Source organism: Mycobacterium mantenii (assembly GCF_001667865.1).
GTDB classification, from domain to species: Bacteria; Actinomycetota; Actinomycetes; order Mycobacteriales; family Mycobacteriaceae; genus Mycobacterium; species Mycobacterium mantenii_A.
In genome coordinates this window covers 1-57671 of sequence record NZ_LZJP01000069.1, presented here as the reverse complement: position 1 = coordinate 57671, position 57671 = coordinate 1, and the positions used below count along the sequence as shown (strand labels likewise).

The window sequence follows — 57671 nt, the reverse complement described above, 5'->3', positions numbered from 1 at the left end:
GAGAAGACACCGCCGATCTGGGACGGCCTGCGTCAGAAGCGCTACCTCCACCGCCGCGCCGTCCACTACGGCGACCACCCCGATCAAGTGCTTGATGTCTGGCGGCGCAAAGACCTGCCCGCGCAGCCCGCGCCGGTCCTGATTTTCCTGCCGGGCGGCGCCTGGGTGCACGGCAAGTGCATGGGCCAGGGGTCGGCGCTCATGTCACGGCTCGCCGAGCAGGGATGGGTGTGCCTGGCGGTTAACTACCGCGTCTCGCCGCACCACCGTTGGCCGCGCCACATCATCGACGTCAAAACCGCGATCGCGTGGGCGCGCGCCAACGTCGACAAGTTCGGCGGCGACCGCGATTTCGTTGCGATAGCGGGGTGTTCGGCCGGCGGCCACCTGTGCGCGCTGGCCGGGCTGACGCCCGACGATCCGCAATTCCAGGCGAAACTGCCGGAAGGCGCGGACACGTCGGTGGACGCGGTGGTTGGGATCTACGGCCGTTACGACTGGGAGGACCGCTCGACGCCGGAGCGCGAACGGTTCGTCGAATTCCTCGAGCGGGTCGTGGTGAAAAAGTCGATCGCCCGTCGACCCGAGGTTTTCCGCGACGCGTCCCCGATCGCGCGCGTGCACCGCAACGCGCCGCCGTTCCTGGTCATTCACGGCAGTAAGGACACCGTCATCCCCGTCGAGCAGGCGCGCAGCTTCGTGGAGCGGTTGCGGGCGGTGTCGCATTCGATGGTCGGCTATCTGGAATTCCCCGGCGCCGGACACGGGTACGACCTCATCGACGGCGAGCGAGCCGGCGCCGCGGCGCACGTCACTTCGCTGTTCCTGAACCAGATTTACCGAACCAAGACGCGCGTCGGGGCAAAAGAGGTCATCTGAGCCGCCACCGCTGAGTATGGTCCGTCTATGGGCAAGGGGCAGCGGTGAAAAGGCTTAGCGGGTGGGACTCTGTACTGCTGTACAGCGAAGCGCCGAACGTCCACATGCACACCATCAAGGCCGCGGTCATCGAGCTGGACGCCGACCGCCGGTCGTTCGACGTCGACGCCTTTCGTCAGGTCATCGCCGGCCGGCTCAACAAGCTCGATCCGTTCTGCTACCAGCTCGTCGAGGTGCCGCTGCACTTCCACCACCCGATGTGGCGGGAGAACTGCGACGTCGACCTGAACTATCACATCCGCCCGTGGCGGCTGGCGCCGCCCGGGGGCCGCCGCGAACTGGACGAGGCCATCGGGCAAATCGCCAGCACGCCGCTGGATCGCAGCCGTCCGCTGTGGGAGATGTACTTCGTGGAGGGCTTGGCCAACAACCGGATCGCGGTCGTCGGCAAAATCCATCACGCCCTGGCCGACGGTGTCGCGTCGGCGAACCTGATGGCCCGGGGCATGGACCTGCAGCCGGGCCCGGAGGGCGGCCCATATGTCTGCGACCCGGCGCCCACCTCGCGGCAGCTGATGGCGTCGGCCTTCGCCGACCACATGCGCCATGTCGGGCGGCTACCGCACACCATCCGCTACACCGCCCAGGGGCTGGGCCGGGTGCGCCGCAGCTCGCGGAAATTCTCCCCGGAACTGACGCGGCCCTTCGAGCCGCCGCCGACCTTCATGAACCACAAGATCACCGCGGAACGGCGGTTCGCCACCGCCACCCTGGCCCTGGCCGACGTCAAGGAGACCGGCAAGCGGCTCGGGGTGACGATCAACGACATGGTGCTGGCCATGGCGACCGGCGCGCTGCGCACGCTGTTGTTGCGGTACGACGGCAAGGCCGAACCGCTGTTGGCGTCGGTGCCGATGAGTTTCGACTTCTCACCCGAACGGATCTCCGGCAATCGCTTCACCGGCGTGCTGGTCGGTTTGCCGACGGATTCCGACGATCCGCTGGAACGGGTGCGGTGCAGCCACGAGAACGCGATCGCCGCCAAGGAAAGCAACCAGTTGATGGGACCGGAGCTGGTCAGCCGGTGGGCGGCCTACATGCCACCGGCGCCTACCCAGGCCTTCTTCCGCTGGGCGTCCGGCCGCGACGGGCACAACAAGATTCTCAACCTGAACATCTCCAACGTGCCCGGTCCGCGGGAGCGCGGCCGGGTGGGCGGGGCACTGGTCACCGAGATCTATTCGGTGGGCCCGTTGACCGCCGGCAGCGGCCTCAACATCACCGTGTGGAGTTACGTCGATCAGCTCAACATCTCGGTGCTCTCCGACGGGGCCACGCTCGAGGACCCGCACGAGGTTTCCGACGCCATGGTCGCCGACTTCATCGAAATACGTAGGGCCGCAGGGCTTTCCGAAAAGCTGACCGTCATCGAAGCCGCGATGGCTCCGGCGTGATCGGGCCGCGTTTCTAGTCAATCGGCCCCGGCGGTAAGCCGAATCTCTCCGGGGCGTTAACGCCGTTTCCGCCGACGGTTACCATCGGTCCGTCAGGAGCTATCTCAAAGCCACCGATCGTGTAAGGAGCTGTGCGGCACCGTGAGCAGTGGAAACCAAGAGGCCGGCACCGAAGAACCCGAAGTTCTGGTCGAACAACGGGATCGAATTCTCATCATCACGATCAACCGGCCGAAGGCCAAGAACGCGGTCAACTCCGCGGTGGCCAATGGCCTGGCCGCCGCCGTGGATCGGCTCGACGACGAGCCCGGCCTTTCGGTGGGCATCCTCACCGGGGCGGGTGGCTCGTTCTGCGCGGGGATGGATCTCAAAGCCTTCGCCCGCGGTGAGCTCCCCATCGTCGAGGGCCGCGGCATGGGCTTCACCGAGCGTCCCCCGGTCAAGCCGCTGATCGCGGCGGTCGAGGGCTACGCGCTCGCCGGCGGCACCGAACTGGCGCTGGCCACCGACCTGATCGTGGCCTCGAAGGACTCGGCGTTCGGCATTCCGGAGGTCAAGCGTGGGCTGGTCGCCGGCGGCGGCGGGCTGCTGCGGCTGCCGCAGCGCATCCCGTCCGCGATCGCCATGGAGCTGGCGCTGACCGGTGAGAACCTGAGCGCGGAGCGCGCGCATGCGCTGGGCATGGTCAACGTGCTGGCCGAGCCCGGCGGCGCGCTGGACGCCGCGATCGACCTGGCCGAACGGATCGCGGCCAACGGGCCGCTCGCGGTGGCCGCCACCAAGCGGATCATCGTCGAGTCCCGCGGCTGGAGCCCGGAGAACATGTTCGCCGAGCAGAACAAGCTGCTGGCCCCGGTGTTCTCCTCCAACGACGCCAAGGAAGGCGCCATCGCCTTCGCGGAGAAGCGCCCACCCAAGTGGACGGGGACCTGATATTCCGCTAAGCGGCTCAATCCTCTTCGGCCGCAAGGTTTTCGGTGTCCGCACTGTCCTCGGCGATGCCGGGGCAGTCCGGCGCGGAGCCGGGTCGGCGCTTTGGGCGTCGGCCGCGCTTGCATGTTGCTGATCGTCGGCGTCAAGTTCACCGCTCGGGGTCATGCGAGCGCCGGCGGCGGAGAGACCGCGGGTAAACCATTGTGGTGCGACGGACGCCCGGGCCCTGCCGACGGCGCTGGACCGGGAGATGCCCGGGTGATCTAAACTACAGTCGAGCATGACACTTTTGGCTAGGTTTGTAACGTGCCGCTACCGGAGAAAGTTCAAGCGTGAGTATTTCGTTGCTGCTGGAGATGGCCGCGTCGGGCAACCCCGACCGCACGGCCGTCGTTTCTGAAGGGCCGTCGGGCTCCATGCGACTGACTGCGCAGCAGCTCAGTGATCTCGCTGACGGCGGTGCGGGCGTCATCGCGGCGTCGGGCGCGCAGCATGTGGCCTACGTCGGGACCGGCGGAGCGCTGCTGCCGGTGCTGATCTTCGCCTCGGCCCGCGCCGGGGTGGCCTTCACCCCGATCAACTACCGGCTGTCCGCCGAGGGCATCCAGGCGCTGATCGAGCGGCTGCCCGAACCCCTGGTGATCGTCGACAGCCGCTATCGGGACGCGGTCGGCGAGTCGTCGAAACGGGTGCTGGGGTCCGACGAATTCCTGACGGCCGCGCGCAGCGCCGAGCCCGCCGCCGAGTTCCCCGACCCGGAGTCGGTCGCGATCGTGCTGTTCACCTCGGGCACCACCTCGCAGCCCAAGGCCGTTGAACTCTCGCACAACAACCTGACCAGCTACATCACCGGTTCGGTCGAATTCGATTCGGCCCAGCCCGACGACGCCGCGCTGATCTGCGTGCCGCCGTACCACATCGCCGGGGTGAGCGCGGCGCTGTCGAATCTCTACGCCGGCCGCAAGATGGTCTACCTGCCCAACTTCGATGCCGCGGAATGGGTGCGGCTGGTCAACGCCGAGCGGGTGACCACCGCGACGGTGGTTCCCACCATGCTGGACCGCATCGTCACCGCGCTGGAGGCCGAGGGACACGAGCTTCCGTCGCTGCGCAACCTGGCCTACGGCGGCTCGAAGGTCGGCCTGCCGTTGGTTCGCCGCGCGCTCGAGCTGCTGCCCGGGGTGGGCTTCGTCAACGCCTACGGGCTGACCGAGACGAGCTCGACGATCGCGGTGTTGACCCCCGACGACCACCGCGCGGCGCAGGCGGCGTCGGATGCGGCCGCCGTGAAGCGGTTGGGGTCGGTCGGACGCCCGGTGCCCGGCATTGAGGTGCAGATCCGTGACGAGGCCGGCAACGTGCTGCCGCCGGGCGAGACCGGCGAACTGTTCGTGCGGGGCGAGCAGGTGTCCGGCCGCTACACCGGGATCGGCTCGGTGCTCGACGAGAACGGCTGGTTCCCGACCAAGGACATCGCGATGCTCGACGACGAGGGTTACCTGTTCATCGGCGGACGCAGCGACGACACCATCATTCGCGGCGGCGAGAACATCGCGCCCGCGGAGTTGGAGGAGGTGCTGGTCGAGCACCCGCACGTGCGCGACGTCGCCGTGGTCGGGGTCGAAGATCCGCAGTGGGGCCAGGCGATCGTCGCCGTGGTGGTGCCGCGGCCCGGCGCCGACCCCGACCCCGAGGAATTGCGGGAGCACGTCCGCAAGAGTTTGCGCGGTTCGCGTACCCCCGACCGCGTAGTGTTTCGCGACGAGCTGCCAACCACACCCACGGGCAAGGTGCTTCGGAGGGAAATCATCGAGACGCTAGAAGGATTACGCGCATGATCAAGAACGGAACCCGCCTCGCCAGCCAGGTATGCGACACGCAGGTGATCGTCGTCAGAAGCGCCGACAGCCTCGACGACTTGCGTTGTGGCGGTGCGCCGATGGTGCCGGTCGGGGGCGAACGGTCCGGCGAACTGGACCCGTCTTTCGCCGACGGCACGGTCATGGGCAAGCGCTACGTCGACGAGACCGGTGCCGAGGTGCTGGTGACCAAGCCGGGCGCGGGAAGCCTGAGCATCGGGCAGACCGCCCTGCAGCTCAAAGAGGTCAAGCCGCTACCGGCCAGCGACTGAGCTGGTCATTGCGAAGCGTCCTGCTTGCCCGGAATCTTGTTCCGGACCACGAATTCCTTTGCCTTGATCAGGAATTCGAGCTGCTCCCCAACCTGGTGTAGCGGGCCCGCGTTGCGGGTGGAGCGGGAGAGCAGGATCGCGCCCTCCAGCGCGGCGATCGACGTCACGGCCAGCGACGCGGCATCGGCGTTATCGAAGCCGTCGTTGACGAACGCGCGGGTGAGCGCGGTGCACCAGCGGCCCAGGATGGCGCCGGCTTCGGTGGAAAGATTGGGACCGTCGTCGTCCGAACAGCCGATCGCCGCCGCCACCACCGGACAGCCGGCGGTGAAGCCGCCCTCGGTGAGCAGCCGCTCCCAGAATTTGACGAACTCCTGCAACAACACCCGGGCGCCACGGCCGGCGGCGTCGTCGATCATTGCGGTGATGGAGTCACCCGAGTAGCGCAGCGCCTCGGTCAGAATCTGGTTGCGCCCGTCGGGAAAGTGGTAGTACACCGAGCCGCGGGGGGCGCCGCTGCGGGCGAGCACCGCGTCGATGGTCACGCCGGCCGCTCCGCGCTCGCGCATCACCTCGGCGGCGCTGGCCAACATTTTCGTCCGGGTGCCGCCGCGTTTCGGTGTTTGCTCCGGCGCGGCCTCGCCGATAGTCGGCGCGGGCGTATCTCCCATGGCCGGGGTCATGCAGCGTGCGAGTGCCGCAACGCCGGCCAGTGCATATGACGTGGGCTGAAGCGGAATGTGCGACGCCGCAAGTCTGGCATCTCGCGGGTGTATTGATAGCCGGCGACGTTCAGTTCGATGATCCACATGATGTTCTCCCGGCCTGTGCGCGGCCCTTGATTATGCTATGAAGCATATAAGACACCCGTAAATTAAGCAATTTCTCAGGCCAAGTGTGATGTACGCCGCATAATTTGCGGCGGAGGGTGGCGGGATCCGCACTTGCGGTCCCGCAAATGCCCGAAAATTATGCTTTATTGCATAATCTCGAGAGCTGGGGTGGCTGGCGGCCCAAGCCCCCGCGGCCGGCTTCGGCCGCGGTCTCGCTATAGACGGCTGACCCCGAATGCGCGGCTGGCCGCACACTCGGGGTCGACGGTGCGGCTAGCCGCACACCCGCGAAGAGAACTAGCTCTCGATGGTGTAGCCCATCGGCATCAGCACGCTCTTCTGCTGCGTGAAGTGCTCGACACCCTCCGGCCCGTTCTCGCGGCCGATGCCGGAGTTCTTGTAGCCGCCGAACGGGCAGCACGGGTCGAAGGCGTACCAGTTGATGGCGTAGGTGCCGGTGCGGATCTTCTCCGAGACCGCGATGCCACGGTCGATGTCCGTGGTCCACACGCTGCCGGCCAGCCCGTACGCGGAGTCGTTGGCGATCTTGATCGCGTCCTCCTCGCTGTCGTATCCGATGATGCTCAGTACCGGCCCGAAGATCTCCTCCTGGGCGATCGTCATCTTGTTGTCCACGTCGGCGAAAACCGTGGGCTGCACGAAGAAGCCCTCGTCGAGGCCCTCGGGGCGACCGCCGCCGCACACCAGCCGCGCGCCCTCCTCGACGCCCTTGGCGATGTAGCCCTCGACCCTGGCGCGCTGCTTCTCCGAGATCAGCGACCCGATCTGGGCGGCCGGGTCGTCCGGCTTCCCGACCGGCAGCATCTGCACGAAATTGCTTACCGCGTCGACGATTTCGTCATAGCGCGAGCGCGGCGCCAGGATACGGGTCTGGGCCACGCAGGCCTGCCCGGTGTTCATGATCCCGGAGAACACCAGCATCGGGACCGACGCCGCCAGGTCGACGTCGTCGAGGACGATCGCCGCTGACTTGCCGCCGAGTTCCAGCGTGCACGGCTTGAGCATCTCCGCCGCGCGCTTGCCGATCTCCTTGCCGACGGCCGAGCTGCCGGTGAAGGAGAACACGTCGACGTCCGGGTTCGACGTCAGCGCCTGGCCCGTTTCGATGCCGCCGGGCACCACCGAAAGCACGCCCTCGGGCAGGCCGGCCTCGGCGAAGACCTCCGCGAAAGCGTTTGCGCTCAAGGGGGTTTCGGCGGCCGGCTTGAGCACCACGGTGCAGCCGGCCAGCAGCGCCGGGCCCAGCTTGTTGATCGCCAGGAAGAGCGGCACGTTCCATGCCACGATCGCGCCGACCACGCCGAGCGGCTCACGATAGACGATGGTCTGGCCGTAGCCGCCATTGCGGATTTCGCGCCACTTGACCTGGTCGACGGCGGGGCCGGCGAAGAAGTTCATCGCCCCGATGCCGCTCATCCACTGCATCGTCTCGACCGAGGTCGGCGGCTGGCCGGTCTCGAGGCCGAGGACCTTGACGAAGTGGTCCTTGCGCTCCTCCATCAGCTTGAGCACATTGCCGATGATGGCCGCGCGCTCCTTCGGCGGCGTCGACGGCCACGGGCCGTTGTCGAAGGCGGCGCGGGCGGAGGCGACCGCGGCGTCCACGTCGGCGGCCGCGGCCAGCGGTACCTTGCCGACGTACTCGCCCGTCGCCGGGCAGTGCACCTCGATGACCTCATTCGTCGACGGCTCGGTCCACTTGCCGCCGATGAAAAGCTTGTCGTACTCGGTCTTGATGTCGGTCATCTTCCGCCGCTCCTCTTGTCCTTTGTGGTCGCACTGCCCTGCGCATCGCCGTGGGCGGGCATGGGCGTCACCCTACCCAAGCCGACGCAAAACGAGAACACGTTCCACTATTGGGGTTGCAGGACCAGCACCAGATTACTCACCAAGAACTCACGCAGCAGCGGCGCCGAGGTCAGCCACCATGCCCATCGTGGGTGGTAGCGGGGAAATGCGGCCACCATCGCCCCGGTGTTCTCAGCCCAGCTCAGCCCCGCGGCCGCCGATACCGCGAACAACGACGACCCGTAGTTGTTTTTGGCCGGATGGCCGTGCTTGCGGGCATAGCGGGCGGCGGCGCGGGCGCCGCCCAGATAGTGGGTCAGACCCATCTCGTGGCCGCCGAACGGCCCCAGCCAGACGGTGTAGGACAGCACTGCCAGCCCGCCCGGCCTGGTCACCCGCAGCATCTCGGCGCCGAGCTGCCAGGGTCGCGGCACATGCTCGGCGACGTTGGAGGACAGGCAGATGTCGACGGAGTCGTCGGCGAAGGGCAGCGCCATTCCGGAGGCGCGCACGAAGGTCCCCGCGCCGCCGGCGACGGTGGGCCCGGCCGCGTGCATCTCGCTGGGGTCGGGTTCCACCCCGATATAGCGGACGCCGGCGTCGGCGAAGGCCGCCGCGAAGTAGCCCGGCCCGCCGCCGACGTCGAGCAGCGTGCGGCCGGAAAAAGGCTCATCGCGGGTGGCGCGCCACAGATCGCTCACCATGGCCGCGGTGTCGGCGGCCAGGGCGCCGTAGAAGCGGGCCGGATCCGGCTGCTCGTAGCGAAACTCCGACAGCAGCCGCACCGACCGGGTCAGTGTCGCGCGGCGGGCGAAGAGGGCGGTGGCGGCCACCGGCCACACCCTACGGATGTGCGGCGCTGCCCGGTCCACATCATCGCCGGTTAGGCTGACGACCAATGTCTTCCTTGCGCTCGGTGCTGCTGCTGTGCTGGCGCGATACCGGGCACCCGCAGGGCGGGGGCAGTGAAGCGTATTTGCAGCGCATCGGCGCGCAGCTGGCGGCCTCGGGAATCGCCGTGACGCTGCGCACCGCCCGCTATCCCGGGGCGCCGCGAAGCGAGGTCGTCGACGGCGTGCGGATCGACCGCGCCGGGGGCCGCTACTCCGTGTACGTCTGGGCGTTGCTGGCGATGGCGTGGGCCCGGATCGGGATCGGCCCGCTGCGCCATGTGCGGCCCGACGTGGTCGTCGACACCCAGAACGGCCTGCCCTTCCTGGCCCGGCTGGTCTACGGTCGCCGCGTGGTGGTGCTGGTGCACCACTGCCACCGCGAGCAGTGGCCGGTGGCCGGGCGGCTGCTCGGCCGGCTCGGCTGGTTTGTCGAGTCAACGCTGTCGCCACGGGTGAACCGGCACAACCAGTACGTCACCGTGTCGCTGCCGTCCGCGCGCGACCTGGTCACCCTGGGCGTCGACGGTGCGCAGATCGCGGTGGTGCGCAACGGCCTTGACGAGGCGCCGGCGGCGTCGTTGTCGGGCCCGCGGGCGGCGGCGCCCCGGGTGGTCGTGCTGTCGCGGCTGGTACCGCACAAGCAGATCGAGGACGCCCTGGAAGCGGTCGCGCGGCTACGGCCGCGGATACCGGGTCTGCACCTGGACATCGTCGGCGACGGCTGGTGGCGCGAGCGCCTAGTCGAACACGTGCAGCGTCTCGGCATCGGTTCGGCGGTGACGTTCCACGGTCACGTCGACGACGTGACCAAACACCATGTCCTGCAAGCGGCTTGGGTGCACCTGCTGCCCTCGCGCAAGGAGGGCTGGGGCCTGGCCGTGGTGGAGGCGGCCCAGCACCGGGTGCCGACCATCGGCTACCGATCCTCGGGCGGCCTGTCGGACTCGATCGTCGACGAGGTGACCGGGATCCTCGTGGACGGCCGCGCCGAGCTGGTGGATCGGCTCGAAGAACTGCTCGCCGATCCGGTGCTGCGCGATCAGCTCGGCGCCAAGGCGCACACCCGCAGCGGCGAATTCTCCTGGACGCAAAGCGCGGACGCGATGCGCGGCGTGCTCGAAGCGGTGCGGGCCGGCCGCACCGTCAGCGGGCTAGTCACCGGGGGCTGAGCGGGCGCGGCGCCGCCACGCGCCGATCACCGCTCCGGCGCCGCCGCCGACCAGCATCGCCAGCCACGCCAGATGCGCGAGCACCGTCGCCGCCCGGCGCCCGGCGGCCACGCCGGCGGTCTGGCCGCCGACCCGGTAGAGCGCAATCTCGTTGTCCCGGTAGACCGGCGCCAGCGCGCCCAGGGTGCGGGCGGCCGCCCCCATGTCGCCGGCGCTGTCGGATTCGACCACCAGCCACTCCACTCCCGCCGCGGCCAGCGCCGCCGGGTCGGGCCCGGACAGGAGCAGCCGCTGCACCGCCCGCGCGTGCGCGCCTTCCCCGGCGATGGTGGTCCCCGAGATCACCAAGTCACCGGTGGTCAGCACGTCGGCGCGCACCCAGCGCGGCAGCGGGTCCAGCACCGGCGCGGCGCCAGACCAGGCGAACAGCCGCATGGTGCCGGCCGGCAACACCGCCACCGTTCCCCGATCCCCGCCCGGTTCGTTGATCGCCGCGGCGACGGCGGTCCAGCCGCGCGGATAGCGCACCGGCGCCACCTTGCCGAACACCCCCCAGACCAGATCGGGCAGCGCCAGTAGCAGCATCAGGGAACAGACCAGCGCCGGTGCGGCGGCCCCGGACAGCCGCAGCCAGCGGCGCAACGTGACCGTCGCGCCGGCACCGGCCAGGGCGTAGCCGGGTACCGCCAGCGCCACCCACTTCTGTCCGTCGCGCAGCACCCCGAAGGCCGGCACGGTGTCGACCACCGCGCTCAGCAGCGCCACGCCCGACCCGGTGGCCAGCGCCGCCGGGATCAGCACGGCCGCCGCCGCCAGCACCAGCAGCGGCACGGCCGCCGGGCGGCGGATGACCGTCGGCAGGCCCGTCGCCACCACACCCAGCAGCACCACGGCCGAGACCACCGCGAAAAGAGTGGTGCGCGAATCGGGTACGGCGTCGCCGTTCCAGATGCCGCCGAGGCCGCCCAGGCTGCCCAGGGTGCCCAGCCCGGGTTCGGCGCGGGGCGCGAACGCCTCGACACCCAGCCGGTTGGCCGACGTGTGGGCGGTCAACGACGACCCCGTCACCGACGCCGTCAGCCACGGCAGCGCCGCCAGCAGCGCGGTGCCCAGCGCGGCGCCGGAACACCACCGGCGGGACCGGCCGCCGCCGGGCGCGGCGACGCAGATCAGCGCCACCGCCGCGGCGAGCAGCAGGCCGGTCGGAGTCAGCCCGGCCAGCGCCACCCAGAAGGCCAACCCGAAGAGCCCGAACCCGGTCGTCCGCAGCGTCAGCATGGCCGTGGCCACCCAGGGCAGGCAGCCGTAACCGACCAGCAGGCTCCAATGACCCTGCAGAAGCCGTTCTGCGACATAGGGATTCCAGATCGCCACGGTGGTGGCGACGAACTGGCCGGGCGCGCCGGCGTCCGGCAGGGCGACCGCGACCAGCCGGGCCGCGCCCCAACCAGCCAGCCACAGGCCCGCGACGAGCAGCGTCTTGACCACGACGCCGCCGTCAACCAGATGCGAGGCCAGCGCCACCGCAAAGTCTTGGGGGGTGGCGCGCGGGGCCGATGTCAGTCCCAGCGCGGTGTCGGACAGATACGACCGCGGCGTCGACACCGCGTCGCGCAACAGCAGGTATCCGGGTGCCAGCAGCGGCCCGACCACCAGCAGCGCCAAGACCAGTGCGTAGCCGGGTCGGGTCCAGCGCACGGTCAACGAGTCCGGGCCGCGCTATTCGCGGTCGTGCGGCTTCGGCTCGGCCGGCCCCGCCTCGGTGGGCTCGTCCGCGTCGGGCGGGCCGGGTGGATCGGAGCCGTGCGGACCGGACTCCTCACGCGTCTCGGGTCGCTGGGTGGGCAGCTTCTCGGTCTCGGCCTCGGCGCCGGGCACCGGTTCCTCGAGGCCGCTGCGGCCGAAGAAGTCCTGGTCGCTCCGGTCCAGGCCGGGGTCGGTCAGCGCGCTCTCGCTGCGCAGGCTGAACGAGGCGAGCAGCCCGCCGCCGATCAGCGCGATCAGGCCGACCGCGGTGAACGTGATCGGCAGCACCCGCGACCACAGCGCCAGCCGGTCGCGCTCGTCGCGGGCCGCGTTGACCTGGGATTCGACGGTGTCTTCGGTCGAGGTGACCTTGTAGTCGGCCAGCGTGAGCTCCGGCTTGAGCGGGTCACGGGCGAAGTAGTGGTGGGCGTGCTCGGTCTCCTTGACGATGGTGCCCGACACCGGATCCACCCAGAAGGTGCGCTGCGCCGCGTAGTAGCGGGTCATGGTGATCTGTTCGTTCGGGTCCCCACCCTGGATGCCCCACATCGACGCCGAGGTGGTCTGCTTGGCGTCCTCGTTTCCGGCCAGCAGCGACGGGTAGGGCACCGGGGCCACCAGCTTGCCGTCGGCGTTGTAGCCGACGTTCTGGGTGAACTTGTAGGTGGTCAGCCCGTTGACGTCTTCCTGGGTGTCGTAGTTGACGTCGAACGCCTTCTGCGCGATCGGATCGAAGTAGGGGTAGGTCTTCTTCTCGGTGTGGAAGGGGAACCGGTAGGACAGCCCGTCGTGCCGGAGCGGCATCGCGGTGGGCGGGTTCTCGTCGTTGACGGCACGCGGCTTCTGCACCGAGCCACCGGCGTGGGTGTCGTCGGAGACGGCCAGCGCGGTCTTGCGGTTGAGCGTGACGGTGTCGACGATCGCCAGCAGCAGCCCGCTGTCCTTCTGCTTGTCGGTGCGCCGCAACGAACTTCCGACCTGCAACGTGACCACGTCGGCGTTGGCGGGCGACTCGACGCTGACCTGCTGCTGGGAGACCAGCGGCACGTTCTGGTTGACGACGACGTGGTCGGTCGACAACGACGCGGAGTCCAGTGCCGTCCCCGTGCCGTCACTGATCAGCGTGGCGTCGACGTCCAGGGGGACCTTGGTGATCCGGCTGGTGGTGTACGTCGTCAACAGCAGCGCGGCGATGAGCAGGGCAGCTCCGAGTCCGATGATCCCGCATGCGGCGAACCGCAACATGACTGCTCGGTTCACGTCGCCGTGCCCTCCTCAATTCCTTGCTTCAACCAGCCGCGACCCGACCCGAGCGAGCTGCCCGGGGCAAACTCGTTCGACCCTAACAGCAGAAGGTAAGGCAGCGACTTACGAACCGTCGCTCCTACGGACGGGTCCTCGGGGTGTACCCATTCGCCGGGAACCCAGCACAGGCAAACTGTGATGGTGAGCGATGACCAGCGGGTGGGCGGCGTGCGCAGCTTCCTGCCGGCCGTGGAGGGCATGCGCGCCTGCGCGGCCATGGGCGTGGTGGTCACGCACGTCGCGTTCCAGACCGGGCACTCCAGCGGCGCCACCGGCAGACTGTTCGGCCGCTTCGACCTGGCCGTGGCGGTGTTCTTCGCGCTGTCGGGCTTCCTGCTGTGGCGCGGGCACGCCGGGGCGGCCAGGGGCCTGGGCCCACGCCCCCGCACCGGTCACTACCTACGGTCCAGGGTGGTCCGCATCATGCCCGCCTACGTGGTCGCCGTCGTTGTCATCCTGACCCTGCTGCCCGACGCCGACCACGCCAGCCCGACGGTGTGGCTGGCCAACCTGACCCTCACCCAGATCTATGTGCCGCTGACCCTGACCGGCGGGCTGACCCAGATGTGGAGCCTGTCCGTCGAGGTCAGTTTCTATCTGGCGTTGCCGATTCTTGCGCTGCTGGCCCGCCGGCTGCCGGTGCGGGCCCGGGTCCCGGCGATCGCCGCGCTGGGGGCGCTCAGCTGGGCGTGGGGCTGGCTACCCATCCAATCCGGGTCCGGCGTCAACCCCCTGAACTGGCCGCCGGCGTTCTTCTCCTGGTTCGCGGCCGGCATGCTGCTGGCCGAGTTCGTGCACAGCGGGATCGGGTGGCCGGTGCACTTGGCGCGCCGGCGCCTGGTGATGGCCGCCGTCGCGGTGGTCGCCTACCTGATCGCGGCGTCGCCGCTGGCCGGTCCCGAGGGCCTGGTGCCCGGCACCCCGGCGCAGTTCGCGGTCAAGACCGCGACGGGCTCGCTGGTGGCCTTCGCGCTGGTGGCCCCGCTGGTGCTGGATCGGGTGGACACCGGCCATCGCATCTTGGGGACCACCGCGATGGTGACCCTGGGGCGCTGGTCCTACGGGCTGTTCGTGTGGCACCTGGCGGCGCTGGCCATGGTGTTCCCGGTCCTCGGGACGTTCCCGTTCACCGGCCGCATGCCCGCGGTGTTGGTGTTGACGCTGATCTTCGGCTTCGCGATCGCCGCGGTCAGCTACGCGCTGGTGGAGTCGCCATGCCGAGAAGCGTTGCGCCGCTGGGAGAAACGCGAGAGGCCGGGGGAGACGCCCCAGGCCGTCGACGCCGAGGCGGACGCGATCGCGCCCTAGCCGGTGCGGTCCATCCACTGTTCCAGCGCGTGCGCCGACGGCAGGCCGATGGCCTGCTCGATCTTGGCGAACAGGTCGCCGCCGTACTCCACGGCCGATTTGATGAGGTTGCCCAGCGCCTCGACGTGGATGCCGTCGCTGAGCAGGTATGCGTTCTCACCGACCACGCTGACGTGGCCTGGTCGGGGGGTCTCGCGCACAAACGCCTTGGGCCAATGGGTTTCGCGATTCCAGTCGTTCACCAGTTCCATCAGGCGCGGCCGTTCGGCAGCGGGGTAGTACCCGGCGGGGCTGATGGAGATCTCGAAAACGTCGCGCCGCAACCCGTTGATCCGCATGTTCACGTGCAGCCTGCCCCGCTCGTAGCCGGGCAGCATCATGAACTCCTCGCCGTCATCGCTGCGGAAGAACCGCGACTGCCGCGATCGCAGGTAACGGTCGATCAGGTCGGTGCTCAGCGGTTCGATCTGCATACCCCGATGATGCGGCCCCGTTCTTGGAGGATCCTTGGTGGTCTGCGGTCGCGGGTCAGCTCGCCTCGGCGGCCGCCAGGCGCTCCATGATCTGGTCGCGCACCGCCGATCGGCGGGCCTTGCCGGCGTCGTCGCGCAGCGGGGTGTCGACGAACTCGACGGTGTGCGGCACCTTGTACCCCGCCAGGTGGTCACGCAGAAACGCTTGTACGGCAGCGGAATCCAGCGTCGACCCGTCGATCGGGTGCACCAGCGCGTACGGTACCTGGCCGAGATCTTCATGGGGAACGCCGACCACCAGGCAGGACAACACGTCCGGGTGCGCCGACAGCGCGTTCTCGATTTCGGCGGGATAGACGTTGCGGCCGCCGACGGTGAACATGTCCACCCTGCGGTCCGACAGGTACAGGAATCCGTCGGCGTCGAAATAGCCGAGGTCGCCCAGCGAGTCCCAGCCGTCGCGGCTCTTCGCCGTCGCGCCGACGTACCGATAGGTCGGCGCGCTGCCCGGCGCGGGCCGCATGTAGATCTCGCCTTCCACGCCGGGCGGACACGGGTTGCCGTCGTCGTCGAGCACCTTCATCTCGCCGGCGACCACCACCCCGACCGAGCCGCGGTGGGTCAGCCACTGGTCGCCTGAGATAAAGGTCAGCGCTTGTAATTCGGTGCCGCCGTAGAGTTCCCATACCTTTTCCGGACCCAGCAGGTCGATCCACGCCTGTTTGATGTTCGGCGGACACGGCGCCGCCAGATGCCAGAAGCGGCGGATCGACGACAGGTCGTAGGCACCTGGATCGGCGTGATAGACCGGCAGCGTCCGCTGCATGATCGTCGGCACCGTCGTCAAAAAGGTGACCTTGTGGTCGGTGATCAGCCGGAGGAATTGCTGCGGCTCGAACCGGCTCATCAGCACCAGGTGATGGCGCATCAACAGTGCCATGGTCGCTGCGGTGAAGCCGGTGTTGTGCGACAGCGGCACCGGCATCAGCGTGACGTCACCCTCCTGCGCACCCAGGGGATAGCCGATGGCGGCGGGTATCCGGCTGTCACCGCCGGATTCGATCAGCTTGGGCCGCCCGGTGCTGCCGCCGGACCCCATCGCCTTCCACACCGGCGACACCGCCTCCGGCAGCGCCTCGTCTGACAACGCCGGGTCCGGAACGAAACCTGCTGGGACGCTGGCTATTTCGGGGTGGTCACGGCCGACCAACAGGGTGGGCGGGCGCAACTCCAGCAGACCCTGCAACTCCGCCTCCGGCAGCCGCGCGGACAGCGGCTGCGGCACCGCGCCCAGCTTCCAGCACGCCACCGCGGCCTGAATCCACTCGATCGAGTTGGGCAGCACCATGGTCACGTAGTCGCCCACTCCGACGCCGCGCTCGGCGTAGGCGCGGGCCAGCCGGTTCGTCGAGCGGTCGAGTTCGGCGCGGGTGATGGTCACCCCATCACAGGTGACCGCCGGCTCGTCGGGCGCGAGTTCGGCCAGCGCCGCGATCTGGGTGCCGATCGGCGGGATCGGCTCACTCATATGCGCCCTGCCGCTCGAAGATGCGGCGCGGGTTGTCCACCAGCATGGTGTGTAGCTGCTCGTCGGTGACGCCGCGCTCCTTCAGGGCGGGGATCACGTCGTTGTGGATGTGCAGGTAGTGCCAGTTCGGCGCCATCTGCGGCACCAGATCTTCGGGCAGCGCGTCGAAGTAGCAGTTGGCGTCGTGCGAGAGCACCATCTTGTCGGCGTGCCCGCGCTCGCACATCTGCGCCACGATCTTGACCCGCTCCTCGAAGGGCGAGATCACGTCGAGGCCGAACCGGTCCATCCCGAGATAAGACCCCGGGGCGATCAGCTCTTCCAGGTAGCCGATGTCGGTGCTGTCGCCGGAGTGGCCGATGACCACCCGGCTCAGGTCGACGCCTTCCTCTTCGAAGATGCGCTGCTGATCCAGGCCGCGCCGCAGGCCGGCATGGGTGTGCGTGGAGATCGGTACGCCGGTGCGCTTGTGCGCCTGCGCCACGGCGCGCAGCACCCGTTCGACGCCGGGGGTGAGGCCGGGCTCGTCGGTGGCGCACTTGAGGATCCCGGCCTTGATGCCGGTGTCGGCGATGCCCTGCTCGATGTCGCGGACGAACATCTCGGTCATGATCTCGGGGCCGCCCAGCATGCCGCCCGGACCCTCATAATGGAACCGGAACGGCACGTCGTTGTAGGTGTAAAGACCGGTCGCCACAACGATATTCAGCTCGGTGGCCGCCGCGACCCGGGCGATGCGCGGGATGTAGCGACCCAGGCCGATCACGGTGAGGTCGACGATGGTGTCCACCCCGCGTGACTTCAGTTCGTTCAGCCGGTCGATGGCGTCGGCGACCCGACGGTCTTCGTCACCCCACGCTTCGGGGTAGTTCTCGGCGATCTCGGTGGTCATGATGAACACGTGCTCATGCATGAGGGTCACGCCCAGTGCGGCGGTATCGATGGACCCGCGAGCGGTATTGAGTTCTGACACGCCACTGATGCTAGGTCGACGGACACCCGATCAACAGAGCCGTTTTGTTCGGTGTGCCCCGACGGCCGCGTCATTGCAGTACCGTCACCCTCGTCTTCGTCGAGAACCCGCTGGGAGTCACGTCATGTTGCTCAATCCCAATCACTTGCAGCGCCAGTACCCGGACCGCCGCTCGGGGGAGATCATGGCGGCGACGGTGGACTTCTTCGAGTCCCGGGGCAAGGCCCGGTTGAAGTCCGACGACCACGAACGGGTGTGGTACTCGGACTTTTTGGAGCACATCGGCCGGGAGCGCATCTTCGCCTCACTGCTGACGCCGTCCGAGTACGGCGCCGACGACTGCCGCTGGGACACCTACCGGATCAGTGAGTTCGCCGAGATCGTCGGCTTCTACGGGCTGAACTACTGGTATCCCTTCCAGGTCACCGCGCTGGGCCTGGGTCCGATCTGGATGAGCGCCAACGTCGACGCCAAGCGCAAGGCCGCCGCGCTGCTCGAGGCCGGCGAGGTGTTCGCCTTCGGCCTGTCGGAGCAGACGCACGGCGCGGACGTCTACCAGACCGACATGAACCTGAGGCCGTCGCCGAACGGGGGCTGGACCGCGAGCGGGGAGAAGTACTATATCGGCAACGCCAACGTGGCCCGGATGGTCTCCACCTTCGGCAAGTTCGAGGGCACCGACGAGTACGTGTTCTTCGCCGCCGACTCCCAGCACGACCGCTACGACCTGATCAAGAACGTGGTGAATTCGCAGAATTACGTGGCCAACTACGCGCTGCGCGACTACCCGGTCAGCGAGGCCGACATCCTGCACCGCGGTCCCGAGGCCTTCCATGCCGCGCTCAACACCGTCAACGTCTGCAAGTACAACCTCGGCTGGGGCGCGGTCGGCATGTGTACCCACGCCATGTACGAAGCGGTCACCCACGCGTCCAACCGCATCCTGTACGGCACCGTCGTCACCGATTTCAGCCACGTGCGGCGGCTGCTCACCGACGCCTACGCGCGGCTGGTCGCGATGCGGCTGGTCGCCACCCGGGCCAGCGACTACATGCGCAGCGCGTCGGCGGACGACCGCCGCTACCTGCTGTACAGCCCGCTCACCAAGGCCAAGATCACCAGCGAGGGCGAACGCGTCATCACCGCGCTGTGGGACGTCATCGCCGCCAAAGGTGTGGAGAAGGACACCATCTTCGAGGCGATGACCCGCGAGATCGGCCTGCTGCCAAGGCTGGAGGGCACCGTCCACATCAACATCGGGCTGCTCGCCAAGTTCATGCCCAACTTCCTGTTCGCCCCCAACGCCGCGCTGCCGTTGATCGGCCGCCGCGACGACGCGGCCGACGACAGTTTCCTGTTCGCGCAGGGGCCGACCGGCGGCCTGGGCAAGGTGCGCTTCCACGACTGGCGCGCGCCGTTCGACAGCTTCGGGCATTTGCCCAACGTCGCGCTGCTGCGCTCACAGATCGACGTGCTGGCAGAGATGCTGGCCAGCGCCACCCCGGACGCCGCGCAGCAGAAGGACATCGACTTCGCCTTCGCCGTCGGTCAGCTGTTCGCCACCGTGCCCTACGCCCAGCTCATCCTGGAGGAGGCCGGGCTGTCGGGCTCCGAAAAGGGTTGCGACGAGGCCTTGGTCGACGAGATCTTCGCGGTGCTGGTCCGCGACTTCAACGCCTACGCCGTGGAACTGTCCGACAAGCCCGCGACGACGGACGAGCAGGCCCGCTTCGCGTTGCGGATGATTCGTCGGCCCGCCCACGATCCCGCGCGCTACGACCAGATTTGGAAGGATCACATCGCGCCGCTCAGCGGCGCGTACCGGATGCGTCCGTAAGCACGAGCGTCACGCCAGCGTGACGCTCGGCGTAGCCATCCCACGCGGGCCCGACCCCTTGAGGAGTGAGCTGGCTCACAGTAGGATGACCAGTGGTCATTCACCATAGGAGGGGCATTGCCAACGGTCACCTGGGCGCGGGTCGATCCCGCTCGTCGCGCCGCGATCATCGAAGCGGCGGAGTCGGAATTCGGGGCGCACGGGTTCTCCCGGGGCAGCCTGAATGTCATCGCGCGCCGCGCCGGGGTCGCCAAAGGCAGCCTGTTCCAATACTTCGCCGACAAGCGTGACCTGTATGCGTTCATCGCCGACATCGGCAGCCAGCGGGTGCGGGCCTACATGGAGGACCGCATCCGCGAACTCGACTCGAGCCGGCCCTTTTTCGAGTTTCTCACCGACTGGCTCGACGCGTGGGTGGCCTACTTCGCTGACCACCCGCACGAGCGCGCGCTGCACGCCGCGGCGACCCTGGAGGTCGACACCGAAGCCCGGGTGAGCGTGCAGAACGTCATCCACCGCCACTACCTCGAGGTGATGCGCCCGCTCGTGCGCGACGCGCAGATCCGCGGCGACCTGCGTGCGGATTCCGATACCGACGCGCTGCTGTCGTTGCTGCTGTTGATCTTTCCGCATCTGGCGCTGGCGCCCTACATGCGCGGCCTGGACCCGATTCTGGGGCTCGACGAGCCCTCGCCGGAGCAGCCGGCGCTGGCCGTGCGCAGGCTCGTCGCGGTGCTGGCGGCCGCGTTCTCTGCGTCGTCCGTCGGCTCAGCCCCCAAACGATCTGAGGAGGTCACATGAATCGCACCCGAATTGCCTCGATGGCGCAGGGCGGTCTGAACTGGGACAGTTTGCCGCTCAAGCTGTTTGCGGGCGGCAACGCGAAATTCTGGAATCCAGCCGACATCGACTTCTCCCGCGATCGCGAGGACTGGGAACGCCTGACCGACGACGAACGCAGCTACGCGACCCGGTTGTGCGCCGAGTTCATCGCCGGCGAGGAGTCGGTCACCCAGGACATCCAACCGTTCATGGCCGCGATGCGTGCCGAGGGCCGGCTCGGCGACGAGATGTATCTGACGCAGTTCGCCTTCGAGGAGGCCAAGCACGTCCAGGTGTTCCGCATGTGGCTGGACGCCATCGGTATCACCGAGGACCTGCACCACTTCCTCGACGACGTCCCGACCTACCGCACGATCTTCTACGAGGAACTGCCGGACTGCCTGCACGCGCTGATGGTCGATCCGTCGCCGGCCGCCCAGGTGCGGGCGTCGGTCACCTACAACCACATGGTCGAAGGCATGCTCGCGCTGACCGGTTACTTCGGCTGGCACAAGATCTGCGTGGAACGCGGCATCCTGCCCGGCATGCAGGAGTTGGTGCGACGCATCGGCGACGACGAGCGACGGCACATGGCGTGGGGCACCTTCACGTGCCGGCGCCACGTGGCCGCCGACGATGCGAACTGGGGCGTCTTCGAAACGCGGATGAACGAGCTGATGCCGCTCGGCCTGCGCCTCATCGAGGAGGGCTTCGCCCTCTACGATCCGATGCCCTTCGGCCTGTCGGTGGACGAGTTCATGCAGTACGCCTCCGACAAGGGGATGCGCCGATTCGGCACCATCTCCAGCGCGCGTGGGCGGCCCGTCGGCGAGATCGACCTCGACTACTCGCCGCTGCAGCTCGAGGACACCTTCGCCGACGAGGACGAGCGGGCCCTGGCGGGGGCCTCCGCCTAGCGGCCCGGCTAGCGGTTCCGGGCGATCACTCGACCTTGCTGCCGCCGGCCGCGGAGCCGCTCTCGGATTCCCCGACCCACACGGTCTTGGCGTTGACGAACGCCCGGATGCCGAGGCCCGCCAGTTCGCGGCCGTACCCCGACCGCTTGACGCCGCCGAACCCCAGCTCAGGATAGGACACCGTCATCCCGTTGATGAAGACCTGGCCGGCCTCGATGTCGTCGATGAAGCGCTGCTGCTCGGCCTCGTCGTTGGTCCAGGCGTTGGACCCCAACCCGAAGGTGGTGGCGTTGGCGATTTCGATGGCTTCGTCGATGTCCGCCGCTCGGTACATGGATGCGACCGGGCCGAACACCTCCTCGGTGTACAGGGCCATGTCCTTGGTGATGTCGGTAACCACCGTCGGCGGGTAGTACCACCCCGGCCGGTCGATGGGCTTGCCGCCGAGGCGGATCGTGGCGCCCGCCGCGGCGGCGTCGTCGACCTGCTTGGCGATCTCGTCGCGGCCCGACTCGGTGGCCAGCGGACCCACGTCGGTGTCCGGGTCGGTTGGGTCGCCGATGGTCAGCGCCTCCATCCGCTCGGTGAACTTGTCGACGAACGCGTCATAGACATCGGTGTGAACGATGAATCGCTTTGCGGCGATACAAGACTGGCCGTTGTTCTGCACACGGGCGGTGACCGCGGTCTTGGCGGCCTCGTCCAGGTCCGCCGAGGGCATCACGATGAACGGGTCGCTGCCGCCGAGCTCGAGCACCGTCGGCTTGATCTCGTCACCGGCGATGGCCGCCACCGATTGGCCGGCGGGTTCGCTGCCGGTCAGGGTGGCCGCCGCGACCCGGGGATCGCGCAGGATCCGCTCGACCGCGCTGGAGGAGACGAGCAGGGTTTGGAAGCAGCCCTCGGGGAAGCCGCCGCGGGCGATGACGTCGGCCAGATACAGCGCGCTCTGCGGGACGTTCGACGCGTGCTTGAGGATCCCGACGTTGCCCGCCATCAGCGCGGGCGCGGCGAAACGAACGGCCTGCCAGAGCGGGAAGTTCCACGGCATCACGGCCAGCACCACGCCGAGCGGCTGGTAGCGGGTGTAGGCCCGCTTCGCGCCGACCGCCTTGGCGTCGGCCGGCTCGTCGGCCAGCAGCTGCTCGGCGTTTTCGGCGTAGTAGCGAAAACCCTTGGCGCACTTGATCGCTTCCGCTTTCGCCGATTTCAGGGTCTTGCCCATCTCCAGGGTCATCATGGCGGCGACCTCGTCGGCCTCCGCCTCAAGGAGGTCGGCGGTGGCGTTTGCCCACTGGGCGCGCTGGGCAAACGTGGTGTTGTGGCGGTAGTCGAGGAAGCGTTCGTAGGCTCGGGCAATCGCGGCATCGACTTCTTGATCGGTGGCCGGGGTGAAGGTCTTCACTGTCTCGCCGGTAGCCGGGTTGATGGTGGCGATGGGCACGTCGGCGCTCCTTCATCGGGTTCGTGTTGCTTGGTGGCGGAAAGTCCAACACCTAGCCTGCCACTATCGTTCCCCTAAGGGAGGTGTCGGATGAGCAAAGCCGCTGAGCTGATCGTCAAGTGCCTGGAAAACGAGGGTGTTTCCGTCGTGTTCGGGGTGCCCGGCGAGGAGAACATCCGGTTCGTGCAGGCGCTGGCGGCATCGCCCATCCGCTATGTGCTCACCCGGCACGAACAGGCCGCCTCGTTCATGGCCGAGATGTACGGCAGGGTCACCGGGCGGGCGGCGGTGGTGTCGGCCACGTTGGGGCCCGGCGCGATCAACATGCAACTCGGTGTGGCCGACGCCACCACCAACAGCACCCCACTGGTCGCCATCTCCGCCCAGGTGGGTCACGACCGGGAGTTCAAGGAGTCGCACCAGTACGTCGACCTGGTGTCGATGTTCGCCCCCATCACGCGGTGGTCCGCCGGCATCCCGACCCCGCGCGCCATCCCCGAGATGGTCCGCAAGGCGTTCAAACTCGCCGAGTCCGAACGTCCGGCCGCGGTGTACCTGGCCGTGCCCGAGCACATCGACGCCGATGACACCGACTACGACCTGGGACCGTTGCCCCGCAACGTTGTCCGCGCCGACGCTCCGGCACCCCGCCAGGTGGCACGCGCCGTCGACGTCCTGCGCCAGGCGAAACACCCCGTGCTGCTGGCCGGACACGGCGCCGCGCGCGCCGACGCCACCAAGGCCCTGGTGCGCTTCTCCGAAGAATTCGGCATCCAGGTGGCCAACACCTTCCACGGCAAGGGTGTGATGCCCGACGACCATCCCAACAGCATTGGCACGCTGGGCTTCATGCGGCACGACTACGTCAACTTCGGGTTCGACAACGCCGATGCCGTCATCACCGTCGGTTATGAGTTGCAGGAGTTCGACCCGGTCCGGATCAACCCGCAGGCCGACAAGAAGATCATCCACATTCACCGGTTCCCGGCAGAGGTCGACGCGCACTACTCGGTCGACGTGGGGATCATCGGCGACATCAGCGATTCGCTGAACGCTTTGACCGACGCGCTGTCCGGTCACAGCTTCGACCATGCCGACGAGGTGCCCGGCTCGGGTCTGCTGACCGAGGAATTCGAACGGGGCCAACAGGATTCGCGCTATCCGCTGGCGCCGGCCCGGGTGGTCGCCGACACCCGGGCGGCGCTTGGCCGCAGCGACATCGTCCTGGTCGACACCGGCGCCACCAAGATGTGGATGGCCCGGCTCTACCCGACTTACGAGCGGAACACATGCCTGATCTCAAACGGCTTGTCCACCATGAGTTTTGCCCTCCCGGGTGCGCTGGGTGTCAAGCTGGCGCAGCCGGAGACCAAGGTGCTGGCCGTCGTCGGCGACGGCGCGTTCCTGATGAACTCGCAGGAAATCGAGACCGCCGTGCGCGAGCGGATCCCGCTGGTGGTGCTGATCTGGGAGGACGGCGGTTACGGCCTCATCGAGTGGAAGATGGACCTCGAACTCGGCGCACACTACTACGTCAAGTTCAACAACCCGGACGTGGTGACCTACGCGGAAAGCTTCGGCGCCAAGGGATACCGGATCAACAGCGCCGAGGAGCTGTTGCCGACGCTGCGGACCGCGCTGGCCGACGACGGTGTCTCGCTGATCAGTTGCCCGGTCGACTACTCCGAGAATCTGCGGTTGACCGACCGCCTCGGCGAGCTGGACGAAACGCTGTAATTCTCGTTGGTTGCACCCAGCTGCCGGGCTGGGTCGACGGCACAACGCGTGCTCGCGCCGAGGCCGAGCTGGTGGCGAAGGGCCGAGAGTTTCGCCCCGAGCAGCTCGCCTCGCTGGCCGCCACCTTGGCCGATTGACTCAACCCCGACGGCACCTACCGCGACGAGGACCGCGCCCGCCGTCGCGGCCTCACACTAGGCAACCAGCAGGCCGACGGCATGTCCGAGCTGCGCGGCCTGCTCACTCCCGAGGCCGGCGCAACCCTGGAAGCCGTGCTGGCCAAACTGGCCGCCCCGGGTATGTGCAACCCGCTCGACGAGACACCGTGCGTCGGCGGCGCACCCACCCAGGAAGCCATCGAACGCGATCCGCGCTCGGCGAGCCAACGCAACCATGACGGACTGCTGGCCGCGCTACGCGGCGTGCTGACCTCGGGAGAGTTGGCTCAGCACAACGGGTTACCGGCCTCGATCATCGTCACCACGACGCTGCAGGAGTTGGAGGCCGCAGCGGGCCGGGGGCTGACCGGCGGCGGCACCATCTTGCCGATGAGCGACGTGATCCGCCTGGCCCGGCACGCCCATCACTACTTGGCCGTCTTCGACAAAGGCAAAGCGCTGGCCCTTTATCACGCCAAACGGCTCGCCTCACCCGGACAGCGAATCGTCCTGTACGCCAAGGATCGTGGCTGCACTTCGCCCGGATGCACGGTGCCCGGCTATTACTGCGAAGTCCACCACGTCACCGACTACAGCACGTGCCACACCACCGACGTCGACCAACTCACCTTCGCGTGCGGGCCTAATCACCGGCTGCTGCAACCCGGCGGCTGGGCCACCCGCAAAAACAACCAGGGCGACACCGAATGGATTCCGCCGCCCCGGCTCGATCGCGGCCGGCCCCGCACCAACACCTTGCACCATCCCGAGCGACTTCTGCGCCGCCAGGACGAATAGCGGGCGGCGACACGATCGAGTGCGCGCCGCGGCCGCGAATTACGCCTCGCAACCGCGGTGTCCCACCAGAAGTAGAACCCGAGCGACGCTCAGCCGGCGCTGGTCGCCGTCGACAGGGTCATCGGCGGCACGTAGCCGCCGATCAGGGCGCGGTGCCACCACGCGCGGTCGCGCCGTAGCTCGGCCGGTGTGGTGAAACGGTATTGGTAGAGCTGGGCCCGCACAAAGCGGGGCGGCGAATCCGGAAACGGGTTGTGGCGCAACAACCGCAGGGCGGGCCGATCGTTTTCCAATAACCGCAGCAGGAACGGCCTCAGCCACGGCTGCGCGTAGCCCGGCGAGATGGCGGCGAACCACATCAGCCAGTCCAGCCGCAGGTGATAGGGGGCCCACTGCCGGGGCAGCCGGCGTAGCGCCCCCGGCTTGCCCTTGAATTCGTATTCCTTCCAGACGGTTTGGCCCGTGATGACCGCCTCGTCGGTCCCTTCGATGACCACCTCCCGGCGGATCCGTCCGATGCTGCCGAAGGCGCCATAGGTGTTGACCAAATGAAATGAATTGAACGACATGTTCATTCGCTGACGCGACGACAGCATGTTCGCCATCGGCCAGTAGCTCATGAACAGCACCGCGGCGGTGACCGCGACCACCAGGCCGACGAACCACAGCGGAGTGGCCGCCAGCGCCGGGTGCGCCGGGACAAGGCCCTTGGGCACCAGCACCGCGATCGACCTGTCGTCGATGGCGCTGAACGCCAGCAGGATCGTCACCCAATTCAGCCAGGCGAAGTTGCCCGAGGCGACCAGCCACAACTGGGTGATGACGATGATCGCGGCGGCCAGGCTCGACACCGGCTGCGGCGCGAACAAGCCGAACGGCACGATCAGCTGCGCGAAGTGGTTGCCCGCCACCTCGATCCGGTGCAGCGGTTTGGGCAGATGGTGGAAGAACCAACTCAACGGGCCCGGCATCGGTTGTGTCTCATGGTGGTAGTACAAACACGTCAGGTCGCGCCAGCACGGGTCGCCGCGCATCTTGATCAGTCCCGCACCGAACTCGACGCGGAACAACAGCAGTCGGACCATCCACAGTGTGAGCACCGGCGGTGCGACGTCGTGGTTGCCCAGGAAGATCATCAGGAACCCGGTCTCGAGTAGCAGCGATTCCCAACCGAATGAATACCAGGTCTGCCCGACGTTGACGATCGACAGGTAGAGCGCCCACAAAACCAGCCACATCGACATCGCGGCCCACAGCGGAACCGCATCGGCGGCCCCGGCGACGATTGCCGCCGACAGCGCCGCGCCGAACCAGGCGACGGCCGCAAACAGGCGATCGGAATACCGCAGGTGGAACAGGCTCGGTGTGCGCCAAAAGGATTGCCGCGCCAAGAACCGCGGAACGGGCAGCATGCCGCGCTCGCCGATGAGCGCGCGGAACTGGACCGCGGCCGCGACGAACCCCAGCAGGTAGATCGCCGCGGCGCCGCGCTCGAGCACCAGTCTGCCCACCCAATATTGGGGTGCGGAAAACCAGTCCATGGCGCAAACTCCTCGGTCGGTGACGGCTACGCCAACCCGCATATCCAGTCAATCAGCCGGTAAACGGGTAGCCAATAGCCCGGCCGACTATTCGTCGCGTGGTCCGCACGCCCGATCGGGGATCGTGACCACCGAAGCGGTGAGCACCGCAAGCGAAATCAGTGCCAGCAGTTGAACACTCGCGGAGTGGCCGGCATAGCCGTCGGCCGACCGCCATGGTTGGCGTGACAGTGCCGCCCCGGCCAGAATCAGCCCGCCGGCACTGCCGGCGAGGCTGAGGCGTTCCCAGCGCGCCCGGCCGCGCGCGTACCGGAGGCCCAGGGCGCCTCCCATCACCACGACACCGGCCACGCCGGCGATCACCGCCGCGGCGGCCAGCGCCGGGATGGCGGCCCATGCCCCGGGGCGCCATGGCCGCGCGGGCGCGGATGCGTCGTCCCTTCTCCGGGTGCGCCAGAGCGCAAGCAGCGCCAGCAACGGCAGCAGGGCCAGCCCCACCGCCAGACCCACCCGGTAGAGCGAGTTCGGGGCGAACGTCAGCGTGATGGTGCCGGGGTCGCCCGCCGGCACCACCCAGCCCTGCTGCCACCCGTTGACCGCGACCGGAGTCAAGCGCGCCCCTGCGGCGGTGCGTGCCACCCACCCCGGGTTGATGCTTTCCGGGACCACCAGCACCCGGGAGGTGGCCGAGGCGGGAGCCTGCACTTCGCGGCGGTCCGGGCCCCACGCCCGCCATGACGAAACACGCACGGGCCGTGCAACTTCGGCGTCGGCCCGGGCGGACAACTCGGCCCCGTCCACGACGAACTGGACGCCCGGGCTGATCAACAGCTCCTGCTGGCCCGCGGGCAGCGCGATCGGGTCGCGTTCGCAGGGCACCGCCGCGACGGGCGCGTCGTCCAGGATTGCCCCGACCGTGGTGTGGATCGCGGTGTGCACGAACCGTCCCGCGACCGCGATGACGGGCCCTCGGTCGCACCCGACGGTGATCTCCCGGCTGCGGTTGCGGCCGGCGTCGGCGGGCGCGATCGGGTTGCCGTCGGCGCCCAGCGCCGCGACCTCGGCCAGCCCGGGCGGCTTGAGCTGGTCGAAACCCAAGGCGTTGCGGTCGATCACGTCTTCCCAATTGAGCAGGCTGATGGTCACGGTGTCGGTCACCCGGGGTCTGAGCGGCACCGTCTGCGCCCCATCGGGCTTCACCGCGGCGGCCTGGGGGCCATCGCCGAGGTTGACGGCCACCATCGTCGGGTGCACGGGTAACGCCGAGCGGCTGGGAACCAGCCGCACCCCGGTGACCTCGGTGGGCCGGGGCAACCTGAGCGTCAGGGTCGGCGGGGTCTTGTGCTGCACCACCCGCTGCGGCGCCGTCCACGCGGTGCCCGGGTCGCCGTCGGTGGCCGCGTAGGCCGAGCCGAGCACATCCATCGTGTCCGAATCACCGTGAGCGACAGTGGTATTCGGTTCGCTGATCAGGTCGGCCAGTTTGGGCCCCTGTCGCGGCCGCACCCACACCGTCGGGGTTACCGACATCGGTGCCGGGACGGTCAGGGTCCGGCTGAAATTCACCGGTTCCTCCGGGGCCAGGGACATCGACGGCGCGCAGCGCACACCGTCGGGCGCCTGCGCGCAGCCCGGTCTGCCCAGCAGTTCGGATCCCAGGTCCCACCCCGTGATCGGGGTTCCCGGTGCCGGTCCGGGCACCCGCACGGTGTGCCGCAGGTCGACCTGGTGGGCGAACCCGGACGCGTCGTACTGGGTGACCGTCAGGTCGGTGATGCCGAACTGCACCCCGGCCGATCCGTCGTCGGTGCCCGCGGCGGTGATCCGCACCCAGGGAGTTTCGCCGTAGGGGAGTGCCGCGGCAAGCGGCTTGCCCGGCTCGTCGAAGCGCAAAGTGGTGCTGCCGGTGGCGGTTTCGATCAGGATGCGGCGCACCTGGGCGCCGACGGCGGTGGCGCTGGGCGTCAGCGTGATGGCCGCATTGGTCACCGGGTGGTCGAAATCGATCTGCATCCATTGACCAACGGCGGCCTGCAGCGAGTTGGACACCCAGGCGGTCGCCGAATCCCCGTCGATGGCGGCGGCCGGCGAAGTCGCCGGTGCCACGTCGGGCATCGCGGTGGAATCCGACGACGAACTCGACACCGTGATCCGGCCGCCGGCCCAGGCCCCCGTCACCGGATCGGCCCCGGGGACCGGGTAGTCGGGCACCCGGTTGTACGTGTGCCGCGCGTCGCCGGGGGCCCGGGTCGCCGACGAATGTTGGTCCACCCGACCGTAATCCGTCTCGCGGTCCACCGGGGTGTCGGTGATGGTCACGCCGGCGGTCGTCGGCAGCCCGGCGCCCCGCGCGTCGCCGGTCAACAGCGCCGGGCCCAGTGGCGGACGGCCCAACAGCCGCCGCCGCTCGTCAAGGCGCAGCAGCGCCTCGGGTCCGCCGTCGACCCGGGCCAGCCGGTCGGTCTCGACGAAGTACGGTGTGCCGGTATTGCTCTCGGCTCCGACGGAAAAGATCTCGACCGCCGGATAGCGCGGCCGCAGTCCGCTGTCCGCGACGAAACCGGCCAGCGTGCCCGGCCCCACCGGGGAGCCGAACTGCGCGACCTTGTGCAGTCCGGGTGACGCGTCGATGGCGCGGTGCACCAGGATGGGCCGCGCCGAGCGCGACGTGTCGGGATCCAGGTCGTTGCGTACTACCACATACGAAATACCTTGGCGGGCAAGGGTATCAGCCAGCCCCGCCGAGGGGCGGCCGGCCGCGAACAAACGCTGTACCGAATCGAGGGCCCGGATGGTCTGCGGCGGGGTCAGTGGGATGGAATCACGCACCCCCCACGGGCTGCTGCCGAGGACCTGCAGTGGCTCGTCATGGCTGGTGCCCCAGACCTGGGTGGCGAACGGCGCCCCCGGGACGACGAGCACCCGCCCGGGCGCCGGCGTCCCGGTGTTGTGCTCGGTGAGCCAGTCGGCGGTCTCGTGCCAGTACTGCGGGATCGCGGTGAACGTTCCCGGCGGGGCCAGCCGACCGGTCCACGCCAGCGAGGTGCTGACCATCAGCGCGATGAGGACCACGATCGCGGTCGCGACCCGTCTGTCGCGCTCGGGGTGCGCGAAGGCGCGCAGCCACACCGGCATCGGCGCGCTGCCCGGCAGCGGTATCCGGCCCAGCAGCTGGGCGAGCCCCAGCACCACCGGGATCCTGATCACCGACCCCAGCTTGTGTACGTTGCGCAACGGGGCCCCGCCGGCGTCCAGGAAGGCCTGCACCGCGTGCGCCACCGGCGAGCCCAGCCCGCCGCTGTATCCGGCGGCCATCAGCACCACCCCGGCCAACAGCATCGTGACCAGTCGCCCACGTGCCGGCATGGCCGGGCTGGCCAGCCCCGCCAGTCCGGCCGCCGCGACCAGGCAGGTCGCCAGCACGGCCGCCGATCCGGTCACCAGCGGAGCGCCCGCGGTCGCGGTCGGCGCCACGTACGGGGTCCAGCTGTCGGTGCCGCGCAACATCTCGACCAGGGACGACCATTGCGTCGTCACGCCGGAGGATTCGATGAAGTCCAGGAACGGGGGGCTGATGGCGCGCAGCATCACCAGCGCCACCACCCACCACAGCGTCGCCAGCACGAGGGCCAGCAGCCACCACCCGGTGTAGCGCCACCACAACCGGTTTGGCCGGTGGCACGCCCACCAGATCACCGCGGGCAGGCAGCCGGCCAGGGTGGCGATGGCGTTGACCGCGCCCATCAGCGCGACGGCCAGCCCCGCCCGCCCGGCCAGCGCCCGCACCGACCGGTCGCCGGTGGCCCGCAGGGCCAGGATCGTGGGCAGCAACACCCACGGCGCCAACATCATCGGCAGGGTTTCCGACGAGATCGATCCGAGGGTGGTCAGCACCCGCGGCGACAGCGCGAACGCGGCCGCGGCGATCACCCGCGACGCCGGGCTGCCGATCCCCAGCGCCTCGGCGACCCGCAGCAGTCCCCAGAAGCCGACGGTGAGCAGCAGCGCCCACCACAGCCGCTGAGTGATCCAGCCCGGCATTCCCAGCGCGTGGCCGATCAGAAAGAAGGTGCCGTGCGGAAACAGGTACCCGTAGGCCTGGTTCTGCGCCTGCCCGAACGGCAGCTCGCTGTTCCACAGATTGGTCGCCCGGGCCAGGAAGCGCAGCGGGTTCGCGGTGAGATCCAGCTTGGTGTCAGGCGAGATCCGCCCGGGGGACTGGGCGAACGTCAGCGCCAGCGCGATGGCACCGACCAACCACAACCACCGGCGCGACACCGACCCAGCCGTCGAGCATGAGACCGGCGCTTCGGTCCCCGTCTGCGGCTGGCTAGCTACGGTTGCCGTACTCGACCCGGTTGAGCACTGACGACTGCGGATCGCCCCCGGGAAGTGGCGGCTTCGTGTCTTGCTGGACCATCAAGGTGACCCCGAAGATCGCGGCCGCGCCGAGCAACAGGCCAACCACAACGCTGGCTGCGGCGGGCGCAACGATCCGGTTCATCGACGGCTCCTGAGTTTTTGGGGTTGCGGTCGTTGACGTTCAACCTGACGCCAACCTAGCAGAAGAGCCCCGGCCGACCGGGGCGCCGGTCACCAGTGCAGACAGTGCCCGTGCCAGCAGCGGTCGCCGTATTCGACCTGATAGGGCCCGGCCGGAAGCGCAGGGCGCTGCAGGCTCGGCACCGGCACCAGGCTGTGGTCCGCCACCGCGAGCGTGATCCCGACGGTCGTCGCGACCCCGACGGACAAGCCCACCGCGATGCTGACCGCGGCGGCCAAGGTGAAACCGGTCATCGCTGGCTCCTCCCTGCCAGTCAGATGGGCGCCCCGACAAAACCCAGCCCCCGATCAGCAACGTACCGCTGATGCCCCCTGGAGCCGGGTGCGAAACGCCCGCCGTGAAAGCATGGCCCGATGGCATTTTCGCGCACCTTCGCCGTGCTCGCGGCCGCGGCGGTGCTGGTGGCAGGTTGCGGCCACCACGACGCCGCGCACCCGCCCAGCTCGTCGACGTCGAGGAAGCCGGTGGCCGCTCCCGCGCCGCCGGTGTGCGCCGACCCGGTCACACTGGGACCCCGCGACAAGCTGGCCCAACTGCTGATGGTCGGCGTGAAGGACGCCGACGACGCCAAGGGCGTCGTCAACGACTACCACGTCGGCGGCATCTTCATCGGCAGCTGGACAGACCTGTCGATCTTCGACGGCCCCCTCAACGACATCAAGAACGGCGCCGGGCCGCTGGCGCTCGCCGTGAGCATCGACGAGGAAGGCGGCCGGGTCTCGCGGCTGAAGAAGCGGATCGGTCCAGCTCCGTCGGCCAAGGAGCTAGCGCAAACCATGACGCCGGACCAGGTCCACGACCTGGAACTGGACCGGGGCCGCAAGATGCACGATCTCGGCATCACCGTCGACTTTGCGCCCGACGTCGACGTCGTCACCAATGCCCCCGACGACAGCGTGATCGGTGACCGGTCATTCGGTGCGGATCCGCACGCGGTCACCCGCTTCGCCAACGCCTACGCCCGGGGGCTGTTGGACGCCGGCGTGGAGCCGGTGTTCAAGCACTTCCCTGGCCACGGCCGCGGCTCCGGGGATTCGCACACGGGCGGCGTCGTAACGCCGTCGCTCGACCAGATGCAGGACGTGGACCTGGTTCCGTTCCGCGACCTCGTGGGCGCCGTACCCGCTGTCCCCGCCGGGGTGATGGTGGGTCATCTGCAGGTTCCGGGACTGACCGGCGACCTGCCTGCCAGTCTGAGCCGCGACGCCGTACAGATGCTACGCACCGGAAAGGGCTATGGCGCCAAGCCCTTCAACGGGCCGATCTTCAGCGACGACCTCTCCAGCATGGCCGCCATCTCCGCCAACTACAGCGTTCCCGACGCCGTTTTGCGGACGCTGCAGGCCGGGAGCGACGTCGCCCTGTGGGTCACCACCAAGGAGGTGCCGGCAGTGCTGGACGGCCTGGTCAAGGCGCTGGGGTCGGGGCAGCTGCAGATGTCGGTGGTTAACGACGCGCTGGGGAGGCTGACCCGGATGAAGGGTCAAAGCCCCAAGTGTGCGCACTGATTGCTTACTCTTGAGTCAGATAGACGGGCTAGAGAGGCAAGCGATGGCGGGTGGTACCAAGCGGTTACCGCGTGCCGTCCGCGAGCAGCAGATGCTCGACGCCGCCGTGCAGATGTTCTCGGTCAACGGCTATCACGAGACCTCGATGGACGCCATCGCCGCCGAGGCGCAGATCTCCAAACCGATGCTGTACCTGTACTACGGCTCCAAGGAAGACCTGTTCGGAGCCTGTCTGAACCGGGAGATGAGCCGATTCATCGACGTGGTGCGCGCCGACATCGATTTCGAGCAGAGCCCGAACGACATGCTGCGCAACACCATCGTGTCGTTCATGCGCTACATCGACGCCAACCGGGCGTCCTGGATCGTGATGTACACCCAGGCCACCAGCTCGCAGGCGTTCGCCCACATGGTCCGTGAGGGGCGCGAGCAGATCATCGATCTGGTGGCCGGGCTGATGCGGGCGGGTAGCCGCAATCCGCGCCCCGAGCGCGAGCACGAGATGATGGCCGTGGCCCTGGTGGGCGCGGGCGAGGCGGTCGCCAACCGGCTCAGCACCGGCGACGTCGACGTCGACGAGGCCGCCCAGCTGATGATCGACCTGTTCTGGTACGGCCTCAAGGGCTCACCGGCGGAACGGGAAGCGGCGGCCCACCCCGAGGCGGCCGGCTCGGACGCCGCCGGCGACTAGACCTACATTCGTTCAGGTGGCCCGAACCAGCGCGCCCAGTTTGGACCGCGGCAACCTCGACTTCTTCTGCGCGGTAATCATCGTCGGGTTGCTTGCCGGCGTTGCCGGATTGGCGACGACGTACGTGCTGCGCGTCGTCCAGCACGTCACGTACAACTACAGCTTCGGCGCGCAGCTGGCCGGGGTCGCCGCCAGCAGCTCGATACGCCGCGTCGTGGGCCCGATGATCGGCGCCGCCTTGGCGGCACTCGGGTGGTGGCTGCTGCGGCGCAGGGCCGAAGTGCCCCAGCTGGCGCAGACCATCGCCCGTCATGAGCGCATCCCGCGGCTTTCCTGGAGCATCGACGCCATGCTGCAGGTGCTGCTCGTCGGCTCCGGGGCATCGCTCGGGCGAGAAGGCGCCCCACGTCAATTCGCCGCGGCACTGGGCGATTTGGGAACGGGATGGCTCAAGCGGCTCTCACCGCGCGACCGCGAGATCCTGCTGGCCTGCGCGGCCGGGGCCGGGCTGGGTGCGGTGTATGCGGTGCCGCTGGCGGGTGCGCTGTTCTCGTTTCGGATTTTGCTCACTACCTGGCAGCCGCGGGCGGTGGGTGCGGCGTTTCTTTCCTCCGGCCTGGCGGTCGCCGTCGGCTCGGCCATCACCCGCGATCAGCCCAACCTGCAGTGGCCGATCGGGGAGTCGACGTATCTGCTGACCGCGCACGGATTGCTGCTGGCGCCGGTGGCTCTCGCGGTGGGCCTGGCCTTCAACCGGTTGATGGCCGTGGCGCGGCCGGTCCGCCAGATGCGGACCTGGGTGCTCATCCCCGCGCTCGCCGGGGCGGGACTGGTGATGGGCATCTGCTCGCATTGGTGGCCCGAGTTGCCCGGCAACGGCCGCAGCATCCTGACGGTGAGCCTGGCCAGCGGCATGACCCTGACGGCGGCGCTGGCCATCCTGGCGCTGAAACCCCTACTGACCGCGCTGTTTTTGCGCGCCGGTGGGGCCGGCGGACTGCTGACACCCTCGTTGGCGACCGGCGCCGCCGCCGGGACGGCGGTGGTGCTGATGATCAACTGGGCGACCGGGACGCACCTGCACGTGCCGGCGGTATCGCTGGCCGGGGCCGCCGGCGTGCTCGCGGTGACCCAGGGCTCGCCGATCTGGGCGGCGATCTTCGTCTGGGAACTTGCCCGCCCACCGCTGTGGCTGTTCCTGCTCTTCCTGCTGACTGCGACCGGCGCCCACGCCCTGAAAGTCCTTGTCCAGGGCCGCGGTACGACGCAGGCGGGTTAGTGGGGATCGCGAGCGCGGCGGAGCCGGGCGAAGCGGGTCGCCACCGTCGACGCAGCGGTTCGCCAGCCCGCGGCGGTCGGTCGGCACTAAAGCGCGCGCACCGTGCCGGTCAGGTGCGGGTATCCCTTGGCGATGTTGCGCAGCGAAATGTCCCAGCCGCCATCGTGTTCGTCGATGTATAGTCCGGCGGTCGCGGGCAGCACCACCGGCTTGCCGAACCGCACCGAATAGCGCACCGCGTCGGGGATTTGCGCTTCGATGTTGGCCAATACGGCTGCGGCGGTGAACATTCCGTGTGCGATCACGGAAGGGAATCCGAACAGCTTGGCCGCGACCGAGTTGGTGTGGATCGGGTTGTGGTCACCGCCGACGTCGGCGTAGCGCCGGATCAGCGCCGGGCTGATGCGCAGCACGGTGGACGGCGGCGGCAGCTTGGGCTGCTTCTGCGGGGGCGGCTTGGGCTCGTCGGACAGGCTGGTCCGCTGCTGGTGCAGGAAGGTCGTCACCTGATGCCAGGCGGTGTCGTTGCCGACGCTCACGTCGGTCACCAGGTCGACCAGCAGGCCCTTGCGGTGCTCGCGCAGGTTCTCGGCGTGCACGCGCACGCCCACGGTGTCGGTGACCGCGATCGGGCGGTACTGCGTGATGTGGTTTTCGGTGTGCACCGATCCCATTGCGGCGAAAGGGAAGTCGAACCCGGTTACCAGCGACATCAGCGCCGGAAACGTCAGCGCGAACGGATAGGTCAGCGGCACGTGGTTGCCGTAGCGCAGACCGGTGACCCCCGCGTACTCGGCGACGTTGGTGCGGTCGATGGGCAGTTCCTCGACGGTCACCGTGCGGGTGGGCAGGTCGCTGCCGCGGGACACCACCGGCAGGGCGCCGGCGGCAGCGCGCAGCATGTTCTTCAGGCCGCTTGGCTGGTTCATGGCGTTCTCCTCGACAGCCTTGTACTAGGCGCCCAACATGGCCTGGCCGCAGACGCGAATGACGTTACCCGTCACCGCATTTGACGCCGGGCTGGCGAAGTAGGCGATGGTCTCCGCGACATCCACCGGCTGGCCGCCCTGCAGCAGCGAGTTCATCCGGCGGCCGACCTCGCGGGTGGCCAGCGGAATGGCGGCCGTCATCTGGGTTTCGATGAACCCCGGCGCGACGGCGTTGATCGTGATGCCCTTGCTGTAGAGCTCCGGGGTCAGCGCCTGGGTGAGGCCGATCATCCCGGCCTTGGTCGTCGCGTAGTTGGTCTGGCCGCGGTTGCCGGCGATGCCGGCCATGGACGACAGGCCGATCACCCGGCCGCCCTCGCCGAGCGTGCCGTTGCCCACCAGCCCTTCGGTAAGGCGAAGGGGGGCAAGCAGATTGACGGCCAGGACGGCGTCCCAGCGAGCGTCGTCCATGTTGGCCAGCAGTTTGTCGCGGGTGATGCCGGCGTTGTTGACCAGGACGTCGGCGCGCCCGCCGTGGTGCTCGCGCAGGTGCTCGGTGACCTTGTCGACGGCGTCGGGGGCGGTGACGTCGAGCCACAGCGGGGTGCCGCCGACGCGGCTGGCCGTCTCGGCCAGCGCCTCGGCGGCCGATTCGACGTCGATCGCGACCACGCGGGCGCCGTCGCGGGCGAACACGTCGGCGATCGTCGCACCGATTCCCCGGGCCGCGCCGGTCACGATGGCGACCTTGCCGTCCAGCGGGCGGTCCCAGTCGGCAGGGGGCGTGGAGTCCGCCTCCCCGACGTAGAAGACTTGGCCGTCGACGTAGGCGGACTTTGCAGACAGAATGAACCGCATCGTCGATTCCAGGCCCGTCGCAGCGGGTTTGGCGTCCGGCGACAGGTACACCAGCGCCACCGTGGTGCCGTTGCGCAGCTCCTTGCCCAGCGAACGGGTGAAGCCCTCCAGCGCGCGCTGTGCGATCCGCTCGTGCGGGCTGGCGGCGGCGTCGGGCGTGGTGCCGACCACCGCCACCCGCGCGGAATGACCCAGATTGCGCAGCAGCGGGGTGAAGAACTCGTACAACCCCTTGAGTCCCTCCGGTGTGGTGATGCCGGTGGCGTCGAACACCAGGCCGCCGAACTTGTCGGCCCACCGACCGCCCAGGTTGTTGCCCACCAGGTCGTAGTCGGCGTCCAGCGCCGCGCGCAGCGGTTCGACGACCCTGCCCTCCCCGCCGATCAGCAGCGCCCCGGCCAGCGGCGGTTCACCGGCCCGGTAGCGGCGCAGCGTCTCGGGTTGGGGAACGCCGAGCTGCTTGGCGAGAAACGATCCAGGACCGGAATTGACGATCTGAGAGAACAGATCGGACGAAGCCTTGGGAGCCACCGGAGCTACCTTCCATATTCTTACGAAGTCGGGGTATGCCTACAGCACAACCGTATCGAGGACGAACTTACTGCAGAGTAAGAACAGTGGGTAGTATGGCCCCAGACGGGCGGTTCCCAAACCGATAGACCGCAGAAGCACGGAGATGAATAGTGGCCCCTGCAAGTTCCGAGGCAAGTAAGCAGCGCAGGTCCGAGCGGCGACGGGTGGCCGTCCTGGGCGGCAACCGCATCCCGTTCGCCCGGTCGGACGGTGCCTACGCGGAGGCGTCCAACCAGGACATGTTCACCGCCGCGCTGGGTGGGCTGGTGGATCGCTTCGGGCTGGCGGGCGAACGGCTGGGTGTGGTGGTCGGCGGCGCCGTGCTCAAGCACAGCCGGGACTTCAACCTGACCCGCGAGTGTGTGCTGGGCTCGCAGCTGTCGTCGTACACCCCCGCGTTCGATCTGCAGCAGGCCTGCGGGACCGGGCTGCAGGCAGCCGTCGCCGCCGCCGAGGGCATCGCGGCGGGCCGCTACGAGGTGGCCGCCGCCGGCGGCGTGGACACCACCTCCGACGCCCCCATCGGTCTGGGCGACAATCTGCGCCGCACGCTGCTCAAGCTGCGCCGCGCCAAGTCCAACGTGCAGCGGCTGAAGCTGGCGGGCACGCTGCCCGCCAGCCTGGGCGTCGAGATCCCGGTCAACAGCGAACCCCGCACCGGGCTGTCCATGGGCGAGCACCAGGCGCTCACCGCCAAGAAGATGGGCATCGCCCGGGTCGCCCAGGACGAGCTTGCCGCCGCCAGCCACCGCAACATGGCCGCGGCCTACGATCGCGGCTTCTTCGACGATCTGGTCACCCCGTTCCTGGGGTTGTATCGCGACGACAACCTGCGCGCGGACTCGTCGGCGGAGAAGCTGGCCAAGCTTCGTCCGGTGTTCGGCGTGAAGGCCGGCGACGCGACGATGACGGCCGGCAACTCGACCCCGCTCACCGACGGCGCGTCAGTGGCGCTGCTGGCCACCGACGAATGGGCGGCCGCTCACTCGTTGACCCCGCTGGCCTACCTGGTGGATTCGGAGACCGCGGCGGTCGACTACGTCAACGGACGCGACGGCCTGCTCATGGCGCCGACCTACGCGGTGCCCCGGCTGCTGGCCCGCAACGGCCTGAGCCTGCAGGACTTCGACTTCTACGAGATCCACGAGGCTTTCGCGTCGGTGGTCTTGTGCCACCTGCAGGCGTGGGAGTCCGAGGAGTACTGCAAGGAGCGTCTGGGCCTGGACGCCGCACTGGGCTCGATCGACCGGTCCAAGCTCAACGTCAACGGATCCTCGCTGGCCGCCGGGCACCCGTTCGCGGCCACCGGCGGGCGGATCCTGGCCCAGGCGGCCAAGCAGCTCGCCCAGCGCAAGGCCGAGCAGAAGGGCGGCGGTACCGTGCGCGCCCTGGTCTCGATCTGCGCGGCCGGCGGCCAGGGCGTCGCCGCGATCCTGGAGGCCTGACGCCTCCTCGGCGCGGCGCCCGGGGACTCGACACTCGATGAGTTGAGTCACATCTGGTTAGCCAAATCGGGGTGCGGGTATTCGTTTCAGCGGATGACCCCGTGTTGTGGTCTGACCCCCCGACCCCGACGGCAATACGGGGCATCCCCCGAATGCGACCGCCCGTCCGTTCCGCGGACTGGCGTACGAAAAGGGCCGCCGCTGGAGTGAGGGGATCCAGCGGCGGCCTTTTTGCTCTCTAGCCGGCCTTTCGATGGCACGGGCCTAACGCAAATCCCCCGCTTCGCACGCGAAGCGGGGGATTCGTCATGCCGTTCCAGGCGGCCTAGAAGGCGGCCTCGTCGAGCTCCATGATGTCGTTGTCCAGCGTCTCGATCACCTCACGGGTGCTGGCCAACAGCGGCAGGAAGTTCTTCGCGAAGAACGACGCCACCGCGACCTTGCCCTCGTAGAAGGACCGCTCCTCGCCGCTGGCGCCGGCGTCCAGCGCCGCCACGGCCACCGCCGCCTGACGCTGCAACAACCAGCCGATGACCAGGTCACCGACGCTCATCAGGAAGCGCACCGAACCCAGGCCCACCTTGTACAGGCTGGTCACGTCCTCCTGCGCCGCCATCAGGTAGCCGGTCAGGGTGGCCGCCATCGCCTGGACGTCGGTCAGGGCCTTGGCCAGCAGCTCCCGCTCGGTCTTCAGGCGGCCGTTGCCGGACTCGCTGTCGACGAACTTCTGGATCTGCTCGGACACGTGAGCCAGCGCCACACCCTTGTCGCGGACGATCTTGCGGAAGAAGAAGTCCTGCGCCTGGATGGCGGTGGTGCCCTCGTACAGCGAGTCGATCTTGGCGTCCCGGATGTACTGCTCGATCGGGTAGTCCTGCAGGAAGCCGGACCCACCGAAGGTCTGCAGGCTCTCGGTGAGCTTGGCGTACGCCTGCTCCGAGCCCACACCCTTGACCACCGGCAGCATCAGGTCGTTGACCTTGACCGCCAGGTCGGCGTCCACACCGTGCAGTGCCTCGGCGACCGCCGAGTCCTGATAGGTCGACGTGAAAAGGTACAGCGCGCGCAGACCCTCGGCGTAGGCCTTCTGGGTCATCAGCGAGCGGCGCACGTCCGGGTGGTGCGTGATGGTCACCCGCGGTGCGGTCTTGTCGGTCATCTGGGTCATGTCGGCGCCCTGGACGCGTGACTTCGCGTACTCGAGCGCGTTCAGGTAACCCGTCGACAGGGTCGCGATGGCCTTGGTACCGACCATCATGCGGGCCTGCTCGATGACCTCGAACATCTGCGCGATGCCGTTGTGCACCTCGCCGACCAGCCAGCCCTTGGCGGGAACGTCGTGCTGGCCGAAGCTCAGCTCACACGTCGCCGACACCTTCAGGCCCATCTTGTGCTCGACGTTGGTGACGAAGACGCCGTTGCGCTCGCCCAGCTCACCGGTCTCGAAGTCGAACAGGAACTTGGGCACGAAGAACAGCGACAGGCCCTTGGTGCCCGGTCCGGCACCCTCGGGGCGCGCCAGCACCAGGTGGAAGATGTTCTCGAACAGATCGCCGGAGTCGGCGGAGGTGATGAACCGCTTCACACCGTCGATGTGCCAGGAGCCGTCCTCCTGCTGGACGGCCTTGGTCCGCCCGGCGCCCACGTCGGAGCCGGCGTCCGGCTCGGTGAGCACCATGGTCGAACCCCAGCCGCGCTCAGCGGCCAGCACGGCCCACTTCTTCTGTTCCTCGGTACCGAGGTGGTACAGGATGTTGGCGAAGCCCGCGCCACCGGCGTACATCCACACGGCCGGGTTGGCACCCAGGATGTGCTCGTGCAGCGCCCACAGCAGCGACTTCGGCATCGCGACACCGCCGAGGGCGTCGTCGATGCCGACCTTGTCCCACCCGGCCTCGATGACGGCGTGAACTGACTTCTTGAAAGATTCGGGCAGCGTCACCGAGTGCGTCTTCGGGTCGAAGACCGGTGGGTTGCGGTCGCCCTCGACGAACGAGTCCGCGATCGGGCCTTCGGCCAGGCGGCTGATCTCGTTCAACATTTCGCGGGCGGTGTCGGCGTCCAGATCGCTGTAATCGCCTTGGCCCATTGCCTTGTCAACGCCCAGAACCTCGAACAGATTGAATACCTGGTCGCGGACGTTGCTCTTGTAGTGGCTCACTACGGTCCTCCTCGTTGAGAATGCCACTTGTGGTTGGGTACTAGGTCTAAGTTACCCACCAGTAACACCGCTAAAATATCGCTCGCGTCAGTGGTATGCAAGCGAATGTGAGCTAGATTCCATTGCCTAATTAACCAACCGGTTGGGAAGCTGCAGGTCGTGCCGTTGAAACTCGATCTACCAGCGGCGATGATGCGCCCATGACCGATGTGCGGGGCGTCACTGCGCCGCCGTTCGAGATGCCGACAGTGGACCTGCGGGCCGATCCGGGCCGGCTGCGCGAGGGACTGCGCGCGGCCGGTCACGAGGTCGGCTTCTTCTATCTGACGGGCCACGGCGTACCGCCGGACTTGGTGACGCGGGTGCTGGACGCGGCGCGCCGGCTCTTCGAGCTGCCGCAATCGGGCAAGGACGCCGTCGCGATGGTGCGCAGCCCCCATTTCCGCGGCTATACCCGGCTCGGTGGCGAGTTGACCCGCGGCGAGGTGGACTGGCGCGAGCAGATCGACGTCGGGCCGGAACGGACGCCGATCGGGGGGCTGGAGAAGTCCGACTATCGCTGGCTGCAGGGTCCCAATCAATGGCCGACCGCGCTGCCGGATCTGCCCGGGATCCTCGAGGAGTGGGACGCCGCGCTGTCCGTGGTGGCCCGCACCCTGCTGCGGCATTGGGCGGCCTCGCTGGGCAGTCCGGCCGACGTGTTCGACGCCGCGTTCGCCGAAGCGCCGGCCACGCTGATCAAGATCATCCGGTACCCGGGCCGTGCGGCCGGCACGCAGGGCGTGGGCGCGCACCGCGACGCCGGGGTGCTGACGGTGTTGCTAGCCGAGCCGGGCAGCGCGGGCCTGCAGGTGCGCCCCGCCGCAAACGTCCGGTCCGACGACGGCTGGATCGACGTCCCGCCGCGCGAGGGGGCGTTCATCGTCAACATCGGTGAACTGCTGGAGGTCGCGACGCGCGGGTACCTGCGGGCCACCGAGCACCGGGTCAACCTGCAGGGGGCGGCGGGCGACCGGATCTCGGTGCCCTATTTCTTCAACCCGCGCCTCGACGCGCAGATACCGGTGCTGTCGCTGCCCGACGCACTCGCGGTGCGGGCCGACAAGCACTGGACGCCGTCGCACGATCCGGCCGACCCGATGTTTTCGGTCTACGGTCGCAACGCCTGGAAGAGCAGACTGCGGGCACATCCGGATGTGGCCGCGGCGCACGGATATTCGGCAGAGCGCTTAGAAAACGGGTAAGGGTGACCGCGCCCGGACGACGCGCGGCGGGTAGGGTCAAATCCGATAATTCCCGTCTCCGGCCCTAGGGGCGAATAAGTCCGGTGAACTCGAACAACAAGCTGACAGCGTCGTCACTTCGTGAGGCCTTCGGTCATTTCCCGTCCGGTGTGGTGGCGATCGCCGCCGAGGTGAACGGAACCCGCGAGGGCCTGGCGGCCAGTACCTTTGTCCCCGTCTCGCTGGACCCGCCGCTGGTGTCGTTCTGCGTGCAGAACACCTCGACGACGTGGCCCAAGCTCAAGGACCGGCCGATGCTGGGCATCAGCGTGCTCGGGGAGGAGCACGACGAGGCCGCACGCACGCTGGCCGCCAAGACCGGTGACCGGTTCGCGGGTTTGGAGACCGTCTCCCGGTCCACCGGTGCGGTGTTCATCAAGGGCACCGGCCTCTGGCTGGAAAGCGCGATCGAGCAGCTCATTCCGGCCGGCGACCACACCATCGTGGTGTTGCGGGTCAGCGAGGTGACGGTGGACGCCGAGGTGGCGCCCATCGTGTTCCATCGCAGCGTCTTTCGCCGTCTCGGCGCGTGATCGCCGCGCCCGGCCGTTGACCGGCTAGGGGCGGTGGCTCAGCTCTTCCCGAAAGCCCTGGATGCGGCTTTCGAGTTCGGCCGCGTCGCTGTGCCGGCCTTCCTTGTTCGCCAGCTGGGCGCGGACCGACAACTGCCGAATCGCGGTGCGAATGTTGTTGATGCTGGCGGTTTCTCGGGGTTCCATGAACTGCCTTCCGGTCGTTGGTGCACGGCCGCGCGGTGCGGCCCGACAGGATGCAGTGTGGTTACCCGGGTGCCGCGGCGGCCTAACGTGCCACGACGGGATCGGCCCGGATTACAGCGATGTGGGGCTCAGCGACGGAACAGCTTGTTGCCGAGCCACACCACCGGGTCGTACTTGCGGTCGGCGACCCGCTCTTTCATCGGGATCAGCGCGTTGTCGGTGATCTTGATGTTTTCCGGGCAGACCTCGGTGCAGCACTTGGTGATGTTGCAGTAACCCAGGCCGTGCTCGTCCTGAGCGTCGTTGCGCCGGTCGCGGGTGTCCAGCGGGTGCATCTCCAGCTCGGCGATCCGCATCAGGAAGCGCGGACCGGCGAACGCCTTCTTGTTCTCCTCGTGGTCGCGGACCACGTGGCACACGTTCTGGCACAGGAAGCACTCGATGCACTTGCGGAACTCCTGCGAGCGCTGCACGTCCTCTTGCGCCATCCGGTATTCCCCGGGCTGCAGGTCCTTGGGCGGCGCGAAAGACGGTATCTCGCGGGCCTTTTCGTAGTTGAACGAGACGTCGGTGACCAGGTCGCGGATCACCGGGAACGTGCGCAGCGGCGTGACGGTGACCACCTCGTCCTCGGCGAACGTGGACATCCGGGTCATGCAGAGCAGCCGCGGCTTGCCGTTGATCTCCGCCGAGCAGGAGCCACACTTGCCCGCCTTGCAGTTCCACCGGACCGCCAGGTCGGGCGTCTGGGTCTGCTGCAGGCGATGGATGATGTCGAGGACGACCTCGCCCTCGTTCACCTCGACCGTGAAGTCCTGCAGAGCACCGTTGGCGTCGTCGCCGCGCCACACCCGCATCGTCGCGTTGTAGGTCATTTGCCACTCCGTCCTGGGTGCCCGGCGAGTTCTTCGTCGGTGTAGTACTTCTCCAGCTCACCGATTTCAAACAGTTCCAGCAGATCGGGCCGCATCGGCGTCTGATCCTTCTTCGTGATGGTGATGTCGGGGATCACCTCGTCGCCTCCGGCCGCCTCGCAGACCAGCAACACCTTGCGCCAAGACGAGTCCATCGCCGGGTGGTCGTCGCGGGTGTGCCCGCCGCGGCTCTCCGTGCGCTGCAGCGCCGCCTTGGCGACGCACTCGCTGACCAGCAGCATGTTGCGCAGGTCGATGGCCAGGTTCCAGCCCGGGTTGTACCGGCGCTGCCCCTCGACGTGGAGGTTCTTGAACCGCTCACGCAGCTTGTCCAGCCGCGCCAGGGCCTCGGACACTTCGTCGGCGTTGCGGATGATGCCGACCAGGTCGTTCATCGACTGCTGCAGTTCCAGCTGCAGCGTGTACGGGTTCTCCGGTGCGCCGCTGACCGGTGCCTCGAAGGGGGACAGCGCCCGCTTCGCCGCCTCGTCGATGGCGCCGTCGCCGACCGTCGGGCGGCTGCTCAGGGCCCGCACGTAGTCGGCCGCGCCCAGCCCGGCCCGCCGGCCGAACACCAGCAGGTCGGACAGCGAGTTGCCGCCCAGCCGGTTCGAGCCGTGCATGCCGCCGGAGCATTCGCCCGCGGCGAAGAGCCCGGGGACCGTTGCCGCGCCGGTGTCGGCGTCCACCTCGACGCCGCCCATCACGTAGTGGCAGGTCGGCCCGACTTCCATCGGTTCCTTGGTGATGTCGACCCCGGCCAGCTCCTTGAACTGGTGGTACATCGACGGCAGGCGGCGGTTGATCTCCGCCGGCGTCAGCCGCGACGCGATGTCCAGGAAGACGCCGCCGTGTGGGCTGCCGCGGCCGGCCTTGACCTCCGAGTTGATGGCGCGCGCGACCTCGTCGCGCGGCAGCAGGTCCGGGGTGCGGCGGGCCGAGTCGTTGTCCTTGAGCCACTGGTCGGCTTCTTGTTCGGACTCGGCGTACTGCCCTTTGAACACCGACGGGATGTAGTCGAACATGAACCGCTTGTCGTCGGAGTTCTTCAGCACCCCGCCGTCACCGCGGACACCCTCGGTGACCAGGATCCCCTTCACACTCGGCGGCCACACCATGCCCGTCGGGTGGAACTGGACAAACTCCATGTTGATCAGCGACGCGCCCGCCCGCAGGGCCAGGGCGTGGCCGTCGCCGGTGTACTCCCAGGAGTTCGAGGTGACCTTGAACGACTTGCCGATCCCGCCGGTGGCCAGCACCACCGCGGGCGCCTCGAACAGGATGAAGTTCCCGCTTTCGCGGATGTAGCCGAACGCCCCGGCGATCGCGTCGCCGTCCTTGATCAGCTCGGTGATCGTGGTCTCGGCGAACACCCTGATCCGGGCTTCGTAGTCGCCGAGCTCGGCGTAATCCTCCTGCTGCAGCGAGACGATCTTCTGCTGCATGGTGCGGATCAGCTCCAGGCCGGTGCGGTCACCGACGTGAGCCAGCCGCGGGTAGGTGTGCCCGCCGAAGTTGCGCTGGCTGATCTTGCCGTCCTTGAGGCGATCGAACAGCGCGCCGTAGGTTTCCAGCTCCCAAACGCGGTCCGGGGCCTCCTTGGCGTGCAGTTCGGCCATGCGCCAGTTGTTGAGGAATTTCCCACCGCGCATCGTGTCGCCGAAGTGGGTCTTCCAGTTGTCCTTCGGGTTGGTGTTGCCCATGGACGCCGCGCAGCCGCCCTCGGCCATCACCGTGTGGGCCTTGCCGAACAGGGACTTACACACCACCGCGACCCGCAGACCCCGTTCGCGCGCTTCGATAACCGCACGCAGTCCGGCGCCGCCGGCACCGATCACGACCACGTCGTACGTGTGCCGCTCGATTTCAACCATGAAACCCTCGCTAGCTAAATTCTGATTTATTTCGAGATGGCTTGTCAGCCAACAAATCTCAGGTCAGGGATGGTGCCGCTGGCCACCAGTGCGACGTAGAAGTCGGTGACCATCAGGGTGCCCAGGGTGATCCACGCGTACATCTTGTGCCGGGTGTTGATCTTGCTGACCTGGGTCCAGATCCAGTACCGCACAGGGTGTTTTGAGAAGTGCTTGAGCCGCCCGCCGGTCACGTGCCGGCAGGAGTGGCAGGACAGCGTGTAGATCCACAGCATGATGACGTTGCCGAGCAGGATCAGATTGCCCAGGCCGAAGCCGAATCCACCGGGCCCGCTGTCGGAGTGGAACGCGACGATCGCGTCGTAGGTGTTGATCACCGAGATGATCCCGGCGATGTAGAAGAAGTACCGGTGCGTGTTCTGGATGATCAGCGGGAACCTGGTCTCGCCGGTGTAGTGGACGCGGGGCTCGGCCACCGCGCAGGCGCTGGGCGACTGCCACACCGTGCGGTAGTAGGCGCCGCGGTAGTAGTAGCAGGTCAGCCGGAACAGCAACAGGAACGGCAGCGTCAGCGCCGCGTAAGGCAGCCACCACACGTCCGGCAGGACCTGTGGCCAGAATTCGCTGGCCTCTTTCAAGCAGCCGGTGCTGACGCACGGCGAGTAGAACGGTGTCAGGTAGTGGTATTGGGGAACGAAGTAGTTGTTCTGCAGGAACGCCCGCACCGTCGCATAAATAATGAATGCGGCGAAGCCGAGATCGATTCGCAGCGGCGACATCCACCACCGGTCGGTGCGTAAGGTGCGTTGCTGGATTTGGGCACGCGTGGGTGAAAAGACACCGGACGCAGGACGGTTCGCCGTAGGTGCGCTCATTTAGTGTGTTCCTCTTCGAACGGGCTGTAGCTCGAAGGGTACACAGACAGAAGCCCCCCTTTCCTGGGGGCCTGGGTTGTTCAGGACCTGCTGTGACCGCCGACACCCTCGTCGTCGACATCGCGCCAGAATTCGCTGTCGTACTGGGTGTCGGGAATGACGATCTTCTCGGCGGACTGCTGCACGGTGGCACCCGCCAGGTCCAATTCGGACGCGTCGCTGTCGAGCAGGTCGACGTCGGACATGATGCGGTCGGCGTCGATGACGATGCGCCGCATCGCCGGGCTGTCACCGTATCGGGCCCGCAGTGAGCTCACGCACCGCCGCAGACCGCCGATGAGGTCGTGCAGTTCGGCGAACTCGGTCGCGCCAGTCGTGCTCGTCAACGGATCTCCTCGGCAGTGTTTCGGATCACAGTTCGCCCTCGATACTATCCACGGCACACGCCGCACGTCAGGCCGTTGGGTCCGGATGCCGAGGGAGCAAACACTTATGACGGGACGCACCACCCCGGCCGAGCGGGCCACGACGCTGCTGGAACTGCACCGGCCGGGCAACCCGGTCGTCCTGCCGACCGTGTGGGATGCGTGGTCGGCGCGGCTGGCCACCGGCGCCGGGTTCGTCGCGCTCACCGTGGGCAGCCATCCGATGGCGGACTCGGTCGGCAAACCCGACAACGAGGGCATGTCGTTCGACGAGGTGCTCACCCGGGTCGCCCAGATCACCGCCGCGGTCGACGTCCCGGTGTCGGTGGACATCGAATCCGGCTACGGGCAGCCGGCAGCCCGCCTGATCGAGGGCCTGCTGAGCGTCGGGGCCGTCGGACTCAACATCGAGGACACCGTGCACTCGGAGGGCAAGCGGCTGCGGTCCGCCGGCGAGCACGCCGAGTTGGTCGGCGAGTTGCGGTCGGCCGCGGACGCAGCCGGGGTCCACGTGGTCATCAACGCCCGGACCGATCTGTTCCTGCGCCAGGACGGCGAGGCCTCCGATCGCGTCGACCGCGCGGTGGCACGACTGAATCTGGCGGCCGCCGCCGGCGCCGACGTGCTGTATCCGGTGGGCCGCCACGAGCCCGACACGTTGCGACGCCTGACGGCCGAGTTGGAGCTGCCGGTCAACGCGATCGCTCTGCCCGATCAGGACGACCCGGCGTCGTTCGGTCCACTGGGCGTGGCGCGCATCAGCTTCGGGCCGTTCCTGCAGGCCGCGCTGGCGGCCCGGGCCAAGGAGCTGCTGGCCCGCTGGGGCTGACGCGCTGAATCCGGCGAAGCCGTTGCGGCCCCGCCGGATTCGGCTACTTATCTCCGAACTGTCCGGAGACTATTTTGTGATCTCGATGCGCTGTGCCTGGTTTCCGGCGTATGCACCCGTGACCCGCACCGTGAGCACGCCGGCGTCGTAGGTCGCCGTGATGGCGTCGCCGGTGACGTGGGCGGGCAGCTGGAACGACCGGCGGAACGATCCGTACTTGATCTCCCGCAGTGTGCGGCCGTGCTTCTCTTCGGAGCGCGTGTCGCGGTGCTCGCCGTGGATGACCAAACGCCCGCGGTCGACCTCCACGTTGACGTCCTGGTCGACGTCAACACCCGGCAGCTCGACCCGTACGATCGCGTCGTCGCCGTCCTTGACGATCTCGGCGGCGGGCCTGAAACCGCTGGTCGACGGGGTGTTCCAGTCCGCCGCGGCGGCGGGTCCGAAAAAGTCGCGCAACCACCTGTCGGTGTCCCAGGCCGGCCGCGACCACAATGCGAGGTTACTCATGACGCTTCCCTTCTAATTCCTTGAGCTTCAGTGTGAGATTCCTGTGACCGGTGCCTCCGCGACCGGCTACTAGGACAAACATGAGTCGACCCCGCTTAAGTTCCACCTCGCCGTTCGCCGGCAGCGAACGCTCAATCACAGGCCTTCCTGTGAGTTGTGAGATCCTCGTCATAGGACCGTCACATTGCGCGAAAAGAACGTAATTTCTGGCCGTTACTCTCAAAGCCATGTCTGCAGACGGGATTTCGCGCGCCACTTGTGCGCCTCGTCACATCATCGTAGTCGGACATGGCATGGTGGGGCACCGGTTCGTGGAGGCGCTCCGCGCCCGCGACACCGAGGGGTTGTGGCGCATCACGGTTTTCGCCGAGGAGACGGACGCGGCCTATGACCGCGTGGGGCTGACCTCCTACACCGAGAGCTGGGATCGCAAGCTCCTGGCATTGCCCGGCAACGATTACGAGGGTGACGAATTGGTCCGGCTGGTGCTAAACCAGCGCGTTACCGAAATAGACCGCGCCGCAAAGACGGTGGTCACCGCCGACGGTGAACGGCACGGCTACGACGCGCTGGTCCTGGCGACCGGGTCGTATGCCTTTGTGCCGCCGGTGCCGGGCCACGATCTGCCCGCGTGTCACGTGTACCGGACGCTGGACGACCTGGACGCCATCCGTGCCGACGCGCAGCGCACCGTCGAAACCTCGCATGCCACCGCGGGTGTCGTCATCGGCGGCGGGCTGCTCGGACTAGAAGCCGCTAATGCGTTGCGCCAGTTCGGGTTGCAGACCCACGTCATCGAGATGATGCCACGGCTGATGGCCCAGCAGATCGACGAGGCCGGCGGTGCGCTGCTGGCCAGGATGATCGGCGAGCTCGGCATCTCGGTGCACGTCGGAACGGGCACCGAATCGATCGAGGCGATTGACCACTCGGACGGCTCCACCTCGGTGCGGGTGAGCCTGACCGACGGCCAGGTCATCGACGCCGGTCTGGTGATCTTCGCGGCCGGCATCCGCCCGCGCGACGAGCTGGCGACCGCCGCCGGGCTCGACCGCGCCGAGCGCGGCGGGGTGCTCACCGACGTGGCTTGCCAGACAAGCGATCCCGACATCTACGCGATCGGTGAGGTCGCCGCGATCGGCGGCCGGTGCTACGGCCTGGTGGGCCCGGGTTACACCTCGGCCGAGGTGGTGGCCGACCGGCTGCTGGACGGCGTCGCCGAATTCGGCGAGGCCGACCTGTCCACGAAGCTCAAACTGCTGGGCGTCGACGTGGCCAGCTTCGGTGACGCGATGGGGGTGACCGAGAACTGCCTCGAGGTCGCCATCAACGATGCGGTCAACCGGACCTACGCCAAGCTGGTGCTCTCCGACGATGCCAAGACGCTGCTCGGCGGCGTGCTGGTCGGCGACGCCTCGTCCTACGGGGTGTTGCGGCCGATGGTCGGCAGCGAGCTGCCCGGTGACCCGCTCGCGCTGATCGCGCCGGCCCAATCCGGCGGTGGTACGGCGTTGGGCGTTGGGGCGCTGCCGGATTCGGCGCAGATCTGCTCGTGCAACAACGTCACCAAGGGCGACCTGAAATGCGCGATCGCCGACGGCTGCGCGGACGTCCCGGCGCTCAAGTCGTGCACCTCGGCCGGCACCTCGTGTGGGTCGTGCGTGCCGCTGCTCAAGCAGTTGCTGGAAGCCGAGGGTGTGGAGCAGTCCAAGGCGCTGTGCGAGCACTTCAGCCAGTCGCGGGCGGAGCTGTTCGAGATCATCTCGGCGACCGAGATCCGGACCTTCTCGGGTCTACTGGAGCGCTTCGGCCGCGGAAAGGGTTGCGACATCTGCAAACCCGTCGTGGCCTCCATCCTGGCATCCACCGGCTCGGACCACATCCTGGAAGGCGAGCAGGCCTCGCTGCAGGATTCCAACGACCACTTCCTGGCCAACATCCAGAAGAACGGCAGCTACTCGGTGGTGCCGCGGGTTCCCGGCGGTGACATCAAGCCCGAGCACCTGATCCTGATCGGCCAGATCGCCCAGGACTTCGGGCTCTACACCAAGATCACCGGTGGCCAGCGGATAGATATGTTCGGCGCCCGGGTGGATCAGTTGCCGGAGATCTGGAAGCGCCTGGTGGACGGCGGCATGGAATCGGGCCACGCGTACGGCAAAGCGTTGCGCACGGTGAAGAGCTGCGTGGGCACCGACTGGTGCCGTTACGGGCAGCAGGATTCGGTGCAGCTGGCCATCGATCTGGAGCTGCGCTACCGCGGCCTGCGAGCACCGCACAAGATCAAGATGGGCGTCTCGGGCTGCGCGCGCGAATGCGCCGAAGCCCGCTCGAAAGACGTGGGCGTCATCGCCACCGAAAAGGGCTGGAATCTCTACGTCGGCGGCAACGGCGGCATGACGCCCAAGCACGCGCAGCTGTTGGCCAGCGATCTGGACACCGAAACACTGGTCAGCTACGTCGACCGGTTCGTCATGTACTACATCCGGACGGCCGACCGGCTGCAACGCACGGCACCGTGGGTCGATTCGCTCGACGGCGGACTCGACCACGTCCGCGAGGTCGTGTGTGACGACTCGCTGGGACTGGCCGCGGAATTCGAAGCCGCAATGGAGCGGCACGTGGAGAACTACAAGTGCGAATGGAAGGGCGTGCTGGACGACCCGGACAAGCTGTCGCGGTTCGTGTCGTTCGTCAACGCCCCGGACGCCGTCGACTCGACGGTGACCTTCACCGAGCATGCCGGGCGCAAAATCCCTGTGTCCATTGGCATGCCGCGGGTCCGTGCAGCGTCAACTCCGGAGGAATGAGGAAGGGATCATGACACTTCTCAACGACATTGCGGTGTGGACCAGCGCCTGCGCCTACGACCATCTGATTGCCGGCCGCGGTGTGGGCGTGCTGCTCGACGACGGCTCCCAGGCGGCGTTGTTCCGGCTCGACGACGGCTCGGTGCACGCGGTGGGAAACGTCGACCCGTTCTCCGGGGCGGCGGTCCTGTCCCGCGGGATCGTGGGCGACCGCGACGGCCGCGTGACGGTTCAGTCGCCGATCTTGAAGCAGGCGTTCTCGCTGGAAGACGGCTCCTGCCTGGACGATCCGGCAGTGTCGGTGCCGGTGTACCCGGTGCGGATCACGGCCGACGGCTACGTTCAGGTCGGGCGGGACTACCAGTCGCGGGCCGCCTGAGCCCCACGCCCGGATATCACCGGGTGATGTCGCCGACCAGATAACGCTGCATCGTCGGCCCGATCGCGTCGACGAGTGCGTCCACGGACATGGAGTGCAGCGGCTCGGAGCGAAGGCCGTACCGCATGATGCCCAGGCCCACCAGTTGTGAGGCGCACAACGAGGCACGCAGGGCGACCTTGTCGGCACCCAGAATTTTCAGCAGTGGGCCAAAGACCGGGCCGATGAACATGCCCTGGACGATTTCGGCGGTCTTCGCCATCCCCGTCGACGCGACGGCACTGGCCGCGAACGGGCCGCCACCGGCGGCATCCCACGTCGTGATCAGCATGCGCAACGTCCGGCGGCCCACCTGATTGACTCCGCCGGTGACGATTCGGTCGATGAATTCCGGTGTGCCGAAGGGCAACCGCAACATCTTGGCGACCGGGTCGAGAATCCCATGCGATGGCTCTTCGCGACGGGGCATAACGCCAGGATCGCCGGTCTGAGACCAAAGATCAAGGAATGCCGCGCCTCGGCGTGGCTCGCCGGTGGGCGTTTGGCGCTACGGAATTGACCGCACGATGCGGCCGTGCGCCAGCTGGTGCGGGCTCGATCGGCGCGACGCATGCCGGGCGGTCGGGGCGAGGACTGGTGGCAGGGCCCGCCGGAATCGGTTCGCGACCAGGCGTGCCAGCCCGGGGTGGGTGCCCAACGGCTCGCTGACCAGGTCGGCGCCGCAGCCGTGTAGCCGTTCCTGGAACTGGCCGTCGGCCAGCAGATATGAGGCGACCACGACGCGTCCGCCGGTGCGGCGCGCCCGGGCCCGCGCCCGGTCTATGACCCTTTCCAAGGCCTCGGGCAACTGCGGTTCACCGGTGGCCGCGAACGCCAGGCTCACCCGCGAGCCGGTCAGCGCCGACACCAATGTCGCGGTGGTGTGTAGGTCGGTACGAGCCTTGTCATCCGAGGTTCCCGCGGCCGCAAGAATAACCGAATCATTCGGGCGCCAGCCGCATTTCACCAGTTGGTCGCCGACGATGCGGGCGATCTGGCCGCTGGGACCCAACGCGGGGGTGACGGTCACGTTCGAGTGTCCGCTGGCCGCGACGTGGGCGGGCAGATCGGCCCGGACATGGTAACCGCGGGACAGGAACGCGGGCACCACGATGGCGGCTCGGGCGGCGGTCTTCGCGCGCGCCAGGACTTCGCTGGGGGTGGGCCCCACCACGTCGACGAAGGCAACGTCGACCGTGCCGCCGACAAGCGTACCGACTTGTGCCGCAAGGTCTTCGATCATCATGACGCCACCCGGCCTGCGGGTGCCGTGCGCTACCAGGATCAGTGCCATGGGGCTTCTTCCGAGTGGTCGATCGCGAGCCGGTAGCCGCGCTTGACGACGGTCGCGACGATGTTCTTGTCGCCCAGCGCCGTTCGCAGCCGCAGCACTGCGGTGTCGACGGCGTGCGGGTCATTGCTGTTGCCGGGGAGCACCCGTAGTAAGTCGTTGCGCGCGACGACATCTCCCGGGCGTTGTGCCAGCGCGCGCAGGGTCGCCATGCCGGATCCCGACAGCGACTTCACCGCTCCGTCGACCAGCACGCAGGTTCCGCGGATCTCGATGTCGTGGCCGGCTGCGCGGATGGTGCACGACCGCAGCGGCGGGAGCTCCTGGGCGATGTGACGGGCCAACGCGCCCAACCGCATTCGCTCGGGCGACGACGTCGGGATTCCCGCACGCACCAAAGGTTGCGCGGTGACCGGGCCGACGCACATCGCATGCACGTCACTGCGAAGCGCTTGCAGCAGTTGATCTTCGATGCCCAACTCGCGGCTGCGCTCCAGCAGCGCGGCGCCGGCGGGCGCCGAGGTGAAGGTCACTGCGTCGAATTGGCGACGTGCGACCGAGGCGACGAGTTGGTCGAAGTCGCCGCCGGCCGGTGTCGGCTTCCAGCGGTAGACGTGGATGGGGACCACCTGTGCGCCCGCCGAGCGCAATCCATTGATGAAGTCGGGGAACGGGTCCCAGCCGTCGGCGGCGCCGTGCAGCTGGACGGCGATCCGCTTACCGGCGACGTCCGATTCGAGGAGGTAGCGCAGGACTTCGCGCGACGATTCGGATTTGGGTGACCACTCCTCGTGCAGCCCGGCGGCACGCAACGCGCCGGTCGCCTTCGGTCCGCGGGCCACGATCCGCGACTTGGACAGCGACGCCAGCAGTTGGGTGGCCAATCCCCACCCGTCGGCCGCGGCGACCCAGCCGCGGAAGCCGATACCGGTGTGCGCCACCAAGATATCGGGCGGTTCGGCGATCACCGCTTCGGTGTGGTTCTGCAGTTCGTCGTCTTCGGGCAGCGCGATGATGTTGATTGCCGCGGCACTGGAAACCTCGGCGCCGTTACGGCGCAGCAACGCGCACAGCTCCTCGGCGCGGTTCGCCGATGTGACGGCGATCCGGTAGCCGGTCAGCGGCGCGGAGTCGGGCGGGGCCAGTTGGGGGGCCATATGAAGTGTGTATGCCTGTGACGTTTCGGTTGCGTTACCGGTCAATTGCTGCGGCATTGCCCGTGTTGCGAGTCCGCTCACACACGGGCGGCCTCGGTTTCCGGCGCCGACCCGGACAGGCCAGGGGCCGACGCCGGCCGGCGCACATAGACGATCCAGGTCATGATCGCCGCCACGACATAGGACGCCAGAAATGCCCAGTACGCCGACGTTTCCGTGCCGGTGCTGAGGTAGGACTGGCGCAGCGCCAGGTTGATTCCCACGCCGCCGAGCGCTCCGACGGCCGAACAGATGCCGATCAGCGATCCCGAGTGTGCGCGGGCCCAGTGCCGACGTTCGTCCTCGCTCATGTCCAGCGAGCGACTGCGTGCCTCATAAACCGAGGGGATCAGCTTGAACACCGATCCGTTGCCCATGCCGGACAGGATGAACAGCACCATGAAGCCGCAGACGAAGCCGATCATGCTGGTGTGGTGCGTGCCGGTGTTCTGATCGTCGACGGTGCTGATGGTGACCAGCAGACCGGCTGCCAGGGTCATGCCCGCCAGGACCGCCAGCGTGACGCGGCTGCCGCCGATGCGGTCGGCCAACCGCCCCCCGTAGATGCGGGCCAAGGAACCCAACAGCGGGCCGAGGAAGGCCACCTGCGCGGCGTGCAGCGCCGCATGCTTGGCGCTCTCCCCGTTGGCCAGGAAGTTCACCTGCATCACCTGCCCGAACGCGAACGAGAACCCAATCCACGAGCCGAAGGTGCAGATGTACAGGAGCGAGATCACATAGGTGTCCCGTTCGAACAGGATGGCGCGCATGGTGTTGAGCTCGGTGCCGTGATGGACGTTGTCCATGAACAACGCGGCCGCGATGCCCACGACGGCCAGCAACACCAGGTATACCGCGCACACCCAGTAGGGCGCCTCGTGCCCGGCGGTGGCCAGCACCAGCAGCCCGACCAGCTGAATCACGGCCACCCCGAGGTTGCCGACACCGGCGTTGATCGCCAGCGCGGCCCCCTTGAGCCGCTGCGGGTAGAAGGCATTCACGTTGGCCAGCGAGGCGGCGTAATTGCCGCCGCCCAGCCCGGTCAGCGCGGCGCACACGATGAAGGGCCACAACGGCAGACCGGGATTGGCCAGCAACACGATCGTGCCGACCGTCGGGATCAGCAGCACGAAGGCCGAGAACGTCGTCCAGTTGCGACCGCCGGCGGCGGCGATGCCCAAGGTGTAGGGGATCCGGGCGCAACCACCGACCAGGGTGGCAACGGCTCCCAGCAGCAGCTTGTCGCTGGCGGAGAAGCCGTAGACGGACCCCGGCATGAACAGCGCCATGACGGGCCACAGGGTCCAGATCGAAAACGCCACGTGGTCACCGGCAATCGTGCAGAGCAGGTTGCGCCGGGCGATCTTCTTGTTGCCGGCCTCCCACGCCGCGGTGTCCTCCGGGTTCCAGTCCGCGATGCGGTGGTTGCGGCCCATAGCGTCGCCTTTCCGCGGAACCGCGCTCACGTTCGTTCACCCGTCGACGAAATTGCTTGGGCGCGTTTCGGTATGGAACCATGCGATGGCGTATCGACGACATCCCGCCAGCTGGCGTGCATACAGATCCCTCTCGTCAGGCCCACGAACCGCCGCATCCGACCGCCGCCGAGCCAGGGGGCATTGCGCCAGCCCGGGTGTCGGGAAAGCTGTCCGGAGGCCGGCTTTCGACGCGTGGGCGCCTCGAATGAAGGGGCTCATGCCCCGCCGTGTGCTCCGATGCTCACATTTAAGACGTGAGCGGGTCAACCGGAACCGGCCCATATCGCCTGTTAGTTGTTTACCAGTTGTCTGGTAAATCCCTGAGGGGAAAGTCAGTTCGCCGACATGCGCCGGGAAAACTGTGAATGTGCGTCGCGATCAAGTGATTTCACGCATCCAACCGGCGCCGTGTGAGCTGCGATACAGCCGACCTCGGCATCGAGATCCGGCAGATGAATTGTGTTAGGAAACCGGCCAACTCGCAGCGGCGGAGGGGGCGCCAACCAAAGACCTGGGCCGGGCCCAGTGCAGCCGCACCGCCTGGCCCGGCCGCACCTGGGCGATCTTGTCGACGTCCTCATCGACCACCACGCCGATCACCGGATATCCGCCGGTGACGGGATGGTCGGGGCCGAGGATGACCGGTAAACCGTTGGGCGGCACCTGGATTGCGCCACGGGTGGCACCCTCGCTGGGGAGCTGCCGGTCCGGGTAGCAGTGCTGCAGGGGCCGGCCGGTCAACCGCGTTCCCACCCGGTCGCTGCGGTCGGACGCCATCCAATAGGTGTGCACCAGGCGGTCCGGATCGACGAACCAATCGTCACGTGGTCCGGGGACCACGAACAGCTCGACGACATGGGCCGTGATGGCCGCGACCGGCGCCTGGTCCAGTTCGGGGTAGGCGTCGGTGTGCTCGCCGATCGGCAGCCGGTCGCCGGCCTGCAGCGGCGACGGGCCGATGGACGACATCACGTCGTAGCTGCGCGAGCCCAGTACCGGCTCCACGCAGATACCGCCGCGGACCGCCAGGTAGCTGCGCAGGCCCGCGCGGGGGGCGCCCAGCGAGATGACCTCGCCATCGCGCACATGGTGAATGCTGTTGGTGCCGAACTTGATTCCGTTGACGGTGGGGTCGGTGTCGGCGCCCGTCACCGCGATGTCGACGTCGCCGCCGGACACCTTGGCCGCGAAACCGCCGAACGTGATTTCCACGGTTGCACGGTCGTCGGGGTTGGCCACCAGCCGGTTGGCCAGCTTGTGTGCCCGCCGGTCGGCGGCCCCCGACCGGCTCACCCCCAGGTGGGCCAGTCCCGGACGGCCCAGGTCCTGGACGAGGGCGAGCGGCCCGGTGCGCAGGATCTCCAGCGTTGCCACGATTGTCTCCTTAGCTAGGGTGGCGCCCGGCTGCGCCGCGCTCGCGATCGCCACTGGTTACGGTGGCGACCGGCTTCGCCCGGCTGCGCCGCGCTCGCGATCGCCACATGGCTAGACGGCCCGGAACTGAACCCACACGCCCTGCGTCAGCAAGGTCGGGTTCGGACGCTGCAGGTCCCACAGCACCGCGTCGGTGCGGCCGATGAGTTGCCAGCCACCGGGGGACTGTCGCGGATATACCGCGCTGAATTCACCGGCGAGGGCGACAGAGCCGGCCGGCACCCAGGTCCTCGGCTCCGGGCGGCGAGGCACCCGCAGGCCCGGGTCGCCGTCCACCAGATACGCGAAACCTGGTGCGAATCCGCTGAATCCGACCTGCCACGGCGTGGCGGTGTGCGCTTCGATCACCGCCGCGATGGTCAGGCCGGTGTGGTCGGCGACCTCGGCCAGGTCCGGACCGTCGTAGACGACGTCGATAACCACGTCGGCGCGGCGCTGCGAGTCCGCGGTCCCGGTGGCGTCGACGCGCATCTTGCGCAGCCGCTGACGGATGAACCCTTGGCGCCGCGGGTCGTCGAGCTTCACCAGCACCGTGCGGGCCGCCGGAACGATGTCGACCACCCCAGGCAGCGCATCGCGGCGCAGCGCGCCCGCCCACGCCAATACCTCGGCGGTACTGCCACATTGCACCATCAGCGCCCGGTCGCCGTAGTCCACAACGGTGTTGCCGACCAGCTGCGTCGGCAGGTCGCGGGCCAGGCCGCCGCTAAGGTCCGTCACGCTCATTACTCGACGGTAACCCCGCGATCTAGGCCTGTGCGAGGGGCGCCGACGGATTTTCGAGCACTGCCAGAGCTGCCTTAGCAAACGCTCAAACAGCCGGGGTTGCCTGCGTGGCTAGCTGTACTGACCTGAGAGGTTAGGTACGCGCGTGGCGGGTGGTTGGCCGCCGAGTGCGGTGTGGCCGCGGTGGTGATTG

48 protein-coding genes and 2 pseudogenes (1 of these 50 running past the window's edge) are annotated in these 57671 nt (G+C 68.2%); 21 read left to right on the top strand and 29 right to left on the bottom strand.

Going from position 1 to position 57671, the window contains the following annotated elements; all coding sequences use genetic code 11:
• The 5 genes from A5688_RS11260 to A5688_RS11240 form a co-directional block, all read left to right on the top strand.
• Window positions 1–879: the 3' portion of an alpha/beta hydrolase gene (locus A5688_RS11260; protein ID WP_067835131.1), read on the top strand. 327 nt of this gene lie to the left of the window's left edge; the window shows 879 of its 1206 coding nt (coding positions 328–1206); the start codon falls outside the window, past its left edge; its stop codon occupies window positions 877–879.
• Window positions 880–923: 44 nt separating this feature from the next.
• A complete protein-coding gene (locus tag A5688_RS11255) occupies window positions 924–2333 on the top strand; it encodes a WS/DGAT/MGAT family O-acyltransferase (RefSeq protein WP_067835133.1) in 1410 nt (469 codons plus the stop codon).
• A 141-nt stretch (window positions 2334–2474) separates the two neighbouring features.
• Window positions 2475–3266 (top strand): crotonase/enoyl-CoA hydratase family protein, encoded by a 792-nt coding sequence (locus A5688_RS11250; protein ID WP_067835135.1) that lies wholly within the window; start codon window positions 2475–2477, stop codon window positions 3264–3266.
• Window positions 3267–3598: 332 nt separating this feature from the next.
• Window positions 3599–5104 (top strand): class I adenylate-forming enzyme family protein, encoded by a 1506-nt coding sequence (locus A5688_RS11245; RefSeq protein ID WP_067910960.1) that lies wholly within the window; start codon window positions 3599–3601, stop codon window positions 5102–5104.
• The gene (locus A5688_RS11240; RefSeq protein ID WP_067835139.1) at window positions 5101–5397 is read left to right on the top strand and encodes a hypothetical protein; all 297 of its coding nucleotides are present in this window, start codon (window positions 5101–5103) and stop codon (window positions 5395–5397) included. Before A5688_RS11245 ends, A5688_RS11240 begins: the two co-directional genes overlap by 4 nt.
• 5 nt (window positions 5398–5402) lie before the next feature.
• Here the strand turns inward: A5688_RS11240 and A5688_RS11235 are convergent, their stop codons facing one another.
• The 3 genes from A5688_RS11235 to A5688_RS11225 form a co-directional block, all read right to left on the bottom strand.
• Window positions 5403–6068, bottom strand: coding sequence for a TetR/AcrR family transcriptional regulator (locus tag A5688_RS11235; RefSeq protein ID WP_242660291.1), 666 nt, complete (start codon window positions 6066–6068; stop codon window positions 5403–5405).
• 459 nt (window positions 6069–6527) lie between these two features.
• On the bottom strand, window positions 6528–7997 hold the full coding sequence (locus tag A5688_RS11230) for an aldehyde dehydrogenase (RefSeq protein ID WP_067910954.1): 1470 nt from the start codon (window positions 7995–7997) through the stop codon (window positions 6528–6530).
• 107 nt (window positions 7998–8104) lie between these two features.
• Window positions 8105–8872, bottom strand: coding sequence for a class I SAM-dependent methyltransferase (locus tag A5688_RS11225; protein WP_067910965.1), 768 nt, complete (start codon window positions 8870–8872; stop codon window positions 8105–8107).
• A gap of 65 nt (window positions 8873–8937) precedes the next feature.
• Here A5688_RS11225 and A5688_RS11220 point away from each other — a divergent pair, with 65 nt between their 5' ends.
• Window positions 8938–10101, top strand: coding sequence for a glycosyltransferase family 4 protein (locus tag A5688_RS11220; protein ID WP_067910951.1), 1164 nt, complete (start codon window positions 8938–8940; stop codon window positions 10099–10101).
• Here A5688_RS11220 and A5688_RS11215 read toward each other — a convergent pair.
• Window positions 10084–11799: a hypothetical protein gene (locus tag A5688_RS11215; RefSeq protein ID WP_067910948.1), complete on the bottom strand. Its 1716-nt coding sequence runs from the start codon at window positions 11797–11799 to the stop codon at window positions 10084–10086. The genes A5688_RS11220 and A5688_RS11215 overlap by 18 nt on opposite strands.
• A gap of 21 nt (window positions 11800–11820) precedes the next feature.
• Window positions 11821–13107, bottom strand: a complete 1287-nt coding sequence (locus A5688_RS11210; protein ID WP_165607468.1) for a DUF3068 domain-containing protein — start codon at window positions 13105–13107, stop codon at window positions 11821–11823.
• 183 nt (window positions 13108–13290) lie between these two features.
• Between A5688_RS11210 and A5688_RS11205 the strand changes: the two genes are divergently transcribed.
• Window positions 13291–14460: an acyltransferase family protein gene (locus tag A5688_RS11205; RefSeq protein ID WP_242660290.1), complete on the top strand. Its 1170-nt coding sequence runs from the start codon at window positions 13291–13293 to the stop codon at window positions 14458–14460.
• Here the strand turns inward: A5688_RS11205 and A5688_RS11200 are convergent.
• Genes A5688_RS11200 through A5688_RS11190 form a run of 3 tightly spaced genes read right to left on the bottom strand, consistent with a single transcriptional unit; the run spans window position 14457 to window position 17434 of the window.
• Window positions 14457–14933 carry a YbjN domain-containing protein gene (locus A5688_RS11200; RefSeq protein ID WP_067910942.1) on the bottom strand — a complete coding sequence of 159 codons (477 nt, stop codon included), beginning with the start codon at window positions 14931–14933 and terminating at the stop codon, window positions 14457–14459. The two genes, A5688_RS11205 and A5688_RS11200, sit on opposite strands and share 4 nt — an antisense overlap.
• A 55-nt stretch (window positions 14934–14988) precedes the next feature.
• Window positions 14989–16461, bottom strand: a complete 1473-nt coding sequence (locus tag A5688_RS11195) for an AMP-binding protein (RefSeq protein ID WP_067910939.1) — start codon at window positions 16459–16461, stop codon at window positions 14989–14991.
• Window positions 16454–17434 carry a phosphotriesterase gene (locus tag A5688_RS11190; RefSeq protein ID WP_067835157.1) on the bottom strand — a complete coding sequence of 327 codons (981 nt, stop codon included), beginning with the start codon at window positions 17432–17434 and terminating at the stop codon, window positions 16454–16456. Before A5688_RS11190 ends, A5688_RS11195 begins: the two co-directional genes overlap by 8 nt.
• A 124-nt stretch (window positions 17435–17558) precedes the next feature.
• Here A5688_RS11190 and A5688_RS11185 point away from each other — a divergent pair, with 124 nt between their 5' ends.
• The 3 genes from A5688_RS11185 to A5688_RS11175 all read left to right on the top strand — a co-directional run bounded on the left by A5688_RS11185 (window position 17559) and on the right by A5688_RS11175 (window position 21010).
• The gene (locus A5688_RS11185; protein WP_067910936.1) at window positions 17559–19271 is read left to right on the top strand and encodes an acyl-CoA dehydrogenase family protein; all 1713 of its coding nucleotides are present in this window, start codon (window positions 17559–17561) and stop codon (window positions 19269–19271) included.
• A 117-nt stretch (window positions 19272–19388) separates the two neighbouring features.
• On the top strand, window positions 19389–20072 hold the full coding sequence (locus tag A5688_RS11180; protein ID WP_067835161.1) for a TetR/AcrR family transcriptional regulator: 684 nt from the start codon (window positions 19389–19391) through the stop codon (window positions 20070–20072).
• On the top strand, window positions 20069–21010 hold the full coding sequence (locus A5688_RS11175) for a R2-like ligand-binding oxidase (RefSeq protein WP_067910934.1): 942 nt from the start codon (window positions 20069–20071) through the stop codon (window positions 21008–21010). Before A5688_RS11180 ends, A5688_RS11175 begins: the two co-directional genes overlap by 4 nt.
• 25 nt (window positions 21011–21035) lie before the next feature.
• On the opposite strand, the gene A5688_RS11170 is transcribed toward A5688_RS11175, so the two are convergent.
• Window positions 21036–22454 (bottom strand): NADP-dependent succinic semialdehyde dehydrogenase, encoded by a 1419-nt coding sequence (locus A5688_RS11170; RefSeq protein WP_067835165.1) that lies wholly within the window; start codon window positions 22452–22454, stop codon window positions 21036–21038.
• A 90-nt stretch (window positions 22455–22544) separates the two neighbouring features.
• Here A5688_RS11170 and A5688_RS11165 point away from each other — a divergent pair, with 90 nt between their 5' ends.
• Window positions 22545–24191 carry an acetolactate synthase large subunit gene (locus A5688_RS11165; protein ID WP_067910931.1) on the top strand — a complete coding sequence of 549 codons (1647 nt, stop codon included), beginning with the start codon at window positions 22545–22547 and terminating at the stop codon, window positions 24189–24191.
• A gap of 17 nt (window positions 24192–24208) precedes the next feature.
• Window positions 24209–25147: pseudogene (locus A5688_RS11160) on the top strand (HNH endonuclease signature motif containing protein); the annotation flags it as partial.
• Window positions 25148–25236: 89 nt separating this feature from the next.
• On the opposite strand, the gene A5688_RS11155 reads toward A5688_RS11160, so the two are convergent.
• From A5688_RS11155 to A5688_RS11140, 4 genes are all read right to left on the bottom strand, one after another.
• Window positions 25237–26688 carry a lipase maturation factor family protein gene (locus tag A5688_RS11155; protein ID WP_067910928.1) on the bottom strand — a complete coding sequence of 484 codons (1452 nt, stop codon included), beginning with the start codon at window positions 26686–26688 and terminating at the stop codon, window positions 25237–25239.
• 87 nt (window positions 26689–26775) lie between these two features.
• Window positions 26776–30966 (bottom strand): alpha-(1->3)-arabinofuranosyltransferase, encoded by a 4191-nt coding sequence (locus A5688_RS11150; RefSeq protein WP_067910925.1) that lies wholly within the window; start codon window positions 30964–30966, stop codon window positions 26776–26778.
• A gap of 52 nt (window positions 30967–31018) precedes the next feature.
• The gene (locus A5688_RS11145; protein WP_003874046.1) at window positions 31019–31192 is read right to left on the bottom strand and encodes a DUF2613 domain-containing protein; all 174 of its coding nucleotides are present in this window, start codon (window positions 31190–31192) and stop codon (window positions 31019–31021) included.
• 89 nt (window positions 31193–31281) lie between these two features.
• Complete coding sequence (locus A5688_RS11140) at window positions 31282–31485, bottom strand: DUF2613 domain-containing protein (protein WP_067835175.1); 204 nt, start codon at window positions 31483–31485, stop codon at window positions 31282–31284.
• Between the two features lie 120 nt (window positions 31486–31605).
• On the opposite strand from A5688_RS11140, the gene A5688_RS11135 reads away from it, so the two are divergent.
• Genes A5688_RS11135 through A5688_RS11125 form a run of 3 tightly spaced genes read left to right on the top strand, consistent with a single transcriptional unit; the run spans window position 31606 to window position 34730 of the window.
• On the top strand, window positions 31606–32760 hold the full coding sequence (locus tag A5688_RS11135; RefSeq protein WP_068268158.1) for a glycoside hydrolase family 3 N-terminal domain-containing protein: 1155 nt from the start codon (window positions 31606–31608) through the stop codon (window positions 32758–32760).
• 43 nt (window positions 32761–32803) lie between these two features.
• Window positions 32804–33451, top strand: a complete 648-nt coding sequence (locus A5688_RS11130; RefSeq protein WP_067835179.1) for a TetR/AcrR family transcriptional regulator — start codon at window positions 32804–32806, stop codon at window positions 33449–33451.
• Window positions 33452–33467: 16 nt separating this feature from the next.
• Entirely contained in the window at window positions 33468–34730 is a 1263-nt protein-coding gene (locus A5688_RS11125; RefSeq protein ID WP_067910918.1) for a chloride channel protein, read from the top strand.
• A gap of 86 nt (window positions 34731–34816) precedes the next feature.
• Here A5688_RS11125 and A5688_RS11120 read toward each other — a convergent pair whose 3' ends face one another.
• Both A5688_RS11120 and A5688_RS11115 read right to left on the bottom strand, forming a co-directional pair.
• Complete coding sequence (locus A5688_RS11120) at window positions 34817–35659, bottom strand: MaoC/PaaZ C-terminal domain-containing protein (protein WP_067910912.1); 843 nt, start codon at window positions 35657–35659, stop codon at window positions 34817–34819.
• A gap of 24 nt (window positions 35660–35683) precedes the next feature.
• A complete protein-coding gene (locus tag A5688_RS11115) occupies window positions 35684–37048 on the bottom strand; it encodes a 3-oxoacyl-ACP reductase (protein ID WP_067910909.1) in 1365 nt (454 codons plus the stop codon).
• Window positions 37049–37200: 152 nt separating this feature from the next.
• On the opposite strand from A5688_RS11115, the gene A5688_RS11110 reads away from it, so the two are divergent.
• Window positions 37201–38535, top strand: coding sequence for an acetyl-CoA C-acetyltransferase (locus tag A5688_RS11110; protein WP_067835185.1), 1335 nt, complete (start codon window positions 37201–37203; stop codon window positions 38533–38535).
• 325 nt (window positions 38536–38860) lie between these two features.
• On the opposite strand, the gene A5688_RS11105 is transcribed toward A5688_RS11110, so the two are convergent.
• Window positions 38861–40696, bottom strand: coding sequence for an acyl-CoA dehydrogenase (locus tag A5688_RS11105; RefSeq protein WP_067835187.1), 1836 nt, complete (start codon window positions 40694–40696; stop codon window positions 38861–38863).
• Window positions 40697–40896: 200 nt separating this feature from the next.
• Here A5688_RS11105 and A5688_RS11100 point away from each other — a divergent pair, with 200 nt between their 5' ends.
• Window positions 40897–41940, top strand: coding sequence for an isopenicillin N synthase family dioxygenase (locus A5688_RS11100; RefSeq protein ID WP_242663203.1), 1044 nt, complete (start codon window positions 40897–40899; stop codon window positions 41938–41940).
• 83 nt (window positions 41941–42023) lie between these two features.
• A complete protein-coding gene (locus A5688_RS11095) occupies window positions 42024–42512 on the top strand; it encodes a flavin reductase family protein (RefSeq protein WP_067839341.1) in 489 nt (162 codons plus the stop codon).
• A gap of 24 nt (window positions 42513–42536) precedes the next feature.
• Here the strand turns inward: A5688_RS11095 and A5688_RS27730 are convergent, their stop codons facing one another.
• The 5 genes from A5688_RS27730 to A5688_RS11075 form a co-directional block, all read right to left on the bottom strand.
• Window positions 42537–42698, bottom strand: coding sequence for a hypothetical protein (locus tag A5688_RS27730; RefSeq protein WP_165606986.1), 162 nt, complete (start codon window positions 42696–42698; stop codon window positions 42537–42539).
• Between the two features lie 128 nt (window positions 42699–42826).
• A complete protein-coding gene (locus A5688_RS11090; RefSeq protein WP_066989120.1) occupies window positions 42827–43573 on the bottom strand; it encodes a succinate dehydrogenase/fumarate reductase iron-sulfur subunit in 747 nt (248 codons plus the stop codon).
• On the bottom strand, window positions 43570–45486 hold the full coding sequence (locus A5688_RS11085) for a fumarate reductase/succinate dehydrogenase flavoprotein subunit (RefSeq protein WP_067839338.1): 1917 nt from the start codon (window positions 45484–45486) through the stop codon (window positions 43570–43572). Before A5688_RS11085 ends, A5688_RS11090 begins: the two co-directional genes overlap by 4 nt.
• A 44-nt stretch (window positions 45487–45530) precedes the next feature.
• Complete coding sequence (locus A5688_RS11080) at window positions 45531–46361, bottom strand: hypothetical protein (protein WP_067839335.1); 831 nt, start codon at window positions 46359–46361, stop codon at window positions 45531–45533.
• Between the two features lie 80 nt (window positions 46362–46441).
• Entirely contained in the window at window positions 46442–46747 is a 306-nt protein-coding gene (locus tag A5688_RS11075) for a hypothetical protein (protein WP_067839332.1), read from the bottom strand.
• Between the two features lie 106 nt (window positions 46748–46853).
• Here A5688_RS11075 and A5688_RS11070 point away from each other — a divergent pair, with 106 nt between their 5' ends.
• Window positions 46854–47615 (top strand): isocitrate lyase/PEP mutase family protein, encoded by a 762-nt coding sequence (locus A5688_RS11070; RefSeq protein WP_067839329.1) that lies wholly within the window; start codon window positions 46854–46856, stop codon window positions 47613–47615.
• A 69-nt stretch (window positions 47616–47684) separates the two neighbouring features.
• On the opposite strand, the gene A5688_RS11065 is transcribed toward A5688_RS11070, so the two are convergent.
• Complete coding sequence (locus A5688_RS11065; protein WP_067839326.1) at window positions 47685–48125, bottom strand: Hsp20/alpha crystallin family protein; 441 nt, start codon at window positions 48123–48125, stop codon at window positions 47685–47687.
• Window positions 48126–48352: 227 nt separating this feature from the next.
• Between A5688_RS11065 and nirB the strand changes: the two genes are divergently transcribed.
• Together nirB and nirD are read left to right on the top strand one after the other, a co-directional pair.
• Window positions 48353–50935, top strand: coding sequence for a nitrite reductase large subunit NirB (gene nirB, locus A5688_RS11060; protein ID WP_067839323.1), 2583 nt, complete (start codon window positions 48353–48355; stop codon window positions 50933–50935).
• Window positions 50936–50945: 10 nt separating this feature from the next.
• Window positions 50946–51314 (top strand): nitrite reductase small subunit NirD, encoded by a 369-nt coding sequence (gene nirD / locus A5688_RS11055; protein ID WP_067839320.1) that lies wholly within the window; start codon window positions 50946–50948, stop codon window positions 51312–51314.
• Between the two features lie 16 nt (window positions 51315–51330).
• Here the strand turns inward: nirD and A5688_RS11050 are convergent, their stop codons facing one another.
• The 7 genes and pseudogenes from A5688_RS11050 to A5688_RS11025 all read right to left on the bottom strand — a co-directional run bounded on the left by A5688_RS11050 (window position 51331) and on the right by A5688_RS11025 (window position 57478).
• A complete protein-coding gene (locus A5688_RS11050; RefSeq protein ID WP_067839317.1) occupies window positions 51331–51783 on the bottom strand; it encodes a hypothetical protein in 453 nt (150 codons plus the stop codon).
• Between the two features lie 78 nt (window positions 51784–51861).
• Window positions 51862–52647: a sirohydrochlorin chelatase gene (locus tag A5688_RS11045; protein ID WP_067908353.1), complete on the bottom strand. Its 786-nt coding sequence runs from the start codon at window positions 52645–52647 to the stop codon at window positions 51862–51864.
• The gene (locus A5688_RS11040) at window positions 52638–53789 is read right to left on the bottom strand and encodes a uroporphyrinogen-III synthase (protein ID WP_120312205.1); all 1152 of its coding nucleotides are present in this window, start codon (window positions 53787–53789) and stop codon (window positions 52638–52640) included. The genes A5688_RS11045 and A5688_RS11040 overlap by 10 nt, the downstream gene beginning before the upstream one ends.
• Before the next feature lie 89 nt (window positions 53790–53878).
• Window positions 53879–55276, bottom strand: a complete 1398-nt coding sequence (locus tag A5688_RS11035) for a nitrate/nitrite transporter (RefSeq protein ID WP_067908350.1) — start codon at window positions 55274–55276, stop codon at window positions 53879–53881.
• 504 nt (window positions 55277–55780) lie between these two features.
• The gene (locus tag A5688_RS11030; RefSeq protein ID WP_067839344.1) at window positions 55781–56692 is read right to left on the bottom strand and encodes a 5-oxoprolinase/urea amidolyase family protein; all 912 of its coding nucleotides are present in this window, start codon (window positions 56690–56692) and stop codon (window positions 55781–55783) included.
• 24 nt (window positions 56693–56716) lie between these two features.
• Window positions 56717–56799, bottom strand: a pseudogene (locus A5688_RS28550) (2-isopropylmalate synthase); the annotation flags it as partial.
• Between the two features lie 4 nt (window positions 56800–56803).
• The gene (locus tag A5688_RS11025; RefSeq protein ID WP_067908349.1) at window positions 56804–57478 is read right to left on the bottom strand and encodes a 5-oxoprolinase subunit B family protein; all 675 of its coding nucleotides are present in this window, start codon (window positions 57476–57478) and stop codon (window positions 56804–56806) included.
• Between the last annotated feature and the right edge of the window lie 193 nt (window positions 57479–57671).

What these genes read in the sequence shown, in the direction of transcription:
- A5688_RS11240 (WP_067835139.1), top strand. Translation starts at nt 5,101, where the DNA reads ATGATCAAGAACGGAACCCGCCTCGCCAGCCAGGTATGCGACACGCAG.
- A5688_RS11235 (WP_242660291.1), bottom strand. Translation starts at nt 6,068, where the DNA reads ATGGGAGATACGCCCGCGCCGACTATCGGCGAGGCCGCGCCGGAGCAA.
- A5688_RS11230 (WP_067910954.1), bottom strand. Translation starts at nt 7,997, where the DNA reads ATGACCGACATCAAGACCGAGTACGACAAGCTTTTCATCGGCGGCAAG.
- A5688_RS11220 (WP_067910951.1), top strand. Translation starts at nt 8,938, where the DNA reads ATGTCTTCCTTGCGCTCGGTGCTGCTGCTGTGCTGGCGCGATACCGGG.
- A5688_RS11205 (WP_242660290.1), top strand. Translation starts at nt 13,291, where the DNA reads ATGGTGAGCGATGACCAGCGGGTGGGCGGCGTGCGCAGCTTCCTGCCG.
- A5688_RS11200 (WP_067910942.1), bottom strand. Translation starts at nt 14,933, where the DNA reads ATGCAGATCGAACCGCTGAGCACCGACCTGATCGACCGTTACCTGCGA.
- A5688_RS11195 (WP_067910939.1), bottom strand. Translation starts at nt 16,461, where the DNA reads ATGAGTGAGCCGATCCCGCCGATCGGCACCCAGATCGCGGCGCTGGCC.
- A5688_RS11185 (WP_067910936.1), top strand. Translation starts at nt 17,559, where the DNA reads ATGTTGCTCAATCCCAATCACTTGCAGCGCCAGTACCCGGACCGCCGC.
- A5688_RS11175 (WP_067910934.1), top strand. Translation starts at nt 20,069, where the DNA reads ATGAATCGCACCCGAATTGCCTCGATGGCGCAGGGCGGTCTGAACTGG.
- A5688_RS11165 (WP_067910931.1), top strand. Translation starts at nt 22,545, where the DNA reads ATGAGCAAAGCCGCTGAGCTGATCGTCAAGTGCCTGGAAAACGAGGGT.
- A5688_RS11155 (WP_067910928.1), bottom strand. Translation starts at nt 26,688, where the DNA reads ATGGACTGGTTTTCCGCACCCCAATATTGGGTGGGCAGACTGGTGCTC.
- A5688_RS11145 (WP_003874046.1), bottom strand. Translation starts at nt 31,192, where the DNA reads ATGAACCGGATCGTTGCGCCCGCCGCAGCCAGCGTTGTGGTTGGCCTG.
- A5688_RS11140 (WP_067835175.1), bottom strand. Translation starts at nt 31,485, where the DNA reads ATGACCGGTTTCACCTTGGCCGCCGCGGTCAGCATCGCGGTGGGCTTG.
- A5688_RS11135 (WP_068268158.1), top strand. Translation starts at nt 31,606, where the DNA reads ATGGCATTTTCGCGCACCTTCGCCGTGCTCGCGGCCGCGGCGGTGCTG.
- A5688_RS11130 (WP_067835179.1), top strand. Translation starts at nt 32,804, where the DNA reads ATGGCGGGTGGTACCAAGCGGTTACCGCGTGCCGTCCGCGAGCAGCAG.
- A5688_RS11120 (WP_067910912.1), bottom strand. Translation starts at nt 35,659, where the DNA reads ATGAACCAGCCAAGCGGCCTGAAGAACATGCTGCGCGCTGCCGCCGGC.
- A5688_RS11100 (WP_242663203.1), top strand. Translation starts at nt 40,897, where the DNA reads ATGACCGATGTGCGGGGCGTCACTGCGCCGCCGTTCGAGATGCCGACA.
- A5688_RS27730 (WP_165606986.1), bottom strand. Translation starts at nt 42,698, where the DNA reads ATGGAACCCCGAGAAACCGCCAGCATCAACAACATTCGCACCGCGATT.
- A5688_RS11090 (WP_066989120.1), bottom strand. Translation starts at nt 43,573, where the DNA reads ATGACCTACAACGCGACGATGCGGGTGTGGCGCGGCGACGACGCCAAC.
- A5688_RS11085 (WP_067839338.1), bottom strand. Translation starts at nt 45,486, where the DNA reads ATGGTTGAAATCGAGCGGCACACGTACGACGTGGTCGTGATCGGTGCC.
- A5688_RS11080 (WP_067839335.1), bottom strand. Translation starts at nt 46,361, where the DNA reads ATGAGCGCACCTACGGCGAACCGTCCTGCGTCCGGTGTCTTTTCACCC.
- A5688_RS11070 (WP_067839329.1), top strand. Translation starts at nt 46,854, where the DNA reads ATGACGGGACGCACCACCCCGGCCGAGCGGGCCACGACGCTGCTGGAA.
- A5688_RS11065 (WP_067839326.1), bottom strand. Translation starts at nt 48,125, where the DNA reads ATGAGTAACCTCGCATTGTGGTCGCGGCCGGCCTGGGACACCGACAGG.
- nirB (WP_067839323.1), top strand. Translation starts at nt 48,353, where the DNA reads ATGTCTGCAGACGGGATTTCGCGCGCCACTTGTGCGCCTCGTCACATC.
- nirD (WP_067839320.1), top strand. Translation starts at nt 50,946, where the DNA reads ATGACACTTCTCAACGACATTGCGGTGTGGACCAGCGCCTGCGCCTAC.
- A5688_RS11050 (WP_067839317.1), bottom strand. Translation starts at nt 51,783, where the DNA reads ATGCCCCGTCGCGAAGAGCCATCGCATGGGATTCTCGACCCGGTCGCC.
- A5688_RS11045 (WP_067908353.1), bottom strand. Translation starts at nt 52,647, where the DNA reads ATGGCACTGATCCTGGTAGCGCACGGCACCCGCAGGCCGGGTGGCGTC.
- A5688_RS11035 (WP_067908350.1), bottom strand. Translation starts at nt 55,276, where the DNA reads ATGGGCCGCAACCACCGCATCGCGGACTGGAACCCGGAGGACACCGCG.
- A5688_RS11025 (WP_067908349.1), bottom strand. Translation starts at nt 57,478, where the DNA reads ATGAGCGTGACGGACCTTAGCGGCGGCCTGGCCCGCGACCTGCCGACG.